Source organism: Polyangium jinanense, from assembly GCF_028435365.1.
The window spans coordinates 1-43797 of sequence record NZ_JAGTJJ010000080.1 but is presented as its reverse complement, the minus strand read 5'-3'; the positions used below and the strand labels follow the sequence as shown (position 1 = coordinate 43797).

42 protein-coding genes and 1 pseudogene are annotated in these 43797 nt (G+C 67.1%); 24 read left to right on the top strand and 19 right to left on the bottom strand.

Translation table 11 applies throughout. The annotated features are described in order from the left end of the window. Positions 1 to 2103: pseudogene (locus KEG57_RS50135) on the bottom strand (LysM peptidoglycan-binding domain-containing protein); the annotation flags it as partial. Here KEG57_RS50135 and KEG57_RS50130 point away from each other — a divergent pair. Beyond that, complete coding sequence (locus tag KEG57_RS50130) at positions 2102 to 2824, top strand: P-loop NTPase family protein (RefSeq protein ID WP_272459901.1); 723 nt, start codon at positions 2102 to 2104, stop codon at positions 2822 to 2824. The pseudogene KEG57_RS50135 and the gene KEG57_RS50130 sit on opposite strands and share 2 nt — an antisense overlap. On the opposite strand, the gene KEG57_RS50125 is transcribed toward KEG57_RS50130, so the two are convergent. The 3 genes from KEG57_RS50125 to KEG57_RS50115 are packed head-to-tail and all read right to left on the bottom strand — an operon-like array spanning position 2821 to position 5447. Next, positions 2821 to 3603 (bottom strand): hypothetical protein, encoded by a 783-nt coding sequence (locus KEG57_RS50125; protein WP_272459900.1) that lies wholly within the window; start codon positions 3601 to 3603, stop codon positions 2821 to 2823. The genes KEG57_RS50130 and KEG57_RS50125 overlap by 4 nt on opposite strands. 18 nt (positions 3604 to 3621) lie before the next feature. Next, complete coding sequence (locus tag KEG57_RS50120; RefSeq protein ID WP_272459899.1) at positions 3622 to 4086, bottom strand: transglutaminase-like domain-containing protein; 465 nt, start codon at positions 4084 to 4086, stop codon at positions 3622 to 3624. Further along, a complete protein-coding gene (locus KEG57_RS50115) occupies positions 4083 to 5447 on the bottom strand; it encodes a hypothetical protein (RefSeq protein WP_272459898.1) in 1365 nt (454 codons plus the stop codon). Before KEG57_RS50115 ends, KEG57_RS50120 begins: the two co-directional genes overlap by 4 nt. Positions 5448 to 5852: 405 nt before the next feature. Here KEG57_RS50115 and KEG57_RS50110 point away from each other — a divergent pair, with 405 nt between their 5' ends. From KEG57_RS50110 to KEG57_RS50090, 5 genes are all read left to right on the top strand, one after another. Then, positions 5853 to 7028 carry a peptidase associated/transthyretin-like domain-containing protein gene (locus KEG57_RS50110; RefSeq protein WP_272459897.1) on the top strand — a complete coding sequence of 392 codons (1176 nt, stop codon included), beginning with the start codon at positions 5853 to 5855 and terminating at the stop codon, positions 7026 to 7028. A 1793-nt stretch (positions 7029 to 8821) separates the two neighbouring features. Next, positions 8822 to 9421 (top strand): hypothetical protein, encoded by a 600-nt coding sequence (locus KEG57_RS50105; RefSeq protein ID WP_272459896.1) that lies wholly within the window; start codon positions 8822 to 8824, stop codon positions 9419 to 9421. A 139-nt stretch (positions 9422 to 9560) separates the two neighbouring features. Then, positions 9561 to 11066: a hypothetical protein gene (locus KEG57_RS50100; protein ID WP_272459895.1), complete on the top strand. Its 1506-nt coding sequence runs from the start codon at positions 9561 to 9563 to the stop codon at positions 11064 to 11066. A gap of 251 nt (positions 11067 to 11317) precedes the next feature. Next, entirely contained in the window at positions 11318 to 11743 is a 426-nt protein-coding gene (locus KEG57_RS50095; RefSeq protein ID WP_272459894.1) for a hypothetical protein, read from the top strand. Between the two features lie 895 nt (positions 11744 to 12638). Beyond that, positions 12639 to 15353, top strand: coding sequence for a hypothetical protein (locus tag KEG57_RS50090; RefSeq protein ID WP_272459893.1), 2715 nt, complete (start codon positions 12639 to 12641; stop codon positions 15351 to 15353). Here the strand turns inward: KEG57_RS50090 and KEG57_RS50085 are convergent. Further along, positions 15313 to 15477, bottom strand: a complete 165-nt coding sequence (locus KEG57_RS50085) for a hypothetical protein (protein ID WP_272459892.1) — start codon at positions 15475 to 15477, stop codon at positions 15313 to 15315. The genes KEG57_RS50090 and KEG57_RS50085 overlap by 41 nt on opposite strands. A gap of 98 nt (positions 15478 to 15575) precedes the next feature. Here KEG57_RS50085 and KEG57_RS50080 point away from each other — a divergent pair, with 98 nt between their 5' ends. After that, entirely contained in the window at positions 15576 to 15725 is a 150-nt protein-coding gene (locus tag KEG57_RS50080) for a hypothetical protein (RefSeq protein ID WP_272459891.1), read from the top strand. Here KEG57_RS50080 and KEG57_RS50075 read toward each other — a convergent pair. Beyond that, entirely contained in the window at positions 15722 to 16393 is a 672-nt protein-coding gene (locus KEG57_RS50075) for a hypothetical protein (protein ID WP_272459890.1), read from the bottom strand. The two genes, KEG57_RS50080 and KEG57_RS50075, sit on opposite strands and share 4 nt — an antisense overlap. A gap of 596 nt (positions 16394 to 16989) precedes the next feature. Between KEG57_RS50075 and KEG57_RS50070 the strand changes: the two genes are divergently transcribed. The 9 genes from KEG57_RS50070 (at position 16990) to KEG57_RS50035 (ending at position 24863) form a co-directional block, all read left to right on the top strand. Next, the gene (locus KEG57_RS50070) at positions 16990 to 17316 is read left to right on the top strand and encodes a beta/gamma crystallin-related protein (RefSeq protein WP_272459889.1); all 327 of its coding nucleotides are present in this window, start codon (positions 16990 to 16992) and stop codon (positions 17314 to 17316) included. A 454-nt stretch (positions 17317 to 17770) separates the two neighbouring features. Then, positions 17771 to 18109 (top strand): peptidase inhibitor family I36 protein, encoded by a 339-nt coding sequence (locus KEG57_RS50065; protein ID WP_272459888.1) that lies wholly within the window; start codon positions 17771 to 17773, stop codon positions 18107 to 18109. Beyond that, positions 18082 to 18582: a beta/gamma crystallin-related protein gene (locus tag KEG57_RS56350; protein WP_372518280.1), complete on the top strand. Its 501-nt coding sequence runs from the start codon at positions 18082 to 18084 to the stop codon at positions 18580 to 18582. Before KEG57_RS50065 ends, KEG57_RS56350 begins: the two co-directional genes overlap by 28 nt. A gap of 618 nt (positions 18583 to 19200) precedes the next feature. Then, positions 19201 to 19545, top strand: coding sequence for a peptidase inhibitor family I36 protein (locus tag KEG57_RS50060; RefSeq protein WP_272459887.1), 345 nt, complete (start codon positions 19201 to 19203; stop codon positions 19543 to 19545). A gap of 1227 nt (positions 19546 to 20772) precedes the next feature. Next, on the top strand, positions 20773 to 20979 hold the full coding sequence (locus KEG57_RS50055; RefSeq protein WP_272459886.1) for a tudor domain-containing protein: 207 nt from the start codon (positions 20773 to 20775) through the stop codon (positions 20977 to 20979). Positions 20980 to 21239: 260 nt separating this feature from the next. After that, positions 21240 to 22352, top strand: a complete 1113-nt coding sequence (locus KEG57_RS50050; RefSeq protein ID WP_272459885.1) for a hypothetical protein — start codon at positions 21240 to 21242, stop codon at positions 22350 to 22352. A 25-nt stretch (positions 22353 to 22377) separates the two neighbouring features. Beyond that, positions 22378 to 22806 carry a hypothetical protein gene (locus KEG57_RS50045; RefSeq protein WP_272459884.1) on the top strand — a complete coding sequence of 143 codons (429 nt, stop codon included), beginning with the start codon at positions 22378 to 22380 and terminating at the stop codon, positions 22804 to 22806. Continuing rightward, the gene (locus KEG57_RS50040) at positions 22803 to 23771 is read left to right on the top strand and encodes a site-specific integrase (RefSeq protein WP_272459883.1); all 969 of its coding nucleotides are present in this window, start codon (positions 22803 to 22805) and stop codon (positions 23769 to 23771) included. Before KEG57_RS50045 ends, KEG57_RS50040 begins: the two co-directional genes overlap by 4 nt. 162 nt (positions 23772 to 23933) lie before the next feature. Further along, positions 23934 to 24863 (top strand): DUF1028 domain-containing protein, encoded by a 930-nt coding sequence (locus KEG57_RS50035; protein ID WP_272459882.1) that lies wholly within the window; start codon positions 23934 to 23936, stop codon positions 24861 to 24863. Between the two features lie 214 nt (positions 24864 to 25077). Here KEG57_RS50035 and KEG57_RS50030 read toward each other — a convergent pair whose 3' ends face one another. Further along, positions 25078 to 25290, bottom strand: a complete 213-nt coding sequence (locus KEG57_RS50030) for a hypothetical protein (protein ID WP_272459881.1) — start codon at positions 25288 to 25290, stop codon at positions 25078 to 25080. Positions 25291 to 25449: 159 nt separating this feature from the next. On the opposite strand from KEG57_RS50030, the gene KEG57_RS50025 reads away from it, so the two are divergent. From KEG57_RS50025 to KEG57_RS50015, 3 genes are all read left to right on the top strand, one after another. Then, on the top strand, positions 25450 to 27933 hold the full coding sequence (locus tag KEG57_RS50025; RefSeq protein ID WP_272459880.1) for an FG-GAP repeat domain-containing protein: 2484 nt from the start codon (positions 25450 to 25452) through the stop codon (positions 27931 to 27933). A gap of 216 nt (positions 27934 to 28149) precedes the next feature. Further along, positions 28150 to 28557, top strand: a complete 408-nt coding sequence (locus KEG57_RS50020) for a site-specific integrase (protein WP_272459879.1) — start codon at positions 28150 to 28152, stop codon at positions 28555 to 28557. Positions 28558 to 28596: 39 nt separating this feature from the next. Continuing rightward, the gene (locus tag KEG57_RS50015) at positions 28597 to 29118 is read left to right on the top strand and encodes a tyrosine-type recombinase/integrase (protein WP_272459878.1); all 522 of its coding nucleotides are present in this window, start codon (positions 28597 to 28599) and stop codon (positions 29116 to 29118) included. 270 nt (positions 29119 to 29388) lie between these two features. Here the strand turns inward: KEG57_RS50015 and KEG57_RS50010 are convergent, their stop codons facing one another. Further along, a complete protein-coding gene (locus KEG57_RS50010; RefSeq protein ID WP_272459877.1) occupies positions 29389 to 29709 on the bottom strand; it encodes a hypothetical protein in 321 nt (106 codons plus the stop codon). 1148 nt (positions 29710 to 30857) lie between these two features. Then, positions 30858 to 32636, bottom strand: a complete 1779-nt coding sequence (locus tag KEG57_RS50005; RefSeq protein WP_272459876.1) for a helix-turn-helix domain-containing protein — start codon at positions 32634 to 32636, stop codon at positions 30858 to 30860. Positions 32637 to 33089: 453 nt separating this feature from the next. On the opposite strand from KEG57_RS50005, the gene parA reads away from it, so the two are divergent. The 5 genes from parA (at position 33090) to KEG57_RS49980 (ending at position 36436) form a co-directional block, all read left to right on the top strand. Then, positions 33090 to 33782, top strand: a complete 693-nt coding sequence (gene parA / locus KEG57_RS50000; protein WP_272459875.1) for a ParA family partition ATPase — start codon at positions 33090 to 33092, stop codon at positions 33780 to 33782. Then, positions 33779 to 34123, top strand: a complete 345-nt coding sequence (locus KEG57_RS49995) for a hypothetical protein (protein WP_272459874.1) — start codon at positions 33779 to 33781, stop codon at positions 34121 to 34123. The genes parA and KEG57_RS49995 overlap by 4 nt, the downstream gene beginning before the upstream one ends. A 75-nt stretch (positions 34124 to 34198) precedes the next feature. Continuing rightward, positions 34199 to 35290 carry an RNA polymerase sigma factor gene (locus tag KEG57_RS49990; protein WP_272459873.1) on the top strand — a complete coding sequence of 364 codons (1092 nt, stop codon included), beginning with the start codon at positions 34199 to 34201 and terminating at the stop codon, positions 35288 to 35290. Positions 35291 to 35660: 370 nt separating this feature from the next. Then, positions 35661 to 36008, top strand: a complete 348-nt coding sequence (locus KEG57_RS49985; protein ID WP_272459872.1) for a hypothetical protein — start codon at positions 35661 to 35663, stop codon at positions 36006 to 36008. A gap of 56 nt (positions 36009 to 36064) precedes the next feature. Next, positions 36065 to 36436, top strand: coding sequence for a helix-turn-helix domain-containing protein (locus KEG57_RS49980; RefSeq protein WP_272459871.1), 372 nt, complete (start codon positions 36065 to 36067; stop codon positions 36434 to 36436). Between the two features lie 174 nt (positions 36437 to 36610). Here the strand turns inward: KEG57_RS49980 and KEG57_RS49975 are convergent, their stop codons facing one another. The 10 genes from KEG57_RS49975 to KEG57_RS49930 form a co-directional block, all read right to left on the bottom strand. Continuing rightward, entirely contained in the window at positions 36611 to 37297 is a 687-nt protein-coding gene (locus tag KEG57_RS49975; RefSeq protein WP_272459870.1) for a hypothetical protein, read from the bottom strand. 251 nt (positions 37298 to 37548) lie between these two features. Then, complete coding sequence (locus KEG57_RS49970; RefSeq protein ID WP_272459869.1) at positions 37549 to 38328, bottom strand: hypothetical protein; 780 nt, start codon at positions 38326 to 38328, stop codon at positions 37549 to 37551. After that, a complete protein-coding gene (locus KEG57_RS49965; protein ID WP_272459868.1) occupies positions 38325 to 38864 on the bottom strand; it encodes a hypothetical protein in 540 nt (179 codons plus the stop codon). The genes KEG57_RS49970 and KEG57_RS49965 overlap by 4 nt, the downstream gene beginning before the upstream one ends. 3 nt (positions 38865 to 38867) lie before the next feature. Continuing rightward, positions 38868 to 39230 (bottom strand): hypothetical protein, encoded by a 363-nt coding sequence (locus tag KEG57_RS49960; protein WP_272459867.1) that lies wholly within the window; start codon positions 39228 to 39230, stop codon positions 38868 to 38870. Positions 39231 to 39232: 2 nt separating this feature from the next. Further along, positions 39233 to 39493 (bottom strand): hypothetical protein, encoded by a 261-nt coding sequence (locus KEG57_RS49955; protein ID WP_272459866.1) that lies wholly within the window; start codon positions 39491 to 39493, stop codon positions 39233 to 39235. After that, positions 39490 to 40488 (bottom strand): SpoIID/LytB domain-containing protein, encoded by a 999-nt coding sequence (locus tag KEG57_RS55990; RefSeq protein ID WP_272459865.1) that lies wholly within the window; start codon positions 40486 to 40488, stop codon positions 39490 to 39492. The genes KEG57_RS49955 and KEG57_RS55990 overlap by 4 nt, the downstream gene beginning before the upstream one ends. After that, positions 40485 to 40895 (bottom strand): hypothetical protein, encoded by a 411-nt coding sequence (locus KEG57_RS49945; protein WP_272459864.1) that lies wholly within the window; start codon positions 40893 to 40895, stop codon positions 40485 to 40487. The genes KEG57_RS55990 and KEG57_RS49945 overlap by 4 nt, the downstream gene beginning before the upstream one ends. A 60-nt stretch (positions 40896 to 40955) precedes the next feature. Next, the gene (locus KEG57_RS49940) at positions 40956 to 42173 is read right to left on the bottom strand and encodes a hypothetical protein (RefSeq protein WP_272459863.1); all 1218 of its coding nucleotides are present in this window, start codon (positions 42171 to 42173) and stop codon (positions 40956 to 40958) included. A 30-nt stretch (positions 42174 to 42203) separates the two neighbouring features. Continuing rightward, on the bottom strand, positions 42204 to 42830 hold the full coding sequence (locus tag KEG57_RS49935) for a hypothetical protein (RefSeq protein ID WP_272459862.1): 627 nt from the start codon (positions 42828 to 42830) through the stop codon (positions 42204 to 42206). Positions 42831 to 42841: 11 nt separating this feature from the next. Further along, positions 42842 to 43648 carry a hypothetical protein gene (locus KEG57_RS49930; RefSeq protein ID WP_272459861.1) on the bottom strand — a complete coding sequence of 269 codons (807 nt, stop codon included), beginning with the start codon at positions 43646 to 43648 and terminating at the stop codon, positions 42842 to 42844. Between the last annotated feature and the right edge of the window lie 149 nt (positions 43649 to 43797).

Here is a 43797-nt window from a genome sequence, read left to right as displayed (position 1 = left end):
GAAAAGACCAGCGCCCAGCATGGTCAGAAACGGCACGGCCGAACCGTCGTCCTTGGGCGTCGGCTGCGTCGTCGGCACGAAGGGCGGACTCGGGAGTGGTGGAACCGGCAGGCTTGGGAGCTGCGGGGGCACCTGCGGCGCCGGGATCGCGTTCGGGACCGTCCCCTTGGGCCATCCCTCAAGCCACGGCGGGATTTGCTGCGGGAGCTGCGGCACGGGGATTTGTGGCGTCGGGGTGGGCGCGGGCTGCGGCTGGTTTGCCGGAGGAATGGGCAAGCTCCCCCCGAGGACTTTCCCCAGCCAATCCGAGAACGGCGGCAGGCCGGGCAAGGTGGGCGTCGGGATGGGGGCCGGTTTGGGCTGCTCGGGCGTGGGCGCAGGGGTGGGGACTTGCGCAGCCGTGACCGTGAACAGCGCGCGATAGGTTAGCTCGTCGAGCACACCGTCGGCGCGGAGCGGGCTCGAGGGTCGAGCCTTGTTCCACCACGCCTGGAAGCTCGCGAGCGCCATCGAGGTGCGCGGCGTGACGGTGCCCGTGAAATCGGTGGGATTCAGGCCGAAATCACCAGGAACGCACGCCCCAGGGTTCTGCTTGGCCCAGAGAGCCAGCAGCGCTTGCGCCTGGAGGTAGACGCCGGGGTCCATCGTCCCCGTTTGCCCAGGCGCAGGGAGTCCCGGTCCGGTCGAAGGGATGGGACTCGGAGGCGCTGGCGGCGTCCCGTTCAGGTTCGGGATCGAGGGAGACGCGGCCCACTCGTCGGGGATCCCGATCTCCTCGCCCGCATACAGGCTCTCCCAGTTGCCGCCGTTGTCCTTCGTGGGCTTGTGCGGGTTCGCGGCCTTGAGCTCGGACCACCATTTCAAGCGTACCGGGAGCGCGCCGAGTTTCTTCGCGATGCCGTACGGCGTGTCATTCTGAAGGACGGTGTACCGGCGCCCCGTCGTGGCGGGCGCGGCTGTATCCCGCTCGAACATCAACCACCCCGGCGGGAGCTGCCAGACGGGCCCCTGATTGCCGGGATTCGCGGCGACGAGCTCCGCGACGCGATCAGGGCTGCCCGTCAACTTCTTCGCGATGCCATACGCGGTCTCGCCCGGGGCCGCGTGGTAGACGCCGCTCGAGGGGTCGACGCCGGCGACGTCTCGCGCCACGGACGAGCGACCCGCGAGGAGCCGGAGCAGGCGTTTGTCGAGCTTTTGCAGGGCCGGGACGCCCCGGAGCACGCCCTCGAGTTGCCCTTGCTGGAGCGGCAAGATCGCGAGGTGCTTCCGCGGCCGCGGCCGCGCATCTGGGGGCCCGCTGGTCTCGCTGTACCCGTCGAGCTCGGGCATGGGCGGGGGTTCGTCAGGCGCGAACGTGGCCGCGGGACTGGTCGCAGGCTGAGCACTTCGCGCGGCTTGGATCTGCCGCCAGGTCTCCGCGCCGCGGCCCTCCTGGATCGCGAGCTCGAGGTGCGCGCGGTCGGCCGCGTCGAGGCCCTCGAAGAGCGGGGCGAAGTTCGGTCGCTGTTCGGGGGGCGCCGGGGCCGTGGTCGGAGCCGGCGCGGCCCCCTGCGAAAACTGCCCGAAGTTCAAGCGCGGCGCTGCAGGCGCAAGCGTCGTCCGCGGCGGCGTGGGGCTCTGCTGGGCGGCCCGTTGCCGCTCTGCGATCTGCGACGGGAGCTTCCCCGCTGCGCGCAAACGCTTGTAATCCGCCGGTCGTTGCACGCGGAGGACGGCATCCTGTGCGTATGCCTGGATCCCCGTGCGCTGTGCCATCGCCCGGCCTTCCGCGAGGATCTTTTGGTCGTTCGCGTTCGGCTTCCGGCGCTTCGGCGGCTTCGGCTTCGGCCTCGTCAGCGCTGCGATCCCCTGCTCCGCGAGCCCCCCAAGGGCCCCACCGAGCCCCGACGCAAGCGGCGCAAGTGATGGCATCCCGAGGCTCGTGGCAAGCGCGGCTCCCCCGAGGTTGCCGAGGCTGGCCCCCATGCCGCCCGAAGGCGCGGGTTTCCCTCCACCATTCCCCCCGAAAAGACCCCCGAGCATCGACAACAGATCGCCCGTGTCCCCGAGGGACGGGTCGAAACTCGGGCCCAAATAGGATAACGTCGTCGCTCCGGGCATGCGTCTACCTCCTCTCCGGTGCCGCATCTGCGGCCGTCAGCGGCCCGAGATCTCGGGCGGGTTCTGCGTGTGCGGCGCCTCGGTCTGGGAGCCCATCGAGCACGAGCCCCCGCCGGGCGTGGTCGTCGAGGCCCTCGGTGGCTCTCGCTCGCTCGAGCCCATCGATTTCGGCTGCCTGCTCTCTGAGGCCCTCGGCGGCGTGGTCCCTGGCCGCAAGGTGGCCGTCGGGGGCGAGCCAGGGGCCGGGAAGTCCACGCTCTGCGCCGAACTCGCGGCGAAAATGGCCGAGAAGCTCGGCGGCCTCGCGTACTGGCTCGATGCAGAGCAGGATCGGGCCCTCGTCGACGCGCTCTTCGCCCGGACGAAGTCTCCCACGCGGCACGTGCGGCGCATCGGCCAGCAGCCAGAGGACCCTTCCAAGCCCTCGATTTCATGGCGCGAGGCCATCGCCGGGGTTCCGCCGAGCGCCGCGGTTGCCGTGATCGACTCGGTACAGGCGTGGACAAACGACAGCCAGCGCGAGCAAGGCGAGCTTTTGCGGGCCGTTCGCGCCATGACGCCCACGGTCCTCGTGATCTCGCACTTCACGAAGCAAGGGCGTTTCGCAGGCTCGCGGCGCGTGCGGTACGACGTGGACGCGACGATCGCGATCGATCGCGCAGCAATTCGCCTCGAAAAGTCGCGCTGGACGCCCACACCTCGCATGACGCCTCGTTCCTAGGCTGCTGCCTGGTTGCCTTCGCCCCCTGCGAGTTCGTCGAAGAACGACGCGACCTCATCGAAGGCCCCCGCGACGACGTCGCCGAGGTCCTCGTCCTGCTTGGCCTTCGCCTTCGGCTTCCGCGGCCGCCGTTGCTCGAAGTGCGCGGCCTCCTCGCGCTCGAGCTGCTTGAGCCTCTCTCGCTCGAGCCGCTCCTGAACGAGCGGAACGAGATCGGGATCCTCCTCGACCCGCTCGAGGAACGCCTCGAGCCTCGAACGCCTGCCGCCAGCCTTGATCGTGCCCTTCACGAGGTGCCACACGGGGCGAAGCTCGGGCGGGAGGTTTTGCTCGACCTCCTCGTTGCTCTCCTGCATGCGTTCCCAGGACTTCGCCCGCGAACGCTGGCGATCCTTGTTCGCCGCGTCGACCCGGCGGATCTCGTTCTGGTGCTGGCGCTCCTCGGCGAGCTCCTCGGCCGACTTCTTGATCCTCGGGTTGTAGGTCTCCTCGACCGTGCGGATCCCCGCCTCGCACCGAGACCGCGCCGCGGCGCGCTGCTCGTCCCGCTTGGCACGCGCTCGTCCAATTGTACGTTTGTACGCGGCGCGCGTCTTTTTGTTCGTGCGGTCGCGGTCGAGCTTGCACGCGGTCCGGGCCTCCTTGATGGCCGAACGCTTGCCCGCCTTGGCGTCGCCGAGAGCCTTCTTCTTCTTGGCAATCGCTGCCCTGTCATTCGTGCGCGAAACCTCCTTGACGAGCTTTTCACGCTCCGCTTTCGCCGACTTTCGCTTCGCCATGCAGCAGCACCCCATGGGCTAAGGCCGATAGTTCGTGACTGCCGACGACGCGGGCGGGACCTGCCCGATCGCCGAGTTGAGGATCGTGGGATCCGCGCGCACCCAGCGACCGCCGACGAAGACTTCCGCCTCGATGTGCGGGAAGCCCTGATCGACGCGCACGGGGAGCCCTCGCGCGGGGATGCCACTCGCGATACAGAGCGCGACGAAGGCACGGGATTTCGCGTCACAGTCGCCGTATCCGCGAAGCAGGGCGACCGCGGCGTCCTCGAGCACCTCCTGCCCCGGATCCCGCACGTAATCGATCGCCCACTGAACGAACCGCAAGATCGCCGCCGGCCGTTCCTCAAGCGGCAGCCGCCGGAAGACGTTCGCCCATCGCCGAACCGCGGGCAAATCCGCATCCGCAAGGCTCTGCTCGAGCATCCAACGAGCCTTGTCCTGGTTCGTCGGAAACGAGCGCTGGGCGACGAGGACCGTCATGCCGATCCTCCTGCCGTCAACGCGGCGAAGAGCGGGCCGAGGGCGGGATCTCCGGTGAGCGCCTCAAGTTCCGCAGCCAAGCCCTGCGGGGCCGGCGCGGGGGCATTCTGTGGAGCGCTCTCCTTGGGCTGCGCCGCTTCGACAGGGCCCGCGCTCGGGGCCGTCGAGCCCTCGGCGTCCGGCGCGGTGGCGGGCGCTGGAGGAGCCCCCAGAGCGGCCCGAAGTCGCGCGAGCCGGACAGGGTCCGCCAGAAGCGCCCCGAGGGCCGCGTCGAGGTCCACGCCGGACGCTGTGGGCGCCGCCGGGGCGGGAGCTGCGGGAGCAGGGGCCGCCGGCGGGCCCAGGGGGTGCGGCTGGATGTGAGCCACCTGGACGAGCACCCAGCCGGCCGCGGTGAAGGCCCACCCGAACCCCGGCGGCGGGGCGCCCGGTGGCGGCGCGATGGTGGCCGCGGGAGGAGCCGCAGCGGCCGGAGGGGGAGCAGCCGCGGGCGCAGGTGCCTGGTTTGGCGCAATGATGCGAAGAACCTGCCCGAGAAGAGCCAGATCTTCGTCGGGCTGCGCGGGCTGCTGCTGGACAGGTTGCGCGGGCGCCCCCGGCAAGAGTCCTCGGGCAAGCTCGACCCCCTGCAAAAGAGCCTGCGTTCCGCCCGCGTTCCCCTGGAGGAGCGGTACGATCTCGCGCACGACCTCGAGCGGGTTCGTTTCCTTCGCCGCCGGCCGCTCGACCAGCGCCCGAAGGAGCGTCGATTCCCGCGCCGAGGAAGCCTCGACCAACGAACGCGCGAACGCGAGCGCGTCCGAGTTGCTCGAGGGAGCCGTGAGCGGCGGGTAATGCGGCGGGTACGGGTACGCCACAGCAGGGCCCGGCACGTGCCCCGGCGGGGGCGCGGGCTGCGTTGGTGCAGGGGCAGGCTGCGCCACGGGCGCGGCGGGCGGAGGGGCCGCAACGGGAGCCGGTTCCGGCGTTGGTTCCGGCGGAGGCAGCCGCATTTCGACAAACGGCCGCGAGGGGCCCGGCAGGTGCACCTTGTCGGAAAACGCCTGGAACCGGAAGGTTCGGCCGCATTGCGCCGTAAACTGGTACGTCCCGCCCCCGTATGCGTCGACGATCTGCTCCAACGAGCGAAGCTCGCTCCCCTTCCACGATTTGGGGCAGATCTCCCGCGTGCCGTCGGCTCGGTACCGCTGCACCTGGATGATGTCGAACCGGCGCCGATCCGGCCCGGTCTCGGTCTCCGGCCTCGGAAAGAGGGGGTGTCCTCCCCATTCCGTGCCCTGTAAGTCGGCGGCGTCGAGTCCGCCTTCGCTCTCCGGCTCGCCCATATTGGAGAGGATGCGCGCGCCAATAAAATACGCCAACGCATTTTTCCGCTAAATGAGACGCTACGGTGTCATGCCGTCGAGACGTCTTGACACTCCAACGTTTGCCGTGGACGAGCCCGGCCGTGTGGTGGTACCGTCGCTGACGATGGCCCCACGCACGCCTCCCGCTCTCCCCCCCGATCCGGCCCTCGTCCGGCGCAAGCGCTCCGGTGTCGAGCAGGTCCGGAAGACAGTCTACCTCCTGCCCCAGACGAGCGAGCGCCTTGAGCGCTTCGCCTTCGAAGGCCGCCGAAAGGAATGGGAGGTCGTCGAAGAGGCTCTCCGCGAGTACCTCGACCGACACGCCCCCGTCCCCTCGAGGCGACGCACGACACGCCCCCCGACGAGCCAGCCGCCCACGACCACCCGCAAAACCACCGTACCGCCCCGGAGCGGTCGCGCATGAGGGTGGCGTGGCGGGCCTTCGTCTTCGTCCTCCTGGGGCTCGCCCCCGCGGGGGGGACCGCGGCCGCGGGGCCTGCCTCGAGGACGACCAGCGCGCCGAGCTTCGAGCAGCTTGTCGAGGCGGGCAACCGGGCCCGCGCAGGGCGGCGATGGGCGGAGGCGGTCGTCGCCTACTCGGACGCGCTGAAGCTTCGTGACGATCTAACCGTGGTCGGGCGCCTCGGCCTCGTGCTGCTCGAGCTCGGCGAGCATGCCGCGGCCGCGTCGCAGCTTCACCGCGCGCTCGAGGAGCCCGACGCGGGAGCGTCACCCGCCGAGCGGGTGCAGTTCGTGATGGCGTACGATGTCACGCGGCGAGAGATTTGCCGGCTCGACGTGAGGCTCGACAGGACGGGCGTGCGCGTCGAGCTCGACGGGCGCACCGTACAGGAAGGACCGGCAGACTTCTGGTTGTTCGTCGCGGCGGGAAAGCATGAGCTCCGCGCGAGGCTTGAGGGGTTTGAGGAGGAGACGAAGGAGATCGAGGCGGCGCGGGGTGGGCGGATGCCGGTGGAGTTCACGATGAAGGCGAAGGCGACGCCAGCGGCGCCGCCGGCGCAGGTCGAGCCACCGCCACCACCGGCTGCACCGCAAACAACACCAGCACCCGAAGAGCCTGCCGCCCGTTCTGTCTCGACGAACTCACGCGGGCGTGTGGTCCTCGGCGCGGGGGCGGCTGTCGTGCTCGGCGCGACGCCCGGCGCAGCCGTTGGACCTCAAATCTTTGCAGCGTGGCGGCGTGGGTGGCTCTCAGTCGGGCTCGAAGGGCGCGCGGTGTGGGGGCTTGGAGAGCTTGAAGGGTTCCCAGACGCACAGGTGATGTCCTGGGCCGTCGGGACCGCGCCGTGCGTGCACTGGCGATGGTTGTTCGGGTGTGGGCTGTTGCAGCTCAACTGGCTTGGCCGAGACGTGTTCTCCTCGGGGGAGGTGGGCCCACGGAGCACGCCACCGCGAGCAGGCGTGGGAGGTCGTGGCGGCATCGAGTTCGTCACTCAGAAGCGCTTCGGTGTGCGCTTGTGGGGTGACTTCGTGATCCCGTTGAGCGGGCAAGCAGTGCGAACGGATCCGTTCCCACTCTGGCCAGGTTCGTCCGTGGCTGGTTCTCTGGGTGCAGATGCTTTGCTGATCTTCTAGGTTTGTCCAAGTTTGTCTGGTAAGGGGTGATTCATGGGTCGGTGGGCTCTTCTCGTTGTTCTCGCTGGTGTTGCTGCTCCCGTCGCTGCGGTGCAGGGCTGCGGCGGTGACCTGATCCTCCCCTGCAATGACCCCACGGATCCCATCTACGATGATCCGGGGTGCGTCAAAGTACGCGCGTTGAACGACGCTGGCGCAGACGGCGCGGATGGCTCTGTTGGTGAACCCGACTCAAGCGCACGGAGTTGCGATGGCGTCTGCATCATGAACGCTCCCAACGGCTTCCACGAACCGGAGCCCTTCTGGATCGGTCCCTCTTCTGCGAAGGCGCCGCTCTTCTGCCCCGGCAACGTTGGAGCGTTTGGCGGGAGCGGTTTCGCTGATCTACACGTGCCTGCTTCGGCGTGCCCTGCATGTGAGTGTGGCGCTGTCACGGGGACATGCTCACCGACCCCCAGCTCGATCCTCGTCCGTGCCGGGACGTGCGAAACGCCCGATGCCCACACGCACGACTTCGGCGCGCCTGCGAGTTGGGATGGCTCCTGCACGAGCGCGAACGCGCTCCCGGCTGGCGCTGAGTGCCCGCCAGGGAGCGGCGTCCTATGCGCACAGTCGCTCTCCATCTCCGCATTGCCCGAGCCCGTGGGGGTGGGATGCGAGCCCCTGCCGCCATCCACGCCGCCCGAGCCCTCGGCGAGGGAGGACGCTCCCTCCTCGAACAAGCCCAAGGCACCTTCCTCCTCGAACGACGCCGCGCCGTGGTGGGGCAGCGTCACTCTCTCGTGCAACGGGAGCGAAGCGGGAGAACCAGGCTCGTGCGGCGCAACCGCTGCGTGTCGCTTCGAGTTGCCGATCGACGTGGCGCCCGACGAGGACGGCGGGAGTTGGAGATACTGCGCGCGCAGCCAAGACAAGGGGATCCACCCCTGCGCGGGCGATTTGTACACCGAGCGGTTCATCGTGTACCCGTACGATGCGAAGATCGACTCGCGAGGCTGCACATCGTGCGAATGCAAGGCATCCGGAGGCTCGTGTTACGCGACGTTCGCCGTGTACGAAGACGACGCTTGCACGCAGCCATTCCACATGCAGGGGATCGACTCAACATCCCCCGACTGCGACGACATCATCCCTTCAGGCCGACCGATCGGGAGCAAGCAACTCCTGGATCTCCAGTTCGTTCCGGGCACGTGCGAACTCGTCGGTGGAGGCGTGCCCGTCGGGACCGTAGAGCCCGACGAGACGAAAGCCGAGACGTGGTGCTGTAATCCTTCATCCATGCGCAACAATTGATTTCAAGACCTCTGAGACTTGCCATGAAAGCTCGATGGATCTCGTTGTTGGTCTTCGCGAGCCTCGGGATCGTTGCTCTCGCCGGATGCGACAGCACATGCCCACCTGGTCACAAACGCGTCGACAACAGGGACCGCAAGCCGTTCCCGAGCGCTGACGCTGACTGGGTCTGCATCGCACCGCTTTCACCTCCGCCACCACCCCCACCTCCGGACCTTGGTGGTTTCAAGCCCCAGGATCCTCCCGGTCCCAAAGATCCAGACGCGGTAGTCAAGGCGGCGGTCTTTCTTATGAGCTGCATGGATACCATCCCAAAAACTATTTCTGCGCATATTGACAATATCTACAACTACACCCCATCGGACGACGGCGATAGGGCCGTCTACGCGCGGACGTTGTGTTTCAAGGACAAGGCGAACGGATGTAGAGCCGTCGAGCAGTGTCTCGGGTTCGCTACCACGGACGCTGTTCCGTTGGAGTATGGGTGCCAAGATGGAGTCATGGTTTTCGCCGACGTGCCGCAGTCACGTTACAATTGCGCTGGCCTTGGGTTGAACTGCATCGATTCGGAAAATGGTTGGTGTGCGGACTCAAAGGTTCCTTGCGATAATGATACCTACGTCGACAACTGCGTCGACGACATCCCCCACTTTTGTAACATTGACTATATCCTGACCACGCCGCGATGCTCAGACTTTGGCCTCACGTGCCAGACGCGCGAGGAATACCCCAGGGTCAACTGTGTCGGCGCTGGGCCAGAGTGCAACGTCTACCCTCCCACCACAGGCGGCGTGGACTATCGTTCCGGCATCGCCTGCGAAAACACAACCACGCTGCGCACGTGCATGGGTGGCAGGGAGCACCTCCTCGACTGCTCGACGCTCGGGGTAGGCTTCTCGTGCATCGACGGGACGCCGCCGTATTGCGGTTTTGCCGCGGAGTGCGATCCATTCGATCCGGTACATTATAAATACCCAGCGTCGACTTGCGAAGGCGACTCGGTGGTGATCTGCAACGCGGGCCGGATGGAGAAGATCGACTGTAAGAGTCTTGGTTTCAAGCGCTGTAATCCGGAATCGGGGTTTTGCACTGAGCTATGACGACGTGTTACGGGACGTTCTCCGTGCACAGAGATGATGGCCACGCCACGAAGGCGGAGACTTGACACGATCTCCCTTCCAAGTCGCCGTCAGGCATGCCCTTGGCATTCACCCACAGGAGCGACAGATGAACCTATACATGCAACATCACGCCCCAATGGCCATCCTGACCTTGTCGCTGCTTGTTTCAGCTTGTGGCAGTGGTACCTCCAGCGACACGGGTGGAATTGGTGGAACGGGTGGGGGCGGCGCGGGTGGAACGGCTGGCCCTGTTACTGGGACGTACACGGACGTCTACATCACCGACACCGGCGAGATCAAAGACGTCCCGCGAATTTACAGCGTTCCATCCTACCTGCCAATAACGGCTCTCATTCCGAAGGGAGATGGCTCTTTCGACGAAATTTATGGCGGTTACGATGAAGCAACAGGTGCGTTCTCGATTCCAGACGTACCATATGGTGAGTATTACCTTGGAGTAGGCCAACGTGTCATCGTCACATCTGAACGTACCTTCGATCTCGGGGACGTGTTCGGTGGTCGTCCGGATGTCGAGCCGGTAGAAGCGTCGTTGTCCATATCAGCAAACATCGACAACCTCGAAGCTTGGGATACAGGCGATAGTCTCGGATTCTTTTCGCTGGGCGGGTATGCCGATGGTCGGCTTGACGTCATGGCGCAAGCCAAGCCAACCAAGGGCACGACGTCACTGAGTAACTACAGTGCAGATCTCTTGAAGCTAGATGACAGGGGGATCGTTGACGGATCCAAGGGCGATAAGGTGGTACTCACTCAGCTCACGGCACGCGACATGATTCCCGACCCGGCCGCTTATCGCTCATACAGAGCAGTCGCACGATCCACTGAGATAGCCGGGGTCGTGGTAGATCCGCTGGGCCCGCCCGCTGTAGTAACCGGCACCCTGGCAGCATTGCCGCAAACACAATTGTCATTCACCTGGAAACCAACGGCATTTGTCAGTTCTTTGCTAGCTGCAAACCCCGCAGCTACGCCCTCGCAGCACGCCTTCTTCTTGCTGGCAGAGCCTGGAGGCAAGGACCGGGCTGCCACCTCCCCACGTCCGACCCTGCTTTCGCTCTCGGATGGCGACGACGCGACCGACGAAGCGTATTCGCTCGAATACGGCAATCCGTTCCCGTCGAGCTACGCAACCATCACACAAGCATTTCTCAAGTTTACTGTCCCCATGAGCTTAGGTGGTGCTTCGTGGACAGAGTCCGGTTACATTATCGTGTCTTCGTTGGTGGACTCGGTCGATGGCGGAATCGTGGAACCAATCATCAGCCCACCGCGAAACGTCAAGATTGCAGGCATGCCAGCCACGAACACGCTGGAAGGTGTGGGGACGCGGCCTACAATCTCCTGGGACCCCCCAGCCCTCGGGACGGCTACGTTCTATCGGGTCCGTATCATGAACTGCTTTGCAGGTGGTTGCGGCATGTATCCGCACACGGAGTTTTACACGACCGGGACGAGCATCACGTTCTCTCAATGCGACAAATGTACCGGGGAGTACTATGCCGTGATTACTGCACATACCCACCCGTACGATCCTAAAGTCCCGTTCCGTCATGGCCCGGTCGGTGGTCGAGCGGATGCTGTGACCCCAGTGTTCACCCTGTGAGGTTGGGGGCAGGCCTGGACAAGTGACCGTTGAGCCGGGTTTCGTTCAACAAAATTCCGCGATCCCGCCAGTCGCCGCCTCGGCAGTGGCAGCAGCAACGCGTTCTCAGACATCGCGAACGGGGTGTGGGCGGGCGAGGACCAACGTCATCAGCTCGCCGAGGCTCCTCCCTGTCGGCGGTCGGGTGTTGTGGGCCAGAAAAGCGCGAAGCGCATTAGCGCTCATGATGAGGGGTTGGTGGCAGCCACGCGGTGGCTGTTGACGAGGCGCCGGTGATCGCCTGCGCGCCCGTCTGCGGCTCCTGCGAGGCGTGCGCCCCGCTCGCGTGGGCGCTCAGGTACGCGCAGCAGCCGTATCACTACTACTGGCGAAAGATGGTCGGGCGCGTGGAGTTACAGAAGCGGCCACGGCAGGCCCGGGATGCGACGCGGTACGACGCGGTCGCGGCCTTGCTCGACCCAGTCCAGCGCGCGGAGCTCTTCGCGCGGGCGCTTCGGGGACGCGGTGCCGAGCCGTTTTGCCAGGACGCCTCGCATGGCTCGGCGGCCCCATGCATCGAGCCGAGCCACTGGGCGGACACGCGGCCGGCGGCGATTCTGGCCCTTGCGCGGCTGCTCGCGGTGCCACTCGACGGCGGCGCGGAGGCGGCATTCAAGGCGATTGGAGTGGAGCGATGATTGGAGGCGTTCTACAGCGCCTTGGAAGGCACGGGATCCGCCTGAACCTCGCGCGCTTGCGTGGGATTACCAACAGCGCCGGCGATGCCCCGCCGGCCTCGCTGGCGACCTTCAGCGTGCGAGCATGCGGCGCTCGCGCGCTCACCGAACACAAAGCGCGCGTACGCTCACTGGACGGCCACGCGCAAGACCACGGGGCTCACGAGCTCCCCGCAGCTCCTCGCACCTACCTCGCACATCCTGACGCCGAAGGGGCTCGCGCCGGCCTCGCTTGTTCGAGGGCGTGAAGCCGAAGAGCGGGGCGAGGGGAGCGGGCATGACAGACGCGGAGGAAGCCGGGCTAGCGCGGGTGAGCTGGGATGTCCACGGCGCGTTCCTTTATCCTGCGTCGCATGGAACAAGTGAACCTCGAAACCGAGCGGATGGGGCCCTACGAGCGTGACAGCGAGCACGAGCGCCTCGCGCGGCTCGCGGGCGTGTGGCGAGGGACGGCGCGGACCATCATGGGGGGGCCGCACGCTCACCGTCTGAAAGGACGAAGAAGCGATATACCAGTTCGTCGGCAGCCCCGCGCACGCCGAAGCCATGGCGCATATCGGGGAGGTGAGCCGCGGCGACAGCGTGGCCACGAGCTGGCAGGACGACGAGCGCGGAGCCACATGAGAGAAGGCGCTCGAAAAGCTCGCCGCGGAGACAGGTCCGACCTACTAAAACCCGTCGCACGCGCGTTTGCGTTTGCATTCGTCTCCCGCTTGCCGCCTCTGCTTCCGCTTCCGTCACCCCGGACCTAGAAACGACTGCACGGGTGCGCCGGGATCGGGTACCCTCCCTGCCCGGGACCGTTCGCCCTCGGACGTCGGGTGCGCGGTCGATACACGAACGAAGCGAGAGTGCAATGAAAGATGAGCGAATGCATTTCGCGCGGTGGCGCTGCTCCCTCCTCGCCCTGGGCGTCGGCGCCGCCACGGCGGCCTGCGGCGGCGAGCCAGCACCCGAAGGTCCTCCGGCGAGCTCCATCGAGCCGCCGTCGCGAAGCGGATCTGCGACGATATCGAGCGAGCTACGCGCGGCGTACATCGCATCCACGCAGCGCGCTGCCTCGCCTCGATATGCAGCGGTGACGTCGTCTCGCGGGCTCGTTCGCGCTGACAACGAGGCGCAAAGATTTTCGACGACGCTCGACGCGGCGGGGGTTTCCGTGACCTCGCACGACGGCGGCTTCACATTTTCGATGCGCGCGACGGGGCTCGGATGCGAGTCCGCAGTGGAGGCGCTCGGCGCGGCTGCGCCCGAGGCGCAGGGGAACCTCATTCGTTACGAGCGTGAGGGCCTCGCGGAGTGGTACCTGAATGGGCCGCTCGGGCTCGAGCAGGGGTTCACGCTCGCGCGGGCACCTTCGTGTACAGGGACGAAGGTCGTGACGCTCGATGTTGGCGGCGACCTGCGGGCCGCGCTCGTGGACGCGGACGGCGATGGGCGCGGACAGGGGCTCGACCTCGCCCACGTCGGGGGCGCCCGAGCGCTCGCATATTCGGATCTCTACGTGAAGGACGCGACGGGTAGGGAGCTTTCGGCCTGGCTTTCGCTCACGGAGGGGCGGCTCGCCATTCACGTGGACGACGCGGGGGCCGTGTACCCCGTGGAGATCGATCCGCTGATCACGCAGCAGCAGGCGAAGCTCGTGCCGGGTGACGGCGGGGCGGGCGACCTGTTCGGCACCTCGGTGAGCATCTCGGGGGACACGGCGCTCGTCGGCTCGCCTTTCAACGACGACAAGGGCGAATCGGCGGGCTCCGTCTATGTCTATGTGCGGAACGGCGGCGTCTGGATGCAGCAGGCGAAGCTCGTGGCGGACGACGGCGCGGCCTACGACCAGTTCGGTTCGGCTGTCTCGCTTTCGGGGGATCGGGCGCTCGTCGGGGCGCCCAACGACAAGCCGAGTGGCGGCTCGGCCTATGTCTTCGTGAGGAGCGGCGGCGTCTGGACCCAGCAGGCGAAGCTTCTGGCGAATGACGGGACGACGGGCGATCGGTTCGGCAGGTCGGTCGCGATCGACGGAACCTTTGCGCTCATCGGAGCAGCCGAGGACACGCCGAATGGCCAGTTCTCGGGCTCGGCCTATGTCTTCGCGGAGAACGGCGCGTGGACCCAGCAGGCGAAGCTCGTACCTGGTGACGGCGAGGCCAACCACTACTTTGGTTATTCGGTCGGGCTCTCCGGGGACACGGCGCTCGTCGGGGCCTTCAAGGATGACGACAAGGGCGAGGACGCGGGCGCGGCTTATGTCTTCGTGCGGGCCGGCGCGACGTGGACCCAGCAGGCGAAGCTCGTCGCGAGCGACGGGGCCGCGGACGACTGGCTCGGTTTTTCGGTGGCGATATCGACGGACACGGCGCTCCTCGGCGCGCCCAATGATGATCCCCTGGGGCTCTACTCCGGCTCGGCGTACGTCTTTGCGCGGAGCGGAGCGGTCTGGACCCAGCAGGCGAAGCTCGTGGCGAGCGACGGGAAAGAAAACGAAGAGGTCGGCGTCGCGGTCGGGATCTCGGGCAACCACGCAGTCCTCGGCGCGAGACTCGCGGACGCGCAGTGTACGAATTGCGGGGCAGCATATCTCTTCGCGCGGAGCGGCGCGACGTGGACCGAGCAAACGAAATTCCAGGCGAGCGACGGCCAGCCGGGCGATTTTCTGGGCCGCGAGGTGGCCATTTCGGGAAGTACGGTGATCGCCGGAGCGAGCACCGACGACGACAAGGGGCTCGACGCCGGAGCGGCGTACGTGTTCCAGAGCCCGACACCCCAAGGCGGCGCCTGCACGGTCGCCCTGGATTGCGTGAGCGGATTCTGCGTGGATGGCGTCTGCTGCAATGAGGCGTGCGGCGGGGGCGCGGTGAACGATTGCCAGGCGTGCAGCATGGCGGCGGGCGCGGCTGCCGATGGAACCTGCGCGCCTCGCGCGGCGGGTACGGAGTGCCGCGCGAGCGCGGGTGCGTGTGACGTCGCCGAGAGCTGCGACGGTGCCACGAACGACTGTCCCGCAGACGTGAAGGTCGCGATGGGCACGGAATGCCGTGTCGCATCCGGCGAATGCGACATATCCGAGAGCTGCGACGGCGCCGCGAACGATTGTCCCGTCGATACCAGCGCGCCGGATGGCACGGTATGCAGCGCCGGCACTTGCACCGGCGGCGTGTGCATGAGCGGTAGCGGCGGCAGCGGCGGCAGCGGCGGAAGCGGTGGCGGCGGCGGCGGAAGCGGCGGTGGCAGCGGCGGCAGCGGTGGTAGCGGCGGCAGCGGTGGTAGCGGCGGCAGCGGCGGAAGCGGCGGCGGAAGCGGTGGCGGTGGCGGCAGCGGCGGCGCCGGCAGCGGTGGCGGCGGCGGAAGCGGTGGCGGCGGCGGAAGCGGTGGCGGTGGCAGCGGCAGCGGTGGAAGCGGCGGCGCCGGCAGCAGCAGCAGCTCCGGTACCGGCGGCGGCTCGACTTCCGAGGAGGGTGGCTGTGATTGCAGCGTGCCGGGTGACCAGCCCGGCCATCACAACCGCGGGGCGCTCTTGCTCCTCGGCCTCGGCTTCATCGTGACGCGCGGCCGCCGTATTCGACGCCGCGCCTGATCCCCGAAAGCCCCTCGCCGTTCACGCCGGTATCGGCAAGAAATGCCTCGTCGGCGTCGAATATGATCACGGACGCGCCGTGGTCGAAGTACCATCCCACCATGAGCACGGACGTCGCGCTCATCCGCGCAGGCCGACGATAGGGGGCGGCATACGATGAGCACGAACGCCAGGGCACGGCGACGCCGAACTCGCGCAAAGGGCCAGTCTACGCTGCGGTCCTTGCTCGCCGCCGCGGCGCGGGCTGGCTCCCCGGGCTACGCGGCCGCGCAACACATCGCCGCGACGGACGACGCCTACGATTACGCGGCGCACGTGAGGATGGGGGAAACGCCCTTCAATCCGCTGCTCTTGCCGCGGGGTTCGGCCTAGAAACCCGCGCCGAAGCTGATGTATCCGAACGGCAGGACGCCGAAGGACCTGGGGTCGTCGCCGAAGACGTTGAACCCCGGGCCCATGAGCGCCATCGCGCCGACGCGGAACTGAAAACCAGCGCCGTCCACGGGGTGCAAGCGATACCCGACCATCACGTTGCCATACGCGCCGATGCCCGGGCCCGAGGCGCTCGCCCACGCCGCCGCGGATGCATACGTGACCGAGACGCCGCCGCCGACCTCGAGCGCGTGTTTGCCGCTGCGAACGCCGAGGTAGCTCCCCGTGATGGGGAAGGTCAAAAGGCTCGCGCTCGCGCTCGACGAGGCGCTGCCCGTCGAGACCGTCGCCCCGACCGAGATGTAGCTGATCCCGACGCGCACGCCGAGGTCGTCGATGACGCGGCGTTCGTAATTGATCGAGTACCAGAGCCCCGCCCCGAGGCCCTCCGCGAAGACCGAGTTCGGCGCAGGTTTGTCCTTGGTGTTTTCTTCTTCCTTGGACTCGGCCTTCGCTGGCGCCGCCGCGGCCGGCGCGGCCGCCGCAGGCGCAGCAGGCTGCCCCTCGGGCGCGGGCGGCGCCGCCTGGTCGGCCTGCGCGAGCGCCGCGCTCGGGGCGAGGAGGAGAAGGGCGCCTGCCGCAATGCAATAAGAAGAAAGCTTCGCCATGGGACCTCCCTGAAGAAAAGGGTGAGGCCCCAACAATCAGGAAATGGGACACGCGTGTCAAGCGATCCCCGACTGCGGCGGGTTAGACGTGACGGCGACGTGCGGCCCCGACGGCAAGTGGATGATATCGTACATGCCCGACGGCTGCGGGGGGTGACGGGCCCTCACCGCCCCGCAATCCACCCGTCGAACGTCTGGGAGAAGGCGGCGGCGAAGCTTGGGCGGTTAGCGTCCCGGATGTGTGCGTACGTGGTGTTCTTGACCGATGTTCTCACTACCGATAAGTGATTTGCGAAGAACTGAGCGCAAGGACGTGCGCCAGGGCGCGGCGCGGGCGCTGCGCACGCCGATGGCGATGGTGGAGATGGCCGAGAACGTGAACTTTGACGGGGAGCACACTGTCCTGGGGGCGGACGTCCCCGACCTCGGGGAGTGGAAGAACCGCTCTCCTCTGATCCAGATAGTAGTCGCCGACCGATCGTACTTCAATCCTCCACTGCATTCGGGACATGCCCGCGCGATTGACGGGCAACCGGCCTGCACCATGGATCCAGCATGGGCGGCTGGCGCCCGCAGGTCCCGTGAGGAGGAAAGCCATGAAAAAGGTATGGATGGGGCTCGTCGCGTGCAGCGCGCTCGGCCTCGCCGCGCAGGCGCAGGCGCAGGAACGGACGTGCGCGTACATGTTTCAGGACGTCAATTTCGGAGGCGAGGTCCTGGAAGTCCGGTACAACGCCCAGAACTGGGACATGGGCCACTGGAACGATCGGGTGTCGTCCGTGAAGGTGGTGGGGGAGGGGTGCGTGCTCTATGTATACGAGGACGTGAGCTTTGAAGGGGAATACAAGGCCCTGGTATCGGAGGTCTCCGACCTCGAAGCGTGGAAGAACCGCATCTCCTCGTATGGGTGCGTGTGCACCTAGCTTTCAGGATCACAGCCGAACATGTGATCCGCCTTATCGGCAGCTACACCCCCGATTGCTAAGGGAAACTCAACTGTAGGTTTTCATCCCCGCGAGCGGGCCCAATGCCTCATCCTTCATGTCGATCCATCTGCGCCAAGGTACGGCGGTGTCCGCGCTGGCGCGCACACTAAGGTGCCCCCCAACATCTGGTGATCGATAAGTGATGTGCGAAGAACCCACACGAGCGCGAGCTCCTCGCCATGGCCGAACCCGCGCGTGGAAACGTGGGCTGACGTCGCAGCCCGTGAATGGGAGCCGTATGTGCGCGGCCTCGAAGAACAGTCCGCCCCGAGGGCCCCCCTCCGGAGGACGGACGCGCGCGCGATTGACCGGCTACCGGCCCTGCGCCATGGATCCAGCACGGGCGGCAGGCGCTTCTTTGACGCCCGCAGGTCCCGTGAGGAGGGAAGCCATGAAAGCAGGATGGATGGGGCTCGTCGCGTGCAGCGCGCTCGGTTTCGCCGCGCAGGCGCAGGCACAGACGTGCGCGTACATGTTTCAGGGCGTCAATTTCGGAGGCGAGGTCCTGGAAGTCCAGGACGGTGACCAGGTTCCGGCCATGGGCAGCTGGAACAATCGGGTGTCGTCCGTGAAGGTGGCGGAGAAGTGCGAGCTCTACGTATTCGACGCCGTGAGCTATTTAGGGGAGGACAATAGACTGGGGGCGCCGGAGATCCCCGACCTCGGACCTTGGAAAAATCGCATCTCCTCGTATTATTGCATATGCTCGCCAGGACGCGCGCGCGATTGACGGGCTACCGGCCCTGCGCCATGGATCCAGCATGGGCGGCAGGCGCTTCTTTGACGACCGCAGGTCCCGTGAGGAGGGAAGCCATGAAAACAGTATGGATGGGGCTCGTCGCGTGGGGCGCGCTCGGCCTCGCCGCGCAGGCGCAGGCACGGACGTGCGCGTACCTGTATGACGACGAAACTTTCAGAGGCGAGGTCCTCGAAGTCCAGTCGGGCCCCAAGGTCCCGGACATCGGCAGCCAATGGAACGATCGGGTGTCGTCCTGGAAGGTGGAGCGGGGGTGCACGCTCACCGTGTGGCATGACACGAACTTTGGAGGGTCGTCGACTACCTTGCGCGAAGGACACTACCCCTTCATGAGGGAGAGGTGGAACAACAGCATCTCCTCGTATCATTGCATGTGCTCTGACGCGCCCGGCGCGCGCGGATGGCCCTCGTCAAAAAAGGTTGCAAAATTCCCGAGCGGACCTTGATGTACAAAAGCATCTACACCCCCGATTGCTCGGGGAAACTCAACCGTCGGTTTTCATCCCAGCGGGCCTAATGCCTCATCCTTCATGTCGGTCCATCTGCGCCAAGGTACGGCGGTGTCAGTGACGGCGTGCACACTAAGATGAACCCAACGTCTTGTGCTCGATAAGTGATGTGCGAAGAACCCACACGAGCGCGAGCTCCTCGCCATGGCCGATCCCGCGCGTGGAGGCCTGGGCTGACGTCGCAGCCCGGCGCGCGGTCGCGCTACGTGCGTACCCGCTCGAACGCAAGGACGCGCGCCAGGGAAGACAGGGAGCTGTTCGACGAACGCGCCGAAAGAAACCTGGCGGTGGTGATCTATCGAGGAGGCTTGGAGCCCAACGGCGGCGTAGCCAACTTTTCCGGGCGCGACGGGGAAGAAGGTTCGGGGAAGACGGCGAGCTGTTCGAGGCCTTCGCGAGCACAGCCGACACCCGATCGTTCCAGGGCGCGGCGCGGGCGCGCGCGCGCGCGGCGAGCCTTTCCGGGCGCGACGCGGAAGAAGATCGCGCGCGCGGTTGACGGGCTACCGGCCTGCACCATGGATCCAGCACGGGCGGCCCGTGAGGAGGGAAGCCATGAAAACAGTATGGATGGGACTCGTCGCGTGCGGCGCGCTCGGTCTCGCCGCGCAGGCGCAGGCACAGACGTGCGCGCACATGTTTCGGAACGTCAATTTCGGAGGCGATGGGGTGGTAGCCCAGGACGGCGACCTGGTCGCGAACATCGGCAGCCGTTGGAACGATCGGGTGTCGTCCGTGACGGTGGAGGAGGACTGCTTCCTCCAAGTATACGAGAACGTGAACTTTGGAGGGGAGACCACTGTCCTGGTGTCGGACGTCCCCGACCTCATGGATTGGAAGAACCGCATCTCCTCATATGAGTGCATTTGCAACTCGCCCGGGCCCCCGCCTCGGCGCTGATCCAGATAGTAGTCGCCGCTGTCAGGGCGCAACCCCGACCTCGGAGATTGGAAGAACCGCATTTCCTCGTATTGGTGCAGTTGCACCCCTCGCCATGACTCATCCTCCATGTCGGCCTATCTGCGCCAAGGTACGGCGGTGTCAGTGATAACGTGCACACTAAGCTGCCCCCAACATCTGGCGCTCGATAATTGATGCTTTTCGAGCATGAGACCTGATGCAAATTTCGTTTAACGAAATTTGCATCTCCCCGAGGGGGAGAGTGCTCCGGAGCTTCCTCGCGGGACCTGGCGGTGGTGGCGGAATCGGCAGGTCAACCATGTTACCTTGTCAGCGGAATAATCCCGGTGAGAAGGGGCGAGTCTGCTTTGCGCGATCGTCGATCTTGTCAGAGGCACCCGCCGTGAAGAAAGGCCCTCAAGCTACAGTTTTGTGGACATCGCACGGTAATTCCGCCATGATGTAAACTGCGATTAACACAAGAGTCGCAAAGGATTTATTTCATGACAACGCGAACGAAGTTCAGTTGGGCTGCTGCCATGGTATCGTTGACAGCACCCATTGTCCTTGTCTCTGGGTGTATCACTGACGCAGATAATATCGCCGCAGATGATACAACCGTTACGTATGATGAGTCGGAGCAGACAGCAGAGACGGAACAGGCTTTGATAACGTGTGGCATGCTGTGCCCACCTGGTTACTTGCAGAACTTCGCATGTAGCACCACTTGTGCTGGCCAGTGCCCCAATGCGGTCTCTTGCACATGGATCCCGCCGAGTGCTTCGATTTCCGCCACCCCGCAAAGCGTAAGCGTTGTGCCAGGCAATCTCGGAAATGCGAAGATCTGCTGGAGCACCGTTAACATGAATTATCCAATTTGGATCAAGGTCAGTCACAACGGTGCAGCAGAGCAGCTTTTCACGAAAGAAAGCGACGCGGGCAATTATTGCGAGAACGCTCCGTGGATTCAAGCCGGTAGCTCATACGAATTTCGCATCCGCACTGCACAAGATGGTGGAGCAATTCTGGCTAGCACCACAGTGGTTGGCGTGGCGACGTCACCACCGCCCCCAAAGAATACCTGTGCAACATGCAAACCCGGAACCTCATGTCACTGCGGCGACGGGGTTTGTCGACCTGATAACACGTACTGCCCATGAACGCAGTCCCGTGCCGTAGCTTTCCGGGAACTGAGAGTTTCTGGGCATGAGAGTTCATGGAGGAACCGTGAACGAAGACACCACGAACAAAGAACGACTGCGCTACGGGGGCGGCTGCCGCGTGCGCTGGCAGGACGACGACGGAACTTGGTATCCCGGAACGGTCGCGAACCACGGGGACAATGGCACGACGATTGACGTGGAGACGCAGTGCCGCGTCGGGCAGGACATCCGCTCCTTTCCTCCCTCGCGCGTTTGCAACGGGTGGGAGTGAAGGGATCGCGTACACACACCTCGCCGGTACGTGACTCATCCCCTGGGCGGTAGCGCGGTTTCGTTTAACGATATAGTTCGCATGCGCGAGCCCGGCGAAACGGCGGAACCAGCCGCCTTCCAAAACAGAACAGCTTGACCACCCCTTTCGCGTTTCGTTAAACGGAACCGATGGGACGTCCCCCGCGTGCATCAGCTGCCTCCACTCGGATCGTTGGTTTTCGCCTCACCGAGGACGAAGAGCGCCGCCTTGATGAGCTCGTGACGGAGCAGGGCCACAAGGACCGCTCCGCGCTCCTTCGCGCATGGCTCGCGCGAGGCGGGCCGACCTCGACAACGGGCCCGAGCTCGGGCGCCGAGCTCGCGAGGAGCACCCCCTCCATCGTCACCTTCGCGAAGGACGAACCACGCGCGAACAGCCGCCCGCGCCATGCGAGCGGGGGTGCTGGGCAGAACTGCCCAACGAGCACGGACACGGGTGGGGATGGGGCTGGCTGGTATTACGCGCGCAAGACGTGCCATGACGGCACCCGCCTGCGAATCCCGGCGGATTACGCCAACGATCGGACCACGTGCGAGCGAGAGGTGGATCTGTGGCGCTCGGTGTGGGATGTCGTTGGCCCGTTTGCGAGTACGGCAGCGGCGGACGTGCACGCGCAGGCCTGGGTGGCAACCGGCGAGCAAAGCGCCCCAGCGGGATCGGAAACAACCCACCACCCGAGCGCGCCGAACCCCTCGATGAGCGCGACGCAACACGCGCCGAGCTCGTCACCCTCCGCGCCGGCCTCGGCTCCCACGCCGCATGTCTTCGAACAGGTCCTCTCTGCTCTTCGTCGCGAACACGATCCGCACCTTGGCTTGATCTCGATCGCGAAGGTCGTTCGCTCCCTCGTGCCGCGCGTTCCGGTGAACGACGTTCACGCCGCGCTCTTCGCTCTCCACGAACAGGCGATGATCGAGCTACGTCCCGAGGCGGGGAGCGAGTTCTTGCGCGACAACGACGCCGCGCTTTGTCCTCGAGGACCTCGGGGGACGGTCTTCTCGTTCGCGAGGTTGCTCGATCGAACGAACACGACGAACGGCAGCGGCGATGATGAAGCCGTGCTCTCAGCGCTACGAAAGCTCGCTTCGCGCGAGCCTCCGGGCTCGCTGCTCAGCGTGCGCACGCTTCGTACGATGCAGAAGCTTCCCGCGCCGCGCTTCGATGCTGCCGTGCTGCGCCTTTCGAGGGCAGGGAAGGTCATCCTCCATCATCACGACTTCCCGACGAGCCTGCCGGAAGTAGAGCGCGCGATGCTCGTACAAGACGAGCATGGAACCCACTACATCGGGATCGCGCCGAGACAGGGCTCCGTTTCGTCGAACGAAACCTGAGACGATGAGGAACCGAGGAAAGACGATGAGCGCGAAGGACATCACAGCGTTGCTCGATGAGCTCTCGCCCGCGGGGCTCGCGTCCGTCGAGGCCTTCGCGCGCCAGGTGCGCGACCAGGAGCGGCGCGGCGTGCAACCGCTCTCCGGCCTCGGTCTTGAAGATTTCGCGCGGCGCGTGCAGGCAGCCGCGAACGGCTCGCGCAACGCTTGGCCGACGTCCGGATCCGACAAGCTCTTCGTCTCGGTTCTCTTCGACGAGCTCGCCGCGAGCGGCGCCACCGTTGAAATGGACCTCGATGCGTTCAAGGCGCGCTTGCTGGAGGCGCACCGCGCGCGCCTGCTCTCGCTCTCGCGCTGCGATCTTGTCGAGGCTGCAACCGCGGCCGACGTTGCCGCGAGCGAGATCCGCTACCTCTCCGCGGAATTCCACGTCGTCATGCGTGCGCGCACATGACCGCGCTCGTGCGCGTCGCGCCGGCGATGCTCCCCGCAGGCCTCGCCGGCGACGTCCAACGCGCTGCCGAACATGCGGCGCATGCACGCTCGCCGAACACGCGCCGCGCGTACGCTCGCGCGTGGGAACGCTGGGCGGCGTACGCGCTCGAGCACGGCGCGCTCGAGCTCCCCGCCGCGCCGCTCGTCGTCGCGGCCTACCTCGCGCACCTCGACGCCGAAGGGCTTTCGCCGGCATCGCTGGACGTCGCGCTGGCTGCGATCGTCGACCAGCACCGCGCCGCGCGTCTTCCTTTGCCCACCAACGATCCAGCCGTGCGCGACGTGCGCGCGGGCATCCGTGCTCGGCGCGGGACGCGCCCGCGGAGCAAGGCGGCGCTCTCGCCGGCCGAGCTGCAGGAGATGATCGACGCGCTACCGCCCGACATCAGCGGCACACGCGATCGTGCTCTGCTCCTCGTGGGGTTCGGCTCGGCGCTGCGACGGTCAGAGCTCGTCGCGCTGCTCGTCGATCACGTCGCATGGCACGCGCGCGGCGTCGCGCTGCTCGTCGCGCGGAGCAAAGGCGACCAGGAGGGCGCGGGCGTCGAGGTTCCGGTCCATGCTGCGCCGGGCCCGCTCTGCCCTGTCGCAGCGCTGCGCGCCTGGCTCGGTGCCGCGGCGATCACGTCCGGGCCCGTGTTCCGCAGCGTGGACCGCTGGGGCCGCGTCGGTCGTGCAGCACTGAGCGCGCACGCCGTGGCAAAGACCATCAAGCGCGCCGCGGCTCGCGTCGGGCTCGACGTGCGCGAGCTCGCGGGGCACTCGCTCCGTGCTGGGTTCGCGACGACGGCCGCGAGCCAGGGCGCGAACCTGGCCGAGATCGGGCGCATCACGCGGCACGCGAGCGAGGCGATGGTCCGCAAGTACATCCGGGCCGGCACCCTGTTCGATCGCGATCCACTGCGCGGCGTGCTTATGCGGTAGGTCCGTCGCCGTGTCCGTCGCGATGTTTCTGGCGAAGAACGTTTGCGATGTCGGGGCACCAGTCGAGCACAGGCAAGCCAGGATTTCGGCTGGTGCTGGCGGAGATCGCGGCGGAAGCCTAGTTGTTGGGCGGGCGGCGCGGTACGCTGTCTTGAAAATACCATGCGCCTTTTTTGCTCGTTCGTCGCGATCGCGGTCGCCCTCGCCGGCGCAGCGCTCACCACCCCTGCCGGCGCCACCTTCTCCATCGTCGCGGCCGACACGGACGCCGGCGCAATCGGCAGCGCGGGCGCGAGCTGCGTGCCTTACGAGGTCATCCAAATCCTACGTGTGGCGCCTGGGCGCGGCCTGCTGGTCGGACAGGCCTATTTCGATGATGACGCGCTCGCCGCAGGGGAACAGATGCTCGCAGGCGGCGCCGAGCCTGCCGCGGTCCTCGCCGCCGTCACCGACTCGTCGGCGCACCCGCTCGCGCCCAAGATGCAATACGGCATCGTCGACGCAGAGGGACGGACGGCTTCGAGCACCGGCCCGGAGGCCAATCCCTACGCGTCCGACGCCACCGGTTCGAGCGGAGCTGTGGCGTTCACGGTGCAGGGCAATCTGCTCACCGGACCAGCTGTGCTCGAAGGCATGGCCTCCGCCGCACAGGACGGATGTGATCTGCCCGAGCGGCTGATACGCGCGCTGGAAGCTGCTGGCACCGACGGCGGCGGCGACGCTCGCTGCACAGACGGCGGCATCTCCGCGGCGAGCGCCTACCTGCTCGTGCAATGGCAGGACGGGACCGAGCTGCGCATCAGCCTGCCCGACCTGCGGCCCGAAGATCCCGTGGCCCAGCTTCGCGCGCAGCTCGCGGCGTGGCGCGCCGAGCACCCCTGTCCGTCGCCGGAGCCGGCCCCTGATGACGCCACCGGCGGCGGCACCGACACGGGGATGTCCGGTGGTTGTGCCGTGCAGGCGAGCCGGCACGAGTCGAATTCTGTTCCTGCGCTGCTCGCCGTCATGGCTGTCATGGCCGCCATACGCGCCCGGCCAACACTCGCTGCCGTTTCCGCGCGGAGAGCCGGGCCCCCTCCACGCGTCCGATGAGCCTCGGTCGTGGCCTGAAAGCGCTCGGCCATTAACCAATGGACGTGCCAAGGGCGGAGCGGCTTCCTGCTGCTCGGAGGATGGGGCCTGCACGCGACGCTTTTCGGAAACGACTCCCGATGCCGCACTACATCGCCATCAGCCGAAGGGGCCCAGGCCCGGCCGTGCCTTTTGCATCACGTGGGGACCATCGTGCCCGTTCCCTCCTTCGAAGCTAAGCGGAAGCCGGGCGCCAGACCTTCGATCCGAGCCGCTCCTCCACGCTGCGCAACAGATGCGCGAGCGGGAGGCTCAAGCCGAGGTAAAAGAGCGCTACGACGAGGCCAAGGCCGAGGTGGTCCCGCATGGCGCTCGCGAGGCTTGTGTACGTCTTCGTGAGCTCGGACGGGAGCGGGAGCGGAGTTGGATTCCCTGCTCCGTCACCCACGGCGGCTCGCCCAGGACCACAGCCGATCACCGAGAGGCCGCATCAGGCTTGCACCTGCCAAAGGCCCATGAGACCGTCCCGCATGGACGTGGGCTACCCCCGTTCAGTCTATGTCTTCCTTCTCCGGTGTGCGTGTGCTGCCAGAAAGCGGGGTCACGAATGACACGGTCGTTTCCGACGATGGCGCTGTTCCTTTGCCTTCTGTCCGGCTCGTTTGGGGCTGGATGTGACGGGGGCGACCCCGGCGCCACCGGCAGCGGTGGTACCGGCGGCGCCGGGGCTTCGGGCGGCGCTGGTGGCGCTGGTGGCGCCGGGGCCTCGGGCGGCGCGGGCGGCGGCAGTGGCGGGATGACCTGCACCCCGGTCGACGACGGGAACCCGTGCACGGACGATGTCTGCGACGGTGAGCTGCCGGCCCACGCGCCCACGGCCGCAGGCGCCCCGTGCGACGACGGCGACGCTTGCACGCAGACGGACACGTGCCAGGCCGGCGTTTGCGCCGGTGGCAATCCGGTGGTTTGTAATGGCGGCTCGACCTGCGTGGGTGGAACCTGTGTCGTGTCCTCCTGCGTCGGGACGGTCGGGCTCCCTCAGCCACCGCTCGTGACGACGGGCGCTTACCCCCGAGCCGCGGCCGTGGCGGACCTGGACGGCGACGGCAAGCCCGACGTAGTCACCGGGAACTACAACGGCGACACGGTGAGCGTGCTGTTCAACAAGGGCAGCGGCACGTTTGCCCCGAAGGTCGACTACCCGACGGGCATCAGGCCCTACTCCGTGGCTGCGGCGGACCTGAACGGCGACGGCAAGCCAGACGTCGTCGCCGCGAACAGCGGCAGCGCCACGGTCAGCGTGCGGTTCAACCTCATGGACGGCACGCTCGGCCCGAGCGTCGAGTATCCCACCGGCGCCGACCCCTACTCCGTGGCCGCGGCAGACCTGAACGGCGACGGCAAGCCCGACCTCGCCACCGCGAACTATGCCGACAACACGGTGAGCGTGCTCTTCAACAATGGGGATGGCACCTTCGCCGCCAAGGTCGATTACCCCGCGGGAACCAATTATCGACCCGACTCCGTGGCCGCGGCGGACGTGAACGGCGACGGCAAGCTCGACCTCGCCGTCGCGACCTACTTCGGCGCCGACGTGAGCGTGTTCCTCAACAACGGCGACGGCACCTTCGCTCCCAAGGTCGGCTACGCGACGGGCTCGTTCCCCCTCCTGGTCGTGGCGGCGGACCTGAACGGCGACGGCAAACCCGACCTCGCTACCGCGAACGAGCAGGGCGGCGCCCTGAGCGTGCTCCTCAACAATGGCGACGGCACCTTCGCCGCCAAGGTCGACTATCCTACGAAGGGTGATGCAAAATCGATCGTAGCTCTGGACCTGAACGGCGACGGCAAGCTCGACCTCGCCACCCCGAACGTGGACGTGTTCCTCAACAAAGGTGATGGCAGTTTCGCTCCTGCGGTCACTTACCCCGCTGGCGGGATTTCGGCGCTCGTGGGCGCGGACGTGAACGGCGACGGCAAGCCCGACCTCGTCACCCAAAACGACGGCGTTACCCTGCGCGTGCTGCTCAACGATGGGAACGGCGCATTCGCCACGCCGAGGGAGCACCCGGCCGGCGACGGGCCGCACTCGGTCATGACGGCGGACCTGAGCGGTGACGGCAAACCCGACCTGGCCGTCGCGAACCGCGACAGCAATACGGTGAGCGTCCTGATCAACGGTGGCAATGCTACCTTCGCCGCCAAGGTCGACTACCCCACGGGGACCGAGCCCTGGTCGATCACCACAGCCGACCTGAACGGCGACGGCGCGCTCGACCTCGCCGCCACGAACTACCTCGACCATACCGTCAGCGTGCTGCTCAACAAGGGCGATGGCACCTTCGACCCCAAGGTCGACCACCCCACCGGCTCGGACCCCGTCGATGTCGCGGCCGGCGATCTGAATGACGATGGCCATACCGATCTCGTCACCGCCGGCGCCGGTGGCGGCTTTTTCGTGAGCGTGCTCCTCAGCAACGGCAATGGCACCTTCGCCGCGCCGGTCCACTACCAGGCGCAATCGAATCCGCACGGGGTCGCCCTCGCGGACTTGAACGACGACGGCAAGCTCGACATCGCCGCCGCGAACTACAGCAGCCACACCATCACCTTGCTCCTCAACAACGGCGACGGGACCTTCAAGGACCAGCTCCCTATCTCCTCGGGCTGGCACCCCGAAAAAATCGTGGCGGCGGATCTGAATGGCGACGGCAAGATCGACCTCGCCACCGCGACCGGGTACGAGCGCGGAGTGAACGTCCTCCTCAACAAAGGGGATGGCACCTTCGCCGAGAAGGTCGGCTACATGCCAAACGTGGTCTCGACGTCCGTCGCGGCGGTCGACCTGAACGGCGACGGCAAGCTCGACCTCGCTGCCGTGAACCACGGCGGCCTCAGCGCCAGCGAAAACCTGCACGTGATCTTCAACAACGGCGACGGCACCTTCGCCAAGGAAGCCGCTTACGTCGTGGGTAACAAGCCCATCTCGGTCGCAGCATCCGATCTGAACGACGACGGCACGCCCGACCTCGCCGTCGCCTGCCACTACGGTGATGTCGTGAGCGTGGTGCTCAATACCTGCATCCCGTAGCCTCGCGAGTGGGGATGTGCCGCGGGGCTTCGACCCATCGTTGCCCGGACGACGTGGTGGCAGCGAGTGCGCTCGCTCGTCCGCGCGGCGACGGGACCACGCGGCTCGATCGATTGTTGCCGCCAGCAGAACAGTGTGTCTCTCCGCGGCCGACGCCGGAGCAAGCGAGAGCCGCTACCTCTGCGCGGAGTTTCACGTGGTGAGGCGTTCGCGGACATGACCGCGCTGGTTCGCGTCGCGCCGGCGACGCTCCCCGCAGGCCTCGCCGGCGACGTCCAACGCACGGCCGAACACGCGGCCCATGCACGCTCCCCGAACACGCGCCGCGTGTATGCTCGCGCGTGGGAACGCTGGGCGACGTACGCGCACGAGCACGGCGCGCTCGAGCTCCCAGCCGCGCCGCTCGTCGTCGCGGCCTACCTCGCGCACCTCGACGCCGAAGGGCTTTCGCCGGCCTCGCTCGACGTCGCGCTGGCTGCGATCGTCGACCAGCACCGCGCCGCGCGTTTTCCTTTGCCTCCAAACGATCCAGCCGTACGCGACGTGCGCGCGGGCATCCGTGCTCGGCGCGGGACGCGCCGCGGAGCAAGGCGGCGCTCTCGCCGGTCGATCTGCACGAGATGATCGACGCGCTACCGCCCGACATCAGCGGCATGCGCGATCGTGCTCTGCTCCTCGTGGGGTTCGGCTCGGCGCTGCGACGGTCGGAGCTCGTCGCGCTGCACGTCGATCACGTCGCATGGCACGCACGCGTGCGTCGCGCTGCTCGTCGCGCGGAGCAAGAGCGACCAGGAGGGCGCGGGCGACGAGGTTCCGGTCCATGCTGCGCCGGGCTCGCTCTGCCCTGTCGCAGCGCTGCGGGCCTGGCTCGACGCCGCGGCGATCACGTCCGGGCCCGTGTTCCGCAGCGTCGACCGCTGGGGCCGCGTCGGTCATGCAGCACTCAGCGCGCGCGCCGTGGCCTCGGTCATCAAGCGCGCCGCTCGGCGCGTCGGGCTCGACCCGCGCGAGCTCGCGGGGCACTCGCTCCGCGCTGGGTTCGCGACGACGGCCGCGGGCCAGGGCGCGAACATGGCCGAGCTCGGGCGCATCACGCGGCACGCGAGCGAGGGGATGCTCCGTCGCTACATCCGGGCCGGCACCCTGTTCGATCGCGATCCTCTCCGCGGTGTGCTCGTGCGGTAGCGCGGGCCCCCCTCGGGGCGCTGTCGACGTCGCATGCGAGTAGCGCCATCCGCGCCTTGTGAGTGGTGAGCGCGGCCCGAGCGTCCAAGCCGCGCGGTTGTGTTGTCACGCATGTCTCGCGGTCGTGTGTCTCGCGACACATGCGCGCGCGTGACAACCAGGACAAGAAACACGGGACCCGAGTGGATCTGCCGCACGAGGTTCCCGAGGGCGTCGGAGGCGCAGCCGCGGTTCTAGTCGGTTTGTCTACGGGAGCGGGGGAAGATCAGGTCAGCACGCTGGGGGGTTGCCCGGGTTGACCACGTGTGCGGCGACGATGTAATTGCCGTCCGTCAGACGGTACCATTGGTTGCCGAGCGTGTCGTACGTGGTGCATTCGATGCTGAACGTGACGCTCCCGGGCAGCCGGTACGCTACGGCGAAGTTGAAGCCGGGACCGGTGCGCACGATATACTCCCGGATCTCGCTCACCGCCTCGCCGAGACTCGGCTCGCTCACCGCTTCCGTCGAATCTGCCACGCTCATGTGGCCCAGAGCTGGAGACGCCACCGAGACGGCGAGTGATACCGCGAGGATTCGGATGTAATTCATGTTGTCCCCCCTGGATCGGTCCCCAGGCATCGAAGCGAGATGGACGATGGGGACCGTGGGGCGCCGCCTCGCCCGGGATCCATCGTCCCGGTGGTGGGATCATGCTGTCGGGATCTGTCCATGTCGATAGTCCGCCCGGCGATGTGGGAGAGCGTCGAATGCCGCTGGGCGGCACCCCGACACGCCGCGGCGAGGGCCACGACACACGCACGGAGCGGGACATAGTGCGCGTCGAGCGGACCGCTCGGCGTGCGCACCGTCGCCGACGTTATCAAGCGTGCGTCAAGCTCGACCCGCGCGAGCTCGCCGGCACTCGCTCCGCGCTGGCTCGCGCCGTCGTCGCGACCCAGCGCGCGAATCTCGCCGAGATCGGGGACGAGACACGCGAGCGAGGGGGTGTCCGCCGCTACATCCGGGCGGGAACGCTCTTCGAGTGCGACCCGTTGCGCGGGGTGCTCGTGCGGTAACCTCGACCGATTCATCCCCCGCGGGAGACTCGCTCCAGGGCTTCTCGCGTCGTCCCCGGGCCCCCGTCCTCCGTTTCGTTAAACGGAACTGTTGTCAACGCCCGAACCAGCGAGCCTCAGGGACGACCATCTCGGTTCCTGGACAGACCCCAAAAAGCCATTCCACGGGTGCAAATTTCGGGATCCGCCCCCTTGTTTCGCTGCGTTGAGTCCCGCAAGAGCCACAAAATCGAACCACTTTTCGAACAAAACGGAGCCCCGGTCCTCCGCGGAACAATGTTTCACGGAGATACAACCAACATTTCCGTTGTGTGCAAGACTCGTGCCCTCCGCAGACAAACCGAGAAATCGCCGTGGTTGGGCCATGGTGGCAAGGCTCGACCTCTTGTTTCACAGGCTCGCCGATCCACTCGGGTCCACCAAACGATCCACTTTTCGCCCCGCGGGAGCAATTCACCTCCGCCGACGAATGTTTCACGGCCGAATTTGCGTTCCAGGCCACCAAATCCAGCCTCGATCGGCTCCCTCCCCACCCATGCGGATCCATGGAAACACATGGATTTTCCACTCCCAATCCATCGGTTTTGAGTGGCTTCACCCATGGGCGCGCGCATGGCTCGCCCGGAAGGCTCCGACCTTACCCCGAGCACCTGGGCCCCGTCGGAGCAAATGTAGTCTATACTACTCCATGGGGGTCGCCCCCCCTCCCTGCCCTTCCTCCAGTTCCTCGAGCTGCGGCAGCGCGTGCCGCACCTTCGCCGGCCGGGGGCCAACAGCCCCCCACCGGGGCGCGCCAGCCCTGCCGAGCGGCCGCTGCGTGACAGCCAGTGCCTCAGCCTCGGCCGGGACCTCTGGCTCAGGTACGAGCTCGGGACCGAGGGCGGCACGTAGCTGCTCAAGCGCCGCGGTCACGCGCGGCGAGGCCGAGCGATGGGGGCTCCAGCCTCGAAACTCGGGCGGAGGCCCACAAGGAGCCGCTTGGGGCCCTGCCTCGCGTGGCGCCTCGAGCGGGGGCGGCGGTGCGGGGGGGCTGGCGACGATCTGCGGCTGCTCGGGCTCGACGGGGACGGGCTCGGGTTCGTCCTGGGTGGGGCTGCCGGCGTCCTCGAGCGGCGCAAGGCCAAGCCCCGCCTCAAGCTCGTGACGGTCGACGCGTCGTTGCTGCCCTGGAGGCGCAAACGCCATACATAACTGCGTGACCGTGGCCGCGGCGCGAGCCTGCTCAACCGGCGCTTTGGGCGCGGTTGGCTCGGGCCGAGGCCGCCGCGGCTGCGTGGCGTCGTGGCTCTTACGCAAGAGCGCCGCCATCGCCTCGGTCATGCGCGCGTGGAGCTCACGGGGAAGGTCTCGCAGCGCGTGGCTCGTCTGGACGAGGTGAGACGTCTTCCGCTTGAAGTAAAGCTTCATCACCTGCGCGGCGAGCTCGCGGCAAAGCTCCGTGCGGTCGCGCTCGAGGCCGCGCGCGCGGAGCTTCGCGCAGACCTCGACCGCTGCCCCGTCGAGGCACTCGGCCATGGCCTCGCGCTGTTCGCGCTTCAGGTCAGGCGGGAGCGGCGGTAGGCCGTAGACGTGCTTGGTCTGCTCGGCGTGTGCGGTGGCGAGGACCTCCCACGTCTTGACCCAGCCCCGATCCTCCCCCCGAACTTCCTTCGATCCGTGTGTGCTCTGCCAGGGGCGCGCCTCGCGCCCTCCACTCTCCATCCTGGACATAGATTCCACCGGATCCAGATCGTGGGGCTCTTCGGCCCGGGGCCCCCCGGGGCTCTTTGGCCCCTGGTCCCTGGGGCTCTTTGGCCCCTGGCCCCCCTCGGGGACCTTGCGGGGCGAGGTCGACGCGGCGCGCTCAAGCGGCTCGTCGGCTCGAGCAAGAGGGACCATGGCCTGTGTACGAATGTCCATATGTACATCAGTCCGGGTGCTGCCCTGGGCGACGGGCGCGATCCGCACGATCCCGGGGCCCGTGGTCGTGGGCGGGGTCCGGCCCTCGGAGGTCACCGGACCGCCGCGGCCGTCTCGGACCGTGTAGAGGTTCGGGGCCTGGCCGACGTCGCCTCGACGGGGGACCGGTCGGCCGGCGGCGCGCTGCTCGGCGGCGAGCTGCGCCCAGGTCATGGGGGTGGCGTCGAGCCAGCCGCTCTTCACGAGTTCGTCCACAGCCGCGCGCACCGTGCGCGTGTTGTAAACGCCGACCTTCGCCGCGATGGTTCGAGCGGACATCCAGCAGCGGCCGCTGGCGTCGGAGTGACGAACGAGTTGCGCCAGCACGGCGCGCGCGTTGACGCCCTTGGGGCCCTCGGGCGACCAGATACCCTCCTCAAGGGTTCGCTTCCAGCCGTAGAGAGAAGAGGGCGGGTTAGGGGTTGCCTCGCCCTGTGTGGTTTGGCCCACGGTTCGGCGCGCAATTACACGTGGATCGTCAACGCTGCGGGATCGACCCGCGGCGATCTGTGGTAGACTCATCGCTGTTTGTTGGGCGCGTCGAGCCGGGGTCCAGGTCGCCAAACTTAGACCCGGTCGGCGCGCTTTTTTTTGTGCGTCCCGAAGAACGCACCTGCGTTGAAGCCACTCGCTCGACCCGAGACCGGCACGGGGACGAACGCGTGTTCACCCTGCACCAGATTTCAGATCCAGATCAAGAGGGTTTGTCGGTGCACCCTGAAAGGACAAACCCTCTTGAGCTGCTGACACAGACGCGGCCTCGGAAGCACACGAGGCAGGGCCGGCAGCGCCGGGTTCAGGGCAGACTGGCCGAGTGTTTGGGGGTGGCTACTCAAGGCGCGTGTGGTCTCAGGCTAGATGTACGAACGGACATTTGGTCACGACCAAGCGTTTGTCCTGCTCGTCCGGTCGAGCCGCTTGAGGCCCCCTCGTTCCGCTTGCTCCTGGTCAAACCTTCGATGTACATCTGTCCACATGTACGTAATCGCCATCCTGAGCCTCAAGGGAGGCGTCGGGAAAACGACCCTTGCGACGAACCTAGCCGCCGCGGCTCACCTGCGCGGGCAGAGCACGATCCTCGTGGACCTCGACCGGCAGGGCTCCTCGCTCGACTGGGGCTCGGCCCGGACCGAGGGCAGCAAGCTCGCCGGGCTCGCCGTCTCGAAGCATGACCGCGCGTTCTCGCGAGCTCGGCTGCTCGAGCTCGCGGCGGGGCGCGACGTCGCGGTCCTCGACGGCCCGCCCTGGACCGGAGATCAGAGCAGCGCGGCCGCCGTTGCCGCGGATGTCGTCGTGATCCCCGTGACCCCGGGCCCGTTCGACCTGTGGGCGACACACGAGACGCTCGCGGAGCTCGACCGCGCCGACGCGATCCGCGAGCAGTTCGGGCGGGGGCCCGTGCGGCGGCTCTTCGTCTCGAACCGCTGTGCGCCGCGCACGGTGCTGGCTCGCTCGGCGCGGGAGGCGATGGCCGCGCGCGGGGAGGTCGCCGAGACCGTGATTTGTCACCGCGTGGCGTACCCTGAGGCTGCGGCGATCGGCGAGAGCGTCTTGACGACGCAGCCGAAGGGCCCCGCGGCCGCGGAGATGGGCAAGCTTTTCAAGGAGATCATGCCGACGGCGCCAGCGACGAGCGGTAGTCGGAAGAAGGGAAGGGGGCAAGCGTGAGCAAGAAGGCTCTGTCCATGTCGCTGGCGAGGCCGAGCAAGGCCGAGCCAAAGGAACCGACGAAGGGGACGAGCGAGGCGGCCGGTTCTCGTCCGCAGCCTGCCCCGAAGGGGCCGACGCGGCCGACGGCTGCCGCGGCGCGGCTCGAGGAGGGGACGAAGCGGATCGTGGTGGACGTCGTGTCCGCGGTTCACAAGCAGGTGAAGGTGAGGGCGGTGGAGTACTCGGGCGGCATCAAAGAGTACATCCTCCGGTTGCTTGAGGCGGATGGGGTAGACCTGAGTGAGCAGCCAGATTTTGTGCCGAGGCCGAAGGGTGGCAGGGGCAAGCGCGTGAAGTAGATCGCCAAAAAGCTTTCTTGCGAACTCGTCCATTTTTCCTGTCGGGAAACCCTCCCCAGCCTGCCTAACCAGTTTGTGCGCCCCTCCTCGGCCGCCCCCGTCCCTGCCACCGACCCCCAGGAACCCCCTGGCTGGTCGTTCCAGGCCCTCCTCGACGCCTTCGCCGCGGTCCTGCCTTCGTGGCTCCGCCGGTGCGGCGTCCGGGCCCCGGACATGGAGGACGCGGTCCAGGAGTCGCTGATCGCCTTCTGGCAAGAGGTCGCCGAGATCCCAGCCGACAACCGCGAGGCGCGCCGCGCGCTCCTCCGATGCGTCGCACGGGTCGCGCTTCGTGCGCGTCGCCACGCACAACGCAGGGCCAATCGGTTCGTCGGCAACGACGAGTTCGACGCGCCCGACCCGCGAGACGTGGAAGCTTGGGTCGAGGCCCGGATCCTTTTGCTCGATGCGCTCGAGCGGCTCGACGAGGGAACGCGAGCTCTGCTCGTGGCGCACGACCTCGAAGGCCGTTCGAACGCCGAGCTCGCCGCCGAGCTCGGGGAGAAGGAGGACACGATCGAACAGCGGGTGATCCGGGGGCGCACGCGTCTCCGGGTGGAAATCGACCGTTTGCTCGGGAAGCCCAAGAAGAAGAGGAAGCGCGCGCGCGGCGCCCTGGTGCTCGGCCTCATGGGTCTCGACCCGATGGACCGCGCCGTCCTTCGGGCCGTGCTCGACGCCGAGGGGCACGCCTTCCCCCTCGGGGTGCCCCCGCCTCCCGTATCCGCGGTCGTGCCGATGGTCGCCGGGGTCAGCACCATCCTCGGTCCGGCGCTCGGGGTGGTCGTGGCGTTGCTGGGGGGGCTCGCGCTGCTCTTCGTCGCGAGCTCGGGGCCGAGGGGCCTGCCGCCGGACATGGGGTACGCGATGCGGTGGGGGACGACCCACGAGCTCGTGACGGCGACAAGGGCGGCTTTGGCCGCAGTTTCTGCTGCTCCTAGGATGTACTCATGTCCTAATGTACATCCGGACATCACTCGATCGACGACCGCTCGGACGCCGTCTCGGGTAGTCGAGCCGCGGCGGGAGGTGGCCGTGGTGAAGCCGCCCCCGCCCGTCTCCTCCGAGGAGCTCGCCGAACGCGTCGCCGCGCTTCGAACCGTGAACGTGGGGAGACCCCCGCCGTAAGGTCTTCACTCGCAGTCGGCCGCGGTTTCGGACCTGCTCGCGCAGAGCTGGTTCTCCTAGGCATGGGGACCGCGGCCGACTGGGGGTGATGACCCGCAAACCTGTCTCGTGATCGGCCGCGCTGCGACCGTCGGGAGACGTGTGTCCATCGATCGCGAGCGGGAGCGAGCGTCCCGCGGGCTGCGCCCTCGCCAGGCACGCAGTTCCGGGGGCCGTTCGCTCGCGTTCGTGAGCCGGAGCGAGAACCATGGAACAGGCCGACAGAAAGATGCAGCCCTTCCCTTCCCCAGCGACCGCTCCGCCACCAAGCGGTGGCCCGCCTCCCTCGGGGCCTTCGTCGCGACGGCGTTGCCGGTCGCCGCTCGAGGAGGTGGTCGACGAACTGCGGTTCATGGCCGTCCACGAACTGGCCGACGTCCTGCGGTACGCCCGGCGGGTTCGGGCGGCTCGCGGGGACAAGCCGACCCCCGAGCTCGTGTCGCACGTTGTCGACGGCGTTGGCCGGCTCTTTCCCACACATCAGAAAGGCGTGCCGCTTTCGCTCGTGCGTGCCGGGCTGCCGTCCGTGCCGAGGACGCTGCTCGACAAGGCTCTGCTCGAGGCTGAGACGCGGCAACTGCTGCGCCTCGAGCCCGTGAAGTTGCCTGCGCCGTTCGTCGAGATCGGCGCGGGGATTCAGCACGAAAGAGGGCTTCTTTACTTCGCTTTGCCGCGATGAACGGAGGATGCGTTATGCGTGGTCGTCGCAAGGAACGTCACCCGTTGGTTTCCCAGGTGGGCGCGAGGATCCGGCTTTTGCGGCTCGAGCGGGGGCTGTCGACAAAGACGCTCGCCCAGCGCTCAGGCTTGTGGCCGAGCCACCTGGAGGGGATCGAGCTCGGCCGCGTTTCGCCGAACGTCGGGACGGTACGGGCCATCGCAGGCGGGCTCAAGGTGCAGGTGTTCGACCTGCTGAACTGCGATGCCGCCAGCGAGCACGGGGCGCTCGTCGAGGACATGCGGCACTGGAGCCCCGCGACGGTGCGGAAGATGCTTGTGGTGATTCGGGATCGTCTCGGGAATTTTGGGCGCGGTTCGGTGCCGCCAGGGCTAGCGAGTGGCAGCTCGCCCGCCCCAAGGACCTCGGCTCCACCCGCGGCTTGTTAGAAGCTGAAAAGCGCGGTTGACGTCTTGTTGCTCCGGACCGTCACGGTTCGGATGCGTGCGCCTCGTGCTGCAACATTGCGAGCCGAGCCTTGACGCTCTGGCGAGAACACCGACGCCACTCGCTTCAGTCGAGCGCTGTCAGACGTCGACGGCGCACGGAGACACGCCGATTGGCTAGTCATCCTCGCTGTTGAACGGGATGCCTCGCCAATCGGTGACACAGCCACGATCCATGAACACCCACCCGAGGTTGTCGTCGAGGACCACGATGGCAGGTTTGGCGCCGTTGGTCGTGAATCGGTACCGAACCTCGGCCGACGGCGTCCCCGGGGCCGGGTCGCGTAGGACCCCCGTGTCGTACGTGCTGGAGGTGTAGTAGTTGAGGAATGCACCACAGCTCGGGTTCACGGAGATTGGTGTGCCCGTGGTCGCCTCGTGGGGGCGGGCATTGAAGTCGTAGCCGAATGAGCGGCGATGGCTGAACCGTTCTCTGGTCGCATCGCTGCAGGAAGCCGGCACCGATTCAGCGCTACCAACGAGCGCGCCGGGCGGGATCCAGGCACAAAGGTTGTTGTTGCCGTGACTCCGCCCGTAATGGTAGTTGCTGTCGGTGGTCAGGTGGACGTCAAACGATGACTCGGCTATCGCAGTTCCGATGAAATAACCGCACGGTTTATTCTGTAGCCACGTGCCGTGCGGAATTGTACCGTGGTTGTCGCACACTTCCGGCTTCGGCGAGTTGGGCTTGATTTTGTAGCGGTTCACAGCCGAGGCGGCGGGGACGGGCAGGAGTGCCAGTCCGATCACCGTTGCGGCGGCAACATGGGCTGCTACCAATTTGATTGCTTTCGTGAAGTGCACTGTTGCCTCCTCAGTCGTGCAGATGGAGCTCCGAGTGACTCCCGTCAAGTAAGGCTGCTGCTATGGCCATTTTGGGGCCGGCGAAAAAATTACCGGTCCGACGCGCGTTCCTCGTAGTCGCTCCTTTTTTCGTCGCACGTGGGGCGGGTCAGAAGCTGGCAGGTAGCCGAGGACCGAGAAGAGGGCGACGCACCAGGGGGATCATTACGGGGCGCAACCTATCACGGCGGTAGGAACCCACGGCGCCGGGGCTATAGGGCCAAGCGTCGAGCCAGCATCATGAGCCCACCCAGGACCAACCCCGGGCCGATGCCGTCGCTCGAGCTGCTCGAGGTGGCCTTCGCCGTGGGCTTGACGTCGGGCGCTGGCGGCCCGCTCAGGAGCCACGGCGCGACGTGCTGCGCGGCAAGCTTGGGCTGCGCAAACATTGCCTGAGAGCTGTGGGCCTTCGCGTCGCTTTTCGCGCTCGCATACGAATAGACCCAGAGTTGCCCATCTCGCGACACGATGGGCGCCTCGGGCGGCCCGCCCTGCTTGAGCGGAAACCCCGTCGCCATCCGAAGCACCGTCACCGTTGACGCGAACGGCGTAAGCGGCGGCGTCAGCTCCTCCGTGTACGTCTGCCACGTGTGAGACGCGACCACGAGCACCTTCCCGTGCCGTGCCTCGTCCGCGAGTTCGCGGAGCCAGGCGATCTGCCACTCCTGCGGGGGCCATGACGCGTGGGTGCCGTCGGAGAGGAGGTAGGCGTCTGCCTTCGCACCGTCCATCCGGAGCTTGCGCACGCGCTGGCATCCGGCGCTGTACCCGACGAGCGCGAGCCGCGAGGCCTGCGCGACGCCGCCGGCCTGGTGGGCGAACTCGAGGAGCTCGGCGAGCGTCTCTGTCCCCTTCGCGCTGTCGTCGGCGATGATGCAGGGGGCAGGGCCGAAGGCCGCGCGGATCTTCGCGTCCATGCCTGCCCACGAGAGGAACGTGGCCACGAGGGGCCGGGAGGGGCCGAGGCCGGACTGGACGAGCCGCAGGGTCACGAGCTCACCTCAGCGGCACGATCGAGACGCTTTGCGCTTGCTTCCAAGGGAAAGCCGGAGACGGATGTCCATCCGCCTTGAGGGGTCCACAAGGCTGCGAGTTCGCCGAAGCGCTCACTGTTCTTCAGCGTCCAAAACCGCTCGTCGGAGTCCGGGACGATGATCGCAACCCGCCGCTTGCCCTTGGTGAAGACGTGAAGGCGACGCTCGAGGGCGGCCGTCTCGATGCGTCCCTCCACGGTCAAACCTGCGGCATCTCGGAAGTGGAGGTCCCCAACGAAAGGAGCTGTCTCGAGAAGGGCGGCGAGCTCGGCGGGAAGCACTTCCCCGCTCGGATCGAACCAAAGCCAATCATGGCGAAATCCAACGTGGTGGCCGTACTCGTCGCAGTTCTCCGTCTTGAGCCAAAGGGACTCATGGGGAAACGGAAGGGCCACCACCCGCCGAAAGTCCCTCGCCTTGTGGGTGACGTACGCCCGAAGCAGCCCCGAGCCTGCTGCCGTGCTGATGCGCGTGGCCAGGTCGATCCGCGACATTGGTCAACCTCCAGGCTTCCCCACGAAGGGTGCCGCCTCGAGCAGCGCGCAGATCTCCTGCGTCCACCCAGGGCCCGCGGGGTGGCGCCACGATCCGTCCTGTTTCACGCCCACAGGCACGCCGTACGTATGTACATAAGTACCCTTGTCCCAGAGCGTGTACGCCTCGCCCTCGGGCACGATGGCGGCCGTGGTGACGCCCACGGTCGCCTGATACCGGCGCAGCCGTCCCGCCCCCGCCGCGTTGCGGATTAGCTCCTGGAGGCTCTTCTCACGGCCGGCCACCTGCTCGGGGGGCCGCAGGCTCATTTGCCCGCGTCCCCACGGCATCGGCTCCTGTCGCATGTCGATCTTGGGCTTCGCCATGACTACCTCGCTCGGGGGGTGAAGGCTGCAAAGTTGCCGTTTTTGCCACTCCAATACTCGTAATTGGGTTGCTTGCTCGTGGCGTGGAGATTCTCCACCGCGACGTATTCGAGGTCCGAGCCACTCACGAGGGACTTGATCGTGTCCGTCAGCAAGTGCTCAGTCGGAACGGACGCGACGTAGGCGTAATGGTCCCACTCCTTGCGGAAGCTCGACCAACGGTAGACCGCGAACGCAAACTGGCTCAGGGGGCGCTTGTTCAAGGGACACCTCCACGAAAAAGCCACTGAAAAACCGCCGCGGCGGCCGCCAGGCCCGGGATCGGATCTGAACGCTCGGCCGCTGGCTTGGTTGGGGGCGTGCTCGTGGTCGAGCTCGTCCCGACCGAGGCGCCGAGCTCGAGATCGGCGCCGTAGAAGAACCGCAGGATCTCGGGGCAGCGGCGCCCGTTCCGCGCGAGCCAGTCGGCGCAGTTCTGGCCCATGCAGCCGCGGTTGTCGGCGCGTCGCGTGTCGGACAGGCGCGTCGGTTGGACGAACCGCCCCGTTTTCCCCTCGTTGTATGTGACCCAGCGCTCCGTGTGCGTCGGGTCCGCGCCGGGCTTGCCAGTCGTCCAGAGGGCCCCCGCGACGTAGTTTCCAAGGATGAGGCTCCCCTGGTAGCGGGCCAGGATGCCCCGCGTGTCAGCGACCGCCGCGACGCATGAAGCGAAGGCCGAGCGCGCGTAGACCTGGAACTTCTGCGAGTTGATGATCGGGACTGTGCGACCGAGGGCCTTGTGGTCGCGCATCGCTCGAAGCACGTACGTCCGCGCCGCGATGGCCTGAGCCTTGAGGGCCTCCGGGTGCGCGTGGCCGTTCTCGCCGGTGACCACGCGGGGGAGGTAGTCCTCCTCGAAGAGCATCCAGCCATCGACCGTGAGGACGCGATCGCGCTGCTCCTCGGGGGCGACGCTGTCGAGCTCGACGTGAAGCGGCTCGCCCAGGGACCGCGCCTCGAGCGCGGCTCGGGCGAAGACCTCTTCAGCGGTCGGGGCCGCTGCATCCTCCCACCCGAGGGCCTCGACGACGGCGCGCGCGTTGCCCGTCTCAAGTGCGGCCGCGGTCAACGGTCGGCGGTAGAGCTCGAAGAGCAACGCGCGGGCATCCTCCACCGAGCCCTCGCCTAGCAGCGCGGCGACGGCCTGCAGCTCGGCCGCGCCGACCACGTCGCGGCCCGTCGTCTCGGGCCACGCCGCGAGCAAGGCCGCCCGAGTCACGGACGCACCCCCAGCGAAAGTAGCCGAGCAGGAAGGACCGCGATTCCGCACTCCGCGCGCACGGATTCCCCCGGATGGAGCCAAACGCGGGCGCGAGCTCGCCCAGCATCGGACTCGAAGCGCCACACCCAGCGGGCCACCGGCGCCGGGTAGCGGGCGATCGCCGTGACCTGCCGCTTGTGCAGGATGGGACCGATGATCACGGCGGGCAACGTCGCGGTGAGGACCTCATTTCCGAGCGCGGGATCTCGAAGGACCACGTCGACCGAAACGCGCCAAACCGGTGCGGCGTCATCCACGTGCAATGGCTCCGGCTCGACGATCAGAACGCAATGGTTCGAGGGGAGCCCTGCGTCGGCCTCGACGCGGTTTTCCTTTTGTTCGCTGTCGATCTGCACGCCCAACATGGCCAGCCCTCCCGGGCGAGGGACGCACCACGAGCGCGCCCCTCGCGCCGTTCTCTCGGTCTACCGCGTCACTTGCCCGCGGCGCGCGAGCTGGAAGCCGATCCCGTTGAGGTTGAGCTGGACGTAGAGCCCCACCTCGAGCGGCTTCGCCTTCTTTCCCGAGCCGAGGTCGATCGGCTTGATCGGGAAGATGATGTCGGAGGGGAGGTGCAAAACCGCGCTGAAAGCACCGTCTTCGCTTCGCTCGGGGTCGTCGCAGAAGATGTAACCGTCCGGCACCGGCAGCACCGCCGCGCCGCCCGAGGTCCGCGCGAGGGAGCGCACGCGCACGTCGGGGATGTTGCGCAGGTGATCCACGAGGATCTCGCGACGATTGGCGCTCCCTCCGACGCGAGCCTTTTCCCAGAGGAAATAGAGCGCTCCGGAGCGACGGACGGCCCGGTAAAGCAAGTTCTCCCCGGTGAAGTCGTGGAAGATCTCGGCTGGCAGGAAGACCCCGGCGTCATCCCACAGCCACGCGTTCCCACGGAGGGCACTGGCTGCGGTGTCGAGGCCCATCACGGCGCCGATGTCGCTTTCGTCGTACCGGACGCGGAGGTTTGCCTCCATCATCGAGATCGACTGGATCAGGAAGTCCTGGCCGTGGCTCGTGTTCTTGCTCGGCCGCTGGAAATTCGTGATGTCGACCGTTACCCGGCCGTTGTTGCCGAGGCAGGTGATCTCGTCGTCGAGCGCCTTGTCGAAGAACGAATATCGCCCGGCCGGGATGCGCAGCCAGGCCCGGTCCGCGTTGCCCTCGCATTTGCAGCGGATCTCGGTGGCGTAGTAGTAACTCCCGGCCTGGTTGATCGTGAACTCTTTCCCCTCCTGGTCCCACCGGCGGACGAGGGTCCGAACGCCCTCCCCGGGCAAGACCAGGTTTTTCGGCGGCTGCGGCCGCGCGGGCTGCGCAATCGCGGTCCGCGGCTGCAAGCGGCGGCGGACCTCCACCTTACCGGCCTTCTTGCCACGAACGCGGGACCTTGCCTGAAGGGTGCGCGCCTCCTCGAGCGACAGCGTGCGTTTACCACGCACTGCGAGCGCACGCAGGTCGCCCGTGTCGGCCTCCTCCGCCTCGAGCTCGGCCGCGGCGGTGTCCTGGGCGTCGTCCTCGTCCTCGGGGCCGGCCGTGTCCTCGAGGTCGAGTTCGTCGGGCGCCGCGGTCTCGCCGCGCGCGTCGAGCTCCGCGAAGAGCTGATCGAACTGCTGCCCCCTGGGATCGTCGAGATTCGTCGTCATGGAAGCCTCCAACGGTTCAGAAGTCGTCAATCACGCGGCGAACGCAGCCGCGGCGAGAGCGGCGGCGGGGTCTTGGGCCACCAACGCGGCGGCAGCCGGCGCGGTCTGCTGCGGTAGCGCCGGACGAACCGGGGCCGCGAGTTGCACGCGCACCCATTGCCCGCCGCTCTGGATCCACGCGGTCCGATCGTCGATCGGGTGCATCACTGGGAGGGCCTGGGGGACGCCGGCCGTGTCGCCGCCCGCAGGCTTCGCCGGGGCCTGTGCCTGCGGCTCCTCCTTCGGCCGGTTGCGGTACGCCTGGACGAAGAGCACCGCGCCCGCGCTCACAACCGCGCTCGCATGCGGGCTGTTCTTGCGGCGCAAGATGTACCCGATGGCCAGGAGCGCCGCGGGCAAGAGCCACCATTGCTTTTTCACGGTCTCGGAGTTCTTCACCTCGTCGAGCGTCGCGATGTACGCGAGGACCGCGCCGACCCCGATGGGCTGGACGAGGCTCCGTGCGGTCGAGGGAAAGGCCTTCGCCTCAGTGACCACTGCTTCGCGGGCGCGATTGCCGTACTCCCGAAGCGTGGCCGCCCCAGCCGCCGCTGAGGCCTGGAGATTCGCCAGAACATCACGACGAACTGGCACATATTCGCTTGCTGCTTCGGCCATAATGGAGCCTCCTATCTGCTCATGAGCCACACCATCCCGAGGCCGAGCCCAATGGGCACGACCGACGAGAGGGCGTCGGCGGTTGATTTCCCGATGTCGCGGGTGCTCTCGGCGAGCGCCTTCCCGAAGTCCCGAGCGCCATCGAAGGGCGTGGGGAGCGGCAGGTGCTGCTCGGCGACGACCTCCCGCTGCGTACGCTCGAGCCCATGAAGCACGGTGCGCTCCTCGGGCTCGAAGGGGAGCGTCTTTCCCGCGAGCTTCTCCCGGTCGATGTGCTTCGCGATGACATCGACGCTCGCGGCGTGCGCGTTCAGCAGGCGTTTCGTCTTCTCCTGCTCGAAGGCGATCGCGTGGTTCGCCTGTGTTACTATCGTGCCGACGTAGCAGGCCGCAGCCGCTGCGACGCTGACGATCGCGACGACAGCGAGTGCCGGGAGAGCGCTCACGTCCGTTGGCAGGCCCGGAATGTTGATCGGTGGAATGGATCCGGTGATGGCGGGTGCGTCGTCCCAGCTCAGCACGTCCTGATCGAGCACGACGTTTCCCGGCGGCGCGAGCACGAGCGCCGTCCTCGCGAGGGCGGCGCCCGTGGCGTTGCGCTCGTCGTTGCCATTGTAGAGGCTCGGGCCGAGGTCCCCGAGCGGGCCGGGCGCGTCCGACAGCGTGGCACCCTGGAGCGAGAGCAGAAGCAGCGCCCGTAACTGCCTTACGCGGTCGATCGGCGGGAGCTGTGCGAACGAGCCATTGCGAGCCGAAGCCAGCGCCTTTGCGGCGGTTTCGGTTGGGCTCGTGGTGAAGTGGCGCCAGTAATACGTCATAAGCCGCTCTTCCTCACACCAGGAAAAGACCAGCGCCCAGCATGGTCAGAAACGGCACGGCCGAACCGTCGTCCTTGGGCGTCGGCTGCGTCGTCGGCACGAAGGGCGGACTCGGGAGTGGTGGAACCGGCAGGCTTGGGAGCTGCGGG

Bases quoted from the DNA above. Each gene is read 5' to 3' on its own strand.
- KEG57_RS50130 (WP_272459901.1), top strand. From the start codon at position 2,102: ATGCGTCTACCTCCTCTCCGGTGCCGCATCTGCGGCCGTCAGCGGCCC.
- KEG57_RS50125 (WP_272459900.1), bottom strand. From the start codon at position 3,603: ATGGCGAAGCGAAAGTCGGCGAAAGCGGAGCGTGAAAAGCTCGTCAAG.
- KEG57_RS50120 (WP_272459899.1), bottom strand. From the start codon at position 4,086: ATGACGGTCCTCGTCGCCCAGCGCTCGTTTCCGACGAACCAGGACAAG.
- KEG57_RS50110 (WP_272459897.1), top strand. From the start codon at position 5,853: ATGAGGGTGGCGTGGCGGGCCTTCGTCTTCGTCCTCCTGGGGCTCGCC.
- KEG57_RS50105 (WP_272459896.1), top strand. From the start codon at position 8,822: ATGGTTTTCGCCGACGTGCCGCAGTCACGTTACAATTGCGCTGGCCTT.
- KEG57_RS50100 (WP_272459895.1), top strand. From the start codon at position 9,561: ATGCAACATCACGCCCCAATGGCCATCCTGACCTTGTCGCTGCTTGTT.
- KEG57_RS50090 (WP_272459893.1), top strand. From the start codon at position 12,639: ATGAAAGATGAGCGAATGCATTTCGCGCGGTGGCGCTGCTCCCTCCTC.
- KEG57_RS50085 (WP_272459892.1), bottom strand. From the start codon at position 15,477: ATGAGCGCGACGTCCGTGCTCATGGTGGGATGGTACTTCGACCACGGC.
- KEG57_RS50075 (WP_272459890.1), bottom strand. From the start codon at position 16,393: ATGGCGAAGCTTTCTTCTTATTGCATTGCGGCAGGCGCCCTTCTCCTC.
- KEG57_RS50070 (WP_272459889.1), top strand. From the start codon at position 16,990: ATGAAAAAGGTATGGATGGGGCTCGTCGCGTGCAGCGCGCTCGGCCTC.
- KEG57_RS50065 (WP_272459888.1), top strand. From the start codon at position 17,771: ATGAAAGCAGGATGGATGGGGCTCGTCGCGTGCAGCGCGCTCGGTTTC.
- KEG57_RS56350 (WP_372518280.1), top strand. From the start codon at position 18,082: ATGCTCGCCAGGACGCGCGCGCGATTGACGGGCTACCGGCCCTGCGCC.
- KEG57_RS50060 (WP_272459887.1), top strand. From the start codon at position 19,201: ATGAAAACAGTATGGATGGGACTCGTCGCGTGCGGCGCGCTCGGTCTC.
- KEG57_RS50045 (WP_272459884.1), top strand. From the start codon at position 22,378: ATGAGCGCGAAGGACATCACAGCGTTGCTCGATGAGCTCTCGCCCGCG.
- KEG57_RS50040 (WP_272459883.1), top strand. From the start codon at position 22,803: ATGACCGCGCTCGTGCGCGTCGCGCCGGCGATGCTCCCCGCAGGCCTC.
- KEG57_RS50035 (WP_272459882.1), top strand. From the start codon at position 23,934: ATGCGCCTTTTTTGCTCGTTCGTCGCGATCGCGGTCGCCCTCGCCGGC.
- KEG57_RS50025 (WP_272459880.1), top strand. From the start codon at position 25,450: ATGACACGGTCGTTTCCGACGATGGCGCTGTTCCTTTGCCTTCTGTCC.
- KEG57_RS50020 (WP_272459879.1), top strand. From the start codon at position 28,150: ATGACCGCGCTGGTTCGCGTCGCGCCGGCGACGCTCCCCGCAGGCCTC.
- KEG57_RS50010 (WP_272459877.1), bottom strand. From the start codon at position 29,709: ATGAATTACATCCGAATCCTCGCGGTATCACTCGCCGTCTCGGTGGCG.
- KEG57_RS50005 (WP_272459876.1), bottom strand. From the start codon at position 32,636: ATGAGTCTACCACAGATCGCCGCGGGTCGATCCCGCAGCGTTGACGAT.
- parA (WP_272459875.1), top strand. From the start codon at position 33,090: ATGTACGTAATCGCCATCCTGAGCCTCAAGGGAGGCGTCGGGAAAACG.
- KEG57_RS49965 (WP_272459868.1), bottom strand. From the start codon at position 38,864: ATGTCGCGGATCGACCTGGCCACGCGCATCAGCACGGCAGCAGGCTCG.
- KEG57_RS49960 (WP_272459867.1), bottom strand. From the start codon at position 39,230: ATGGCGAAGCCCAAGATCGACATGCGACAGGAGCCGATGCCGTGGGGA.
- KEG57_RS49945 (WP_272459864.1), bottom strand. From the start codon at position 40,895: ATGTTGGGCGTGCAGATCGACAGCGAACAAAAGGAAAACCGCGTCGAG.
- KEG57_RS49940 (WP_272459863.1), bottom strand. From the start codon at position 42,173: ATGACGACGAATCTCGACGATCCCAGGGGGCAGCAGTTCGATCAGCTC.
- KEG57_RS49935 (WP_272459862.1), bottom strand. From the start codon at position 42,830: ATGGCCGAAGCAGCAAGCGAATATGTGCCAGTTCGTCGTGATGTTCTG.
- KEG57_RS49930 (WP_272459861.1), bottom strand. From the start codon at position 43,648: ATGACGTATTACTGGCGCCACTTCACCACGAGCCCAACCGAAACCGCC.